The 57,671-nt window shown below is 61.9% G+C and carries 48 protein-coding genes and 1 tRNA gene (1 of these 49 cut by a window edge); 15 read left to right on the forward strand and 34 right to left on the reverse strand.

The window, feature by feature from the left end; all coding sequences use genetic code 11:
• The 3 genes in view from DKK67_RS10765 to DKK67_RS10775 are tightly spaced (each overlapping or abutting the next) and all read left to right on the forward strand, a layout consistent with a single transcriptional unit that may run on beyond the window.
• On the forward strand, nt 1-25 hold the final stretch of the coding sequence (locus DKK67_RS10765; RefSeq protein ID WP_111496340.1) for a 5-oxoprolinase subunit PxpA. 737 nt of this gene lie to the left of the window's left edge; 25 of the gene's 762 nt are visible here — the last part of the coding sequence; its start codon lies off the left edge, out of view; it ends in the stop codon at nt 23-25.
• The gene (gene pxpB, locus DKK67_RS10770) at nt 22-702 is read left to right on the forward strand and encodes a 5-oxoprolinase subunit PxpB (protein WP_228160575.1); all 681 of its coding nucleotides are present in this window, start codon (nt 22-24) and stop codon (nt 700-702) included. The genes DKK67_RS10765 and pxpB overlap by 4 nt, the downstream gene beginning before the upstream one ends.
• Complete coding sequence (locus DKK67_RS10775; protein ID WP_111496341.1) at nt 699-1,646, forward strand: 5-oxoprolinase subunit C family protein; 948 nt, start codon at nt 699-701, stop codon at nt 1,644-1,646. Before pxpB ends, DKK67_RS10775 begins: the two co-directional genes overlap by 4 nt.
• A 363-nt stretch (nt 1,647-2,009) precedes the next feature.
• On the opposite strand, the gene DKK67_RS10780 is transcribed toward DKK67_RS10775, so the two are convergent.
• The 3 genes from DKK67_RS10780 to DKK67_RS10790 all read right to left on the reverse strand — a co-directional run bounded on the left by DKK67_RS10780 (nt 2,010) and on the right by DKK67_RS10790 (nt 4,035).
• Nucleotides 2,010-2,100 (reverse strand) — tRNA-Ser (locus DKK67_RS10780).
• A gap of 126 nt (nt 2,101-2,226) precedes the next feature.
• Nucleotides 2,227-3,060, reverse strand: a complete 834-nt coding sequence (locus DKK67_RS10785; protein WP_111496342.1) for a CheR family methyltransferase — start codon at nt 3,058-3,060, stop codon at nt 2,227-2,229.
• 42 nt (nt 3,061-3,102) lie between these two features.
• On the reverse strand, nt 3,103-4,035 hold the full coding sequence (locus DKK67_RS10790; protein ID WP_111496343.1) for a chemotaxis protein CheV: 933 nt from the start codon (nt 4,033-4,035) through the stop codon (nt 3,103-3,105).
• A 202-nt stretch (nt 4,036-4,237) separates the two neighbouring features.
• Between DKK67_RS10790 and flgA the strand changes: the two genes are divergently transcribed.
• From flgA to DKK67_RS10805, 3 genes are all read left to right on the forward strand, one after another.
• Nucleotides 4,238-4,942 (forward strand): flagellar basal body P-ring formation chaperone FlgA, encoded by a 705-nt coding sequence (gene flgA / locus DKK67_RS10795; RefSeq protein ID WP_111496344.1) that lies wholly within the window; start codon nt 4,238-4,240, stop codon nt 4,940-4,942.
• Between the two features lie 143 nt (nt 4,943-5,085).
• Entirely contained in the window at nt 5,086-5,406 is a 321-nt protein-coding gene (gene flgM / locus DKK67_RS10800) for a flagellar biosynthesis anti-sigma factor FlgM (RefSeq protein WP_111496345.1), read from the forward strand.
• A 7-nt stretch (nt 5,407-5,413) separates the two neighbouring features.
• Nucleotides 5,414-5,884: a flagella synthesis protein FlgN gene (locus tag DKK67_RS10805; protein WP_111496346.1), complete on the forward strand. Its 471-nt coding sequence runs from the start codon at nt 5,414-5,416 to the stop codon at nt 5,882-5,884.
• Between the two features lie 134 nt (nt 5,885-6,018).
• Here DKK67_RS10805 and DKK67_RS10810 read toward each other — a convergent pair whose 3' ends face one another.
• On the reverse strand, nt 6,019-6,747 hold the full coding sequence (locus DKK67_RS10810) for a pilus assembly protein PilB (protein WP_111496347.1): 729 nt from the start codon (nt 6,745-6,747) through the stop codon (nt 6,019-6,021).
• A 163-nt stretch (nt 6,748-6,910) separates the two neighbouring features.
• Here DKK67_RS10810 and DKK67_RS10815 point away from each other — a divergent pair, with 163 nt between their 5' ends.
• From DKK67_RS10815 to DKK67_RS10825, 3 genes are all read left to right on the forward strand, one after another.
• Nucleotides 6,911-7,498, forward strand: a complete 588-nt coding sequence (locus DKK67_RS10815) for a peptidylprolyl isomerase (RefSeq protein WP_407657818.1) — start codon at nt 6,911-6,913, stop codon at nt 7,496-7,498.
• Nucleotides 7,495-9,429, forward strand: coding sequence for a bifunctional tRNA (5-methylaminomethyl-2-thiouridine)(34)-methyltransferase MnmD/FAD-dependent 5-carboxymethylaminomethyl-2-thiouridine(34) oxidoreductase MnmC (mnmC, locus tag DKK67_RS10820; RefSeq protein ID WP_111496348.1), 1,935 nt, complete (start codon nt 7,495-7,497; stop codon nt 9,427-9,429). The genes DKK67_RS10815 and mnmC overlap by 4 nt, the downstream gene beginning before the upstream one ends.
• A 158-nt stretch (nt 9,430-9,587) precedes the next feature.
• Nucleotides 9,588-10,220, forward strand: a complete 633-nt coding sequence (locus DKK67_RS10825; RefSeq protein ID WP_111496349.1) for a CBS domain-containing protein — start codon at nt 9,588-9,590, stop codon at nt 10,218-10,220.
• Nucleotides 10,221-10,230: 10 nt separating this feature from the next.
• Here DKK67_RS10825 and DKK67_RS10830 read toward each other — a convergent pair whose 3' ends face one another.
• From DKK67_RS10830 to urtA, 16 genes are all read right to left on the reverse strand, one after another.
• Nucleotides 10,231-13,089 (reverse strand): hypothetical protein, encoded by a 2,859-nt coding sequence (locus DKK67_RS10830; protein WP_111496350.1) that lies wholly within the window; start codon nt 13,087-13,089, stop codon nt 10,231-10,233.
• 195 nt (nt 13,090-13,284) lie between these two features.
• The gene (ligA, locus tag DKK67_RS10835; RefSeq protein ID WP_111496351.1) at nt 13,285-15,303 is read right to left on the reverse strand and encodes an NAD-dependent DNA ligase LigA; all 2,019 of its coding nucleotides are present in this window, start codon (nt 15,301-15,303) and stop codon (nt 13,285-13,287) included.
• 80 nt (nt 15,304-15,383) lie between these two features.
• Nucleotides 15,384-16,496 carry a cell division protein ZipA gene (zipA, locus tag DKK67_RS10840; RefSeq protein ID WP_111496352.1) on the reverse strand — a complete coding sequence of 371 codons (1,113 nt, stop codon included), beginning with the start codon at nt 16,494-16,496 and terminating at the stop codon, nt 15,384-15,386.
• Nucleotides 16,497-16,828: 332 nt separating this feature from the next.
• Entirely contained in the window at nt 16,829-20,326 is a 3,498-nt protein-coding gene (gene smc, locus DKK67_RS10845; protein ID WP_111496353.1) for a chromosome segregation protein SMC, read from the reverse strand.
• Between the two features lie 33 nt (nt 20,327-20,359).
• A complete protein-coding gene (locus DKK67_RS10850; RefSeq protein ID WP_111496354.1) occupies nt 20,360-21,046 on the reverse strand; it encodes a GntR family transcriptional regulator in 687 nt (228 codons plus the stop codon).
• 124 nt (nt 21,047-21,170) lie between these two features.
• Nucleotides 21,171-22,547: an ATP-dependent RNA helicase DbpA gene (gene dbpA / locus DKK67_RS10855; RefSeq protein WP_111496355.1), complete on the reverse strand. Its 1,377-nt coding sequence runs from the start codon at nt 22,545-22,547 to the stop codon at nt 21,171-21,173.
• A 55-nt stretch (nt 22,548-22,602) separates the two neighbouring features.
• Nucleotides 22,603-22,872, reverse strand: a complete 270-nt coding sequence (locus DKK67_RS10860) for a YrhK family protein (RefSeq protein ID WP_111496356.1) — start codon at nt 22,870-22,872, stop codon at nt 22,603-22,605.
• Nucleotides 22,873-23,017: 145 nt separating this feature from the next.
• Nucleotides 23,018-23,386, reverse strand: coding sequence for an FmdB family zinc ribbon protein (locus DKK67_RS10865; protein WP_111496357.1), 369 nt, complete (start codon nt 23,384-23,386; stop codon nt 23,018-23,020).
• A gap of 3 nt (nt 23,387-23,389) precedes the next feature.
• Nucleotides 23,390-24,622 (reverse strand): formamidase, encoded by a 1,233-nt coding sequence (gene fmdA / locus DKK67_RS10870; protein WP_111496358.1) that lies wholly within the window; start codon nt 24,620-24,622, stop codon nt 23,390-23,392.
• 250 nt (nt 24,623-24,872) lie between these two features.
• The gene (locus DKK67_RS10875) at nt 24,873-25,931 is read right to left on the reverse strand and encodes an AAA family ATPase (protein WP_111496359.1); all 1,059 of its coding nucleotides are present in this window, start codon (nt 25,929-25,931) and stop codon (nt 24,873-24,875) included.
• Nucleotides 25,932-25,943: 12 nt separating this feature from the next.
• Complete coding sequence (locus tag DKK67_RS10880; protein WP_111496360.1) at nt 25,944-26,990, reverse strand: aliphatic amidase; 1,047 nt, start codon at nt 26,988-26,990, stop codon at nt 25,944-25,946.
• Nucleotides 26,991-27,023: 33 nt separating this feature from the next.
• Entirely contained in the window at nt 27,024-27,710 is a 687-nt protein-coding gene (gene urtE / locus DKK67_RS10885; protein WP_111496361.1) for an urea ABC transporter ATP-binding subunit UrtE, read from the reverse strand.
• Nucleotides 27,711-27,738: 28 nt separating this feature from the next.
• Entirely contained in the window at nt 27,739-28,479 is a 741-nt protein-coding gene (urtD, locus tag DKK67_RS10890; RefSeq protein WP_111496362.1) for an urea ABC transporter ATP-binding protein UrtD, read from the reverse strand.
• Entirely contained in the window at nt 28,479-29,684 is a 1,206-nt protein-coding gene (gene urtC / locus DKK67_RS10895) for an urea ABC transporter permease subunit UrtC (RefSeq protein WP_111496363.1), read from the reverse strand. The genes urtD and urtC overlap by 1 nt, the downstream gene beginning before the upstream one ends.
• Nucleotides 29,685-29,728: 44 nt before the next feature.
• Nucleotides 29,729-30,652, reverse strand: coding sequence for an urea ABC transporter permease subunit UrtB (urtB, locus tag DKK67_RS10900; RefSeq protein ID WP_111496364.1), 924 nt, complete (start codon nt 30,650-30,652; stop codon nt 29,729-29,731).
• Nucleotides 30,653-30,772: 120 nt separating this feature from the next.
• Nucleotides 30,773-31,963: an urea ABC transporter substrate-binding protein gene (urtA, locus tag DKK67_RS10905; RefSeq protein WP_111496865.1), complete on the reverse strand. Its 1,191-nt coding sequence runs from the start codon at nt 31,961-31,963 to the stop codon at nt 30,773-30,775.
• A 471-nt stretch (nt 31,964-32,434) separates the two neighbouring features.
• On the opposite strand from urtA, the gene DKK67_RS10910 reads away from it, so the two are divergent.
• From DKK67_RS10910 to DKK67_RS10920, 3 genes are all read left to right on the forward strand, one after another.
• Nucleotides 32,435-35,815 (forward strand): hybrid sensor histidine kinase/response regulator, encoded by a 3,381-nt coding sequence (locus DKK67_RS10910; RefSeq protein ID WP_111496365.1) that lies wholly within the window; start codon nt 32,435-32,437, stop codon nt 35,813-35,815.
• Nucleotides 35,802-36,716 (forward strand): response regulator transcription factor, encoded by a 915-nt coding sequence (locus DKK67_RS10915; protein WP_111496366.1) that lies wholly within the window; start codon nt 35,802-35,804, stop codon nt 36,714-36,716. The genes DKK67_RS10910 and DKK67_RS10915 overlap by 14 nt, the downstream gene beginning before the upstream one ends.
• Nucleotides 36,717-36,812: 96 nt before the next feature.
• On the forward strand, nt 36,813-37,487 hold the full coding sequence (locus DKK67_RS10920) for a hypothetical protein (protein ID WP_111496367.1): 675 nt from the start codon (nt 36,813-36,815) through the stop codon (nt 37,485-37,487).
• A gap of 29 nt (nt 37,488-37,516) precedes the next feature.
• Here DKK67_RS10920 and DKK67_RS10925 read toward each other — a convergent pair whose 3' ends face one another.
• Complete coding sequence (locus DKK67_RS10925; protein WP_111496368.1) at nt 37,517-37,870, reverse strand: TfoX/Sxy family protein; 354 nt, start codon at nt 37,868-37,870, stop codon at nt 37,517-37,519.
• Nucleotides 37,871-38,041: 171 nt separating this feature from the next.
• Between DKK67_RS10925 and DKK67_RS10930 the strand changes: the two genes are divergently transcribed.
• Nucleotides 38,042-39,022 carry a GGDEF domain-containing protein gene (locus DKK67_RS10930; protein WP_111496369.1) on the forward strand — a complete coding sequence of 327 codons (981 nt, stop codon included), beginning with the start codon at nt 38,042-38,044 and terminating at the stop codon, nt 39,020-39,022.
• Nucleotides 39,023-39,046: 24 nt separating this feature from the next.
• On the opposite strand, the gene rluB is transcribed toward DKK67_RS10930, so the two are convergent.
• The 13 genes from rluB to sdhC form a co-directional block, all read right to left on the reverse strand.
• Nucleotides 39,047-40,063: a 23S rRNA pseudouridine(2605) synthase RluB gene (gene rluB, locus DKK67_RS10935; protein ID WP_111496370.1), complete on the reverse strand. Its 1,017-nt coding sequence runs from the start codon at nt 40,061-40,063 to the stop codon at nt 39,047-39,049.
• 61 nt (nt 40,064-40,124) lie between these two features.
• Entirely contained in the window at nt 40,125-40,796 is a 672-nt protein-coding gene (scpB, locus tag DKK67_RS10940) for an SMC-Scp complex subunit ScpB (RefSeq protein ID WP_111496371.1), read from the reverse strand.
• 14 nt (nt 40,797-40,810) lie between these two features.
• Complete coding sequence (locus DKK67_RS10945) at nt 40,811-41,668, reverse strand: segregation and condensation protein A (RefSeq protein ID WP_111496372.1); 858 nt, start codon at nt 41,666-41,668, stop codon at nt 40,811-40,813.
• Between the two features lie 30 nt (nt 41,669-41,698).
• Nucleotides 41,699-42,913, reverse strand: coding sequence for a tryptophan--tRNA ligase (locus tag DKK67_RS10950; protein ID WP_204355775.1), 1,215 nt, complete (start codon nt 42,911-42,913; stop codon nt 41,699-41,701).
• A gap of 230 nt (nt 42,914-43,143) precedes the next feature.
• Nucleotides 43,144-44,016 carry a succinate--CoA ligase subunit alpha gene (gene sucD / locus DKK67_RS10955; RefSeq protein ID WP_111496373.1) on the reverse strand — a complete coding sequence of 291 codons (873 nt, stop codon included), beginning with the start codon at nt 44,014-44,016 and terminating at the stop codon, nt 43,144-43,146.
• Nucleotides 44,016-45,182, reverse strand: coding sequence for an ADP-forming succinate--CoA ligase subunit beta (gene sucC, locus DKK67_RS10960; protein ID WP_111496374.1), 1,167 nt, complete (start codon nt 45,180-45,182; stop codon nt 44,016-44,018). The genes sucD and sucC overlap by 1 nt, the downstream gene beginning before the upstream one ends.
• Before the next feature lie 311 nt (nt 45,183-45,493).
• On the reverse strand, nt 45,494-46,936 hold the full coding sequence (lpdA, locus tag DKK67_RS10965) for a dihydrolipoyl dehydrogenase (protein WP_111496375.1): 1,443 nt from the start codon (nt 46,934-46,936) through the stop codon (nt 45,494-45,496).
• Between the two features lie 37 nt (nt 46,937-46,973).
• Entirely contained in the window at nt 46,974-48,194 is a 1,221-nt protein-coding gene (gene odhB / locus DKK67_RS10970; protein WP_111496376.1) for a 2-oxoglutarate dehydrogenase complex dihydrolipoyllysine-residue succinyltransferase, read from the reverse strand.
• A gap of 26 nt (nt 48,195-48,220) precedes the next feature.
• Entirely contained in the window at nt 48,221-51,058 is a 2,838-nt protein-coding gene (locus DKK67_RS10975) for a 2-oxoglutarate dehydrogenase E1 component (protein ID WP_111496377.1), read from the reverse strand.
• Between the two features lie 315 nt (nt 51,059-51,373).
• A complete protein-coding gene (locus tag DKK67_RS10980) occupies nt 51,374-52,078 on the reverse strand; it encodes a succinate dehydrogenase iron-sulfur subunit (protein WP_111496378.1) in 705 nt (234 codons plus the stop codon).
• A gap of 15 nt (nt 52,079-52,093) precedes the next feature.
• Entirely contained in the window at nt 52,094-53,866 is a 1,773-nt protein-coding gene (sdhA, locus tag DKK67_RS10985; protein ID WP_111496379.1) for a succinate dehydrogenase flavoprotein subunit, read from the reverse strand.
• A gap of 3 nt (nt 53,867-53,869) precedes the next feature.
• Nucleotides 53,870-54,214, reverse strand: coding sequence for a succinate dehydrogenase, hydrophobic membrane anchor protein (gene sdhD / locus DKK67_RS10990; protein ID WP_111496380.1), 345 nt, complete (start codon nt 54,212-54,214; stop codon nt 53,870-53,872).
• Complete coding sequence (sdhC, locus tag DKK67_RS10995; RefSeq protein ID WP_111496381.1) at nt 54,208-54,582, reverse strand: succinate dehydrogenase, cytochrome b556 subunit; 375 nt, start codon at nt 54,580-54,582, stop codon at nt 54,208-54,210. Before sdhC ends, sdhD begins: the two co-directional genes overlap by 7 nt.
• Before the next feature lie 699 nt (nt 54,583-55,281).
• On the opposite strand from sdhC, the gene gltA reads away from it, so the two are divergent.
• Both gltA and DKK67_RS11005 read left to right on the forward strand, forming a co-directional pair.
• A complete protein-coding gene (gene gltA / locus DKK67_RS11000; protein WP_111496382.1) occupies nt 55,282-56,556 on the forward strand; it encodes a citrate synthase in 1,275 nt (424 codons plus the stop codon).
• Between the two features lie 132 nt (nt 56,557-56,688).
• On the forward strand, nt 56,689-57,573 hold the full coding sequence (locus tag DKK67_RS11005) for an NAD(P)-dependent oxidoreductase (protein ID WP_111496383.1): 885 nt from the start codon (nt 56,689-56,691) through the stop codon (nt 57,571-57,573).
• The last annotated feature ends 98 nt before the right edge of the window (nt 57,574-57,671 follow it).

Consider the following 57,671-nt stretch of genomic DNA (forward strand, 5'->3'; position numbering starts at 1 on the left):
CGAGGCATTAGGCCAGGCCGCGTGATCGTCGAACCCGTATCCGAGAATGGCGTCCTGATCCGCTTCGGCGAGACAATGGACGACGCCCTGACGCCCCGTATCCTGCATGTGCGAAACCTCATCGCCGATCGCCTGGGCGACTGGATCGTCGACCAGGTGCCGGCCTACACCACCCTGCTCTGCCTGTACGACGTGCAACGCGTGGATTTCCGGCGGGCAGTTTCAGCCATCCAGGCGATCATTGATGACCTGGACAGCCAGCCACCGGCCGACGAGCAGATCGGCCGCGATATCGAGCTGCCGGTCTACTATCATCCGGACGTGGGCCTGGATCTGGAAGCACTGGCCAGCAACGCCGGCCTGGCCGTCGACGACGTCATCCAGCGCCATACAGGCCGCAGCTATCGCGTGTTTGCCATGGGCTTCGCCCCCGGGTTCGGCTTCATGGGCGAGGTGGACCCCGCCATCGCCACGCCGCGTAAAGCCACACCACGCCAGCGGGTGCCGGCGGGCAGCGTTGGCATCGCCAACCAGCAAACCGCGGTTTACCCATCGGTCTCCCCCGGCGGCTGGAACCTCATCGGCCGCTGCCCGACCGAACTGTTCTCGCTGACCGCCCTCTCCCTGCTCCAGACCGGCGATCGGGTCCGCTTCCGCACCATCACCCGAGAGGAGTTCATCGATCTGGGAGGGCAGCTATGAGCGGTCTGCGCATCCTGTCCGCCGGACTCAGAAGCACGCTGCAGGACCTGGGCCGCACCGGCAGCCAGCACCTCGGCCTCGCCCCCGGCGGGGCCGCGGACCTGCACGCGTTTCGCTGGGCCAACAAGCTGCTGGAGAACGATCCGAACGGCGCCTGCATCGAGACGCTGATGGGCCAGTTCCAGGCCGAAGCCCGGAGCGCCATGACCCTTGCCGTTACCGGCGCCGACACCGAACTGACGATCAACGGCCGCCGCGCCGGTCTGTGGCGAACCCACAACCTCAAGCCCGGCGACCGGCTCGCGCTGGGCGCCACCCGCAGCGGCCTGCTGAACTACGTTGCCGTCAAAGGGGGCTGGCAGGGCGAACGCTTCTGCAACAGCCGCTCCATGACGCCGCGAGAACAATTACCCGGCTTCACCCAACTGGAAAGCGACCAGGAGATCCCCTGCGCAGACGGTGCAACCGCCGCAGCCCATCAGACACCGGCCGGGTTCATTCCGGATTACGCCGAGCCGCTGACCCTGCGGGTGATTCCCGGCTATCAGTACGCCCGATTCAGCCTCTCGGCCCGCCATACTCTGGCCACACGCGCCTATGACATCACCCAACAGATTGACCGCATGGGCTACCGCCTAGCCGGTCCGGCGCTGGAGGTGCCGGACATCAAGCTCCTTTCTGAGGGCATCAGCCTGGGCGCCATCCAGGTCCCCGCCGACGGCCAACCCATCGTCCTGCTCAACGACCGCCAGACCATGGGCGGCTACCCCAAGATCGGCACCGTGGCGGCGCTGGATTGCAGCCGGCTGTGTCAGCGGGGTCCGGGTGCGGCGGTCAGGTTTCAGTTTGCCGAGCTGGCGAACGTACAGTGTGACAGGGCGTTGTTTGAGGCGTTTTTTGAGAGGACGGAATGGGTGGGGGTGGATCGGCTCAGGTGGCCATAGAGACGGTGATTTGGCGCCTTTCAATCATTCTTGTGGAGTGTCGTTCGGAGCACTCCCGATCGGGATTATTCGGCGCTGCGCGCCTCACCCCTTCGGGGCCGTCGTCGCTGGCGCTCCGACGTTCCTACGCAGGCTTCGCCTGCTTCGGTCGAACCCGCGAGGGTTCTTCTACCCTACCAATCGGCCAATAAAAAACCCGGCTCATGAGCCGGGTTCTTTTATTGGCGGAGAGGGGTAAGCCAGGTCCCCGGTGCGAACATCGTTCGCACCCTGGCGAACGCTCCCGACCTCAGGGCGGGAGCCGGACGGTCACCGACCGTTCCGCCATAAAAAAGCCCGGCAGTTGCCGGGCTTCCTTAATATTGGCGGAGAGGGAGGGATTCGAACCCTCGATACGCTATTAACGTATACACACTTTCCAGGCGTGCGCCTTCAGCCACTCGGCCACCTCTCCAATAAACTGTTTCAGATGGGCTGCCCCGATCTGAGGGCGCAAACTCTAATGCTTTTGCCCTGGTTTGGCAACACCCTTTCGCAAATTTCTTTCAAAAACAACGCAGAGTGTAGTTTTTGATCAGTTTCACTTTTTCTTGGCGCGGTAGATGATGCCCGGCTGGCACTGGACCATTTCGTAGTACTCCGGCAATCCATTCAGGGATTCGGAAGCACCCAGGATCAGGTATCCGCCCGGGCTCAGGGCGCCGTGCATGCGGGTGAGGATGTCTTTCTTGAGATCCGCGGAGAAATAGATCAGGACGTTGCGGCAGAACACGAGGTCGAATTTGCCGAGCATGTATCGCTCCAGCAGGTTCAGTTCCTTGAACTCGACCATGCTCTTGATGGCCGGTTTGATCTGCCAGCCGCCGCTGGGGGACGGTGCGAAGAAGTTGCGCTGGCGTTCCGGGGACAGGCCGCGGCCGATGGCGAGCATTTCGTACTCGCCCTTGCGGGCGACGTCGAGGACGCTGCGGGAGATGTCGGTCGCGGTGATTTTGACGTCACCGCGCAGTTTGCCCGGCTTGAGACGGCGGAACTCGTCAATCGCCATGGCGATGGAGTACGGCTCCTGCCCGGTCGAGCAGGCGGCGGACCAGATGCGCAAAGGCTGGCCGCCCTTCTGCTCCGCCAGCTCCGGCAACAGTCGTTCGGTGAGGATGCGGAACGGGTGGGTGTCACGAAACCAGAGGGTTTCGTTGGTGGTCATGGCGTCGATGACCACCTGACGCAGCGGGTCGCGCGGTCGTTGCAGCTGTTTGACCAGGCCTCCCAGCGTATCAAACCCGTTTTCTTCCAGGATCTTGCGCAGCCGGCTCTTCACCAGATACTGCTTGTTTTCACCGAGCAGTATGCCGCAGGCGTCCTGCAAAAAAGTCTTGAAGGCGTCGTATTCCTGGGGAGTAATCTCTGATTTCATGAGCTCTCAGCAGTTGCGGTGCATCCGGTCGGGTGTAGCCTGTTACAGCTTGTCCATGACTTCCATAACGCGCTCAGCCAGTTCGTCGGGACTGAACTTGGCCATAAAGTCGTCTGCCCCCACCTTCTGGACCATGGCCTTGTTGAAGACGCCACTCAGCGAGGTGTGAAGCATGATATAGACGGAACTCAGCTGCGGGTTTTCCTTGCAGCGGGACACGAGGGTGTAACCGTCCATTTCCGGCATTTCCACATCGGAAATGATCAGCGACAGATGATCGGAAACATCCGAACCATCGGCGGTCAGTTCGCGCAAGTATTCCAGCGCCTGCTTGCCGTCATTACGTACGACCACCTGCAGGCCAATCGCCGTCAGGCAGCGCTCGACCTGACGCCGGGCGACGCTTGAGTCATCCACCACCAGCACCGGACGCGTGCTGGAACGGTCGCTGCTCGCTCCCCGGCCAATCATCTCTTCGCCCACGTCTTCCGACAGCGGCGATACCTCGGCCAGGATCTTCTCAACATCAATGATCTCAATCAGCTGATCGTCGATGCGGGCGACCGCCGTGAGGTAAACCTCCCGTCCGGCGCCTTTCGGCGGCGGCGAGACCTCTTCCCAGTTCAGGTTGACGATCCGGTCCACGCCACCCACCAGGAAACCCTGGGTGCGCCGGTTGTACTCGGAAATGATCACGAAACTCTCCGCCAGATCCGACGCCGGCAGCTCCGGCATGCCGATGGCCAGGCCGAGATCGATGATGGGAATGGTTTCGCCACGGATGTGGGACACGCCACGTACGACCGAACGGCTCCTGGGAATGGAGGAAAGCCTGGGACACTGCAGGACCTCCTTCACCTTGAAGACGTTGATGCCGTACACCTGACGCCCCCGCAACCGGAACAGCAGCAGTTCAAGGCGGTTTTGCCCCACCAGCTGCGTGCGTTGATTAACACTGTCCAATACACCGGCCATACGCTGTTACCTGTCTTGTACTCAGTTTCACCCCGCGAGGTCGGACATCCCGAAACATTTAGTCGGCACGGTTATTGCGAGATTACCACCAAAGGGTCCCGCATCTTCCGACGGTGACGGAAAGCCGTCAATAGGGCCTAGGGCGAATTCCGTCTCATTGCATGTTCCAAACTCACCGTAAGCATAGGACAGACTGTCGAAAATGCGCGTATACATTTTGTCTCTGCTGCTGGGCCTGACGGTCGTGTCCCAGGCGGCGGCCGTCGAAAAAACGACGCCCCGGATGATACGGGATGCCGCCCACGAGTTTCTGAAGCAGTTCGTCCGCGAGCAGCAGGCCGAAGGCCGCGAGGTCAGTTACAGTCTGGGCAACCTGGACTCCCGACTCAACCTTGCCGCCTGCCTGGATGGGCCGACGGTGGATTTCTCCAGCAATCCCATGCAGACCACCCAGCCCACCCTGGAGGTCTCCTGCCAGGGCCAGCGCCCCTGGCGCATGTACCTGTCGGTGTCCATGGAAATCCGCGGTCAGGCCCTGGTGGCGGCGCGTGCACTGAGCCGTGGCGCCCGGGTCACCGAGAGCATGATCCGCTCCCAGGCGGTGGTCATCAATGCCTCGCGGCGCGGCGCCATTACCGACAGCCAATCCCTCGTGGGCATGGAAATCCGTCGCTCGGTCAGTTCCGGCACCCTGTTCACGCCGGATATCGTGACCCAGCCGGATGCCGTGGCCCGGGGCGACCATGTTATTATTATCGCCCGCAGCGGACCGATCGCCGTCCAGTCCCGCGGCAAGGCCCTGGGTAATGGGCGCGTAGGCGAGCAGGTCCTGGTACAGAACCTGCGTTCAGAAAAGACACTGCGGGCGCTGGTCACCAGCCCCGGGCACGTCGAAGTCCCGATGTAGCCACAACCATCAGTATGAGCGGCAAGGCCTTGCCTGGAAGCGGCAACGACCTGCCGAAAAAATGTCAAAAGTCGCTAAAGCTTCCCAGGAGCCGGCCGATACATTATGTAACCGGTTAGATCACACCATGTGCAGGTATCGATATGTCCGTTAATTTCAATGGCGTTGGCCCGGGGCACGTCAACACCAAGACCAACCAGAACGTATCTGAGCAGTCTGCGCCGAAAAGCCCCTCGACGCCGACCGAACAGGCTCGTACCCAAAGCTCCCAGCCCGACAGCGTCAGTCTGAGCAGCCAGGCCCGGGACCTGAAGAAGCTGGAAGAGCAGATGAACAGCTACCCGGAAGTCGACGACGAGCGTGTCGAGCAGATCAAGGCCGCCCTGGCTGACGGCAGCTATAAAGTGGATGCAGAGAAACTGGCCCAGAAAATGCTTGATATGGATCAAAGCATTTTTGGGTGAGTAGATCATGGCCGCCATTGATGAACTGAAGAAACTTCTGAGAGAAGACATCAAACAGCTTGAGCAGTTGGGAGGCGTTCTGGCTTCGGAGAAGTCGCTGCTCAAATCCTCCGATGTGGATGGCCTGGAAAGCGTGACCCAGGAGAAGAACCGGCTTCTCGCCTCCGTCCGCGAACGGGCCAAGCAAAAGATCCACGTTCTGGTCCAGATGGGCTTCAACCCGCGCAACGGACAACCGTCCACGTTCATCCGCAGCGCCGGCATCGAGGAACTGACCACGCTCTGGCAGGACGCGGAAAACCGTCTCAAGGCCTGCCAGCGCCTCAACCAGGTTAATGGCCGAATCATTGGACACCTGCAACAGCGCCTTGGCCGCCTGAATGAGATTTTCCGGGGCTGCTCGGACCAGGCCAAACTGTACAGCTCTTCCGGCCAGTCCTCAGCCGTCAGCCACAAGACGGTCCTGGCCAGCGCCTGAACCGCCACCGGGTGTGAACACAAAAGAAAAGCCGGCCCTGTTGCCGGCTTTTCTCGTTATCCGCGACGTCTTTTTCCCTTCCGCTGGCGACACTGATCGCCTCCCCCAACACCTGCATCGGCACGCAAGCGAGATCAGTCGCGCACGTAGATCGTCATCTTTGAGTCCGGCGAAAAACGGATGTCGTGCAGACCGATGTTGCCCAACGTGGGGCCGGTTCCGTTCGTCACCCGGATATCGGTCAGACTGATACGCTCGATCCGCTCCGGCAGTGCCAGGCGCACCCCGCCATCCGGCTGAATCCGGATCCGCGGACTGCCCGGCCGGTAATGGACGCCGGAGACGGTCACGTCAGCCTCAAGAAAATTCAACACCGGCACGAAGGTGTGCGCCAGCAACTTGAGACCCTCGACGGCATCCACCTCCTCACCCTGCGCGGCCTGCCCCAGGTTGGCCACGGCTTCGATCCGGGCCTTCAGGGTGTCGCTACCCTGCCCGGCAGCAGCCTGCATTTCACGGTCGCTCAATGGCTGGAAGCCGCGCTCAGGGTTCATGATCTGGCCGACGGGCGCCGCTTCAGAACGGTCCGGCGCCACTGCAGCAAGCGTGACCACAGGCTGCAGCGGCAAGGTGACAACCGCAAACCACGCGGCCGTGCGCCGGTAACGGCGCTGTTGCCGCAGGACCCGTTCCAGTTCCCGGTGCGTCAGCCAGCCGGACGCCACCACCACCTCACCCAGTAACCGTCCGGACGCGCGCTGCGTTTCCAGCGCCTGTGTCAGCTGCCCTTCGCTGAGGTATCCGCGATTGACCAGCAGCCGACCCAGTCGGGATTTATCCTGATAAGCCTGCCTCGTGTTCACTGTCCCCTCCGTGTGTCGCTCCTGTGCGATGCGCCTTGTTGCCAAGGCCGGGCCGTCCTGTCACCGGAAATTTGGTACACTCCGCTGCATTCCTACAGCCAAGCACGAGGACGCCACCTTGACGATTCCGGCCCTGAAAAAACGCGTAAAAGACTCGGTTTCTGTGACCGCATTCCGCTTCATCCTGACCCTGATGCTGAGTCTCGGTGGTTTCGGTGCGGCCCAGGCGCAGAACGGCGAGATGCCGATTGTGCGGCTGGACACCACCGAGGGCGTGATTACTCTGCGCCTGCGTCCCGACGTGGCCCCACAGACCGTCGATAATTTCCTCCAATACGTTGAGTCCGGCTTCTACGACGGCACCGTTTTCCATCGTGTCATCCCCGGCTTCATGGTCCAGGGCGGCGGCTTCACACCGGACCTGCAGCGCAAGGCGACCCGCGATCCAGTGGCCAACGAGGCCAGCTCGACCTTCGGCAACGTGCGCGGCTCGGTTGCGATGGCCCGGACCAACGATCCCGATTCAGCCACCTCCCAGTTCTTCATCAACCTGGTCGACAACGAATACCTGAACAAAGGCGTTCGCGGCGCGGGCTACACCGTATTTGGCACGGTGATCGAAGGCATGGGCGCAGTCGACGCCATTGCTTCGCTCCCCACCGAGCGCAAGGGCATGATGGCGAATGCACCGACCGAGCCCGTCATCATCCGCTCCGCCACGGTGGTTGCTGCGGAGAACGCTCCGGAATGAGCGAGAGCACGTCTCGCACCAAGCCTTCTCGTCCCAATCCGTCTCGCCTCAGCCCGCCGTCAGCCGGCCCGGCGATCGAGTCGGCGGACATCGAATGGCGCGACGGCCAGCCGGTCTCCCGGCGTTTCGGTGACGTCTACTTCAGTCGTGACAACGGTCTGGAGGAGACGCGCTATGTGTTCCTTGGCCACAATCAGTTGGACCGCCGTTTTGCCAACCTCGGCAACGGCGACAGCTTTGTCGTCGCCGAAACCGGCTTCGGCACCGGGCTGAATTTCCTCGCCACCTGGCAGGCCTGGCGCAACCACGCGCCGGCCGACGCCAACCTGCATTTCGTCACGGCCGAGCGGTTTCCGCTGACCCACGAAGACCTGACCCAGGCGCTCGAACTGTGGCCGGAACTGGCGCCACTCAGCGCGGAACTGCTCGACCAGTACCCCGCTTTGATCAGCGGCACTCACCGGCTCGTTTTCGACGGCGGCCGCGTGCGCCTGACGCTCTACCAGGGCGAAGCGCTGGAGGCCTGGCAGAGCCTGGACTTCACCGCCGACGCCTGGTTCCTGGACGGTTTCGCCCCGGCCCTGAATCCGGACCTGTGGGTTGACCGCCTGATCGACGCCGTCGCCACACACAGCAAGCCGGGCACCACCGTGGCCACTTTCACCGCCGTCGGGGCCGTGCGCCGGGGCCTGCAGGCCGTCGGCTTCGAGATGCGCAAGACGCCGGGCTATGGCCGCAAGCGGGACATGCTGGTCGGCTGCTTTCGTCCGGGCGACGTCGTTGATCACAAGGCGTCTGAGCGTCCTCGTGCCATTGTCGTCGGCGCCGGTATCGCGGGCGCCCTCACCGCGCGTAACCTGGCCGAACGTGGATACGAGGTCGAGGTCCTGGCCGCCGGGGACGGCCCCGGGGACGCGGCTTCCGGCAACCCCCAGGCCGCGCTCTACGTGAAGCTCGGCATCGATCGGACGCCGGAGACCCGCCTCGCCCTGGCCGCCCTGCTCCACGCCCAACGCACCTACGCCCGATACAGCCCACTGGCCGGCGATACCGAGCCGTTCTGGCACCCGACCGGGCTACTGCAAATCGCCGCCACCGAGCAGGAAGCGTCCCGGCAGAGCCGTTTCATTTCGCGCAACCACTATCCGGCCGAGGTGCTGCGCCCGGTCACCGCTGACGAGGCGAGCCAACTGAGCGGCGTGCCCATCGCGCACGCCGGGCTCTGGTTCCCGGGCAGCGGCTGGCTGGCGCCGCGGCGTGTCTGCCAATGTCTGCTCGATCACCCGTCGATCCGCTGCCGTTTCAACGCCACCGTGGAAACCCTGGCGCACGATGGCGAGCATTGGCGCGTCACAACCACCGACGGCTTCGAGGCTGCGGCCCCGCAAGTCGTGCTCGCCGCCGGACACCGGATCGAAAGTCTGCTGCCGGGAGAAACCGGCTATCGCTTCAAACCCATACGCGGCCAGGTCAGCCAGCTCCCGGAGCAAGCCTTCGCGGCCGGCCCCGAGGTAGTGGTCTGCGGGCCCAGCTACCTCAATCCGGCGCATCAGGGCTGGGCCGTCACCGGCGCGACCTTTGACCTGCGTGACGCGAACCCGGCCGTCTCGGCCGTGTCTCACCAGGAAAACCTGGACAAACTGAGCCAGTGGCTTCCGGACCTCTGGGGTCACGACGCACCTGCTGCCGATCAAATTCGCGGCCGGGTCGCCTTCCGCTGCACGACTCACGATTACCAGCCCGTCGCCGGCGCCGTGGGCGATCAGCCGGACGGGCTCTACGTCCTTACCGGCCTGGGCAGCAAGGGTTTCGCCCTGGCTCCGTTGCTGGCCGAGTGGCTGGTGGACCGGATGACGGCCCACCCCAGTTGTCTTGAGATCGATTTGAGCGGCAGACTGAACCTGGCGCGCTGCTGGGAGTCGAACACTTGATGACCGCCATGCGCCCTGGACTGCATTCCGGCGAATTTCGCAACGATTCGAGCCACGTTTCTGATTGTTACGATAAAGTCGTTCATTTTTGGCGCCATTCGCCGATAAGGTATCCAACGGGGTTGCATCCCCTTGCCTGCAGTCAGTGAGGATGGCCTATGCCCATATTTGTCAGTGAACCCGGACGCCCCCAGCCAACCCGCCTGCCCGAGGTCTACCGCGGCCAGGGTATCGGTACCGTCGATGAGCTGAACGAGTCCCAACCCGCCCATGAGAGCCGCAACGACCCCGTGGACGTGGTAGAAACCCAGCAGCGCCAGGCCGCCGCACAGCGAGCCATCAACGAATACGGCGAGCAGACCCAGTCCAGCGATCCGGAAAGCGGTGCCTACATTCCGGTTTCCCGCATGGCCACCGAGCACGTCCACACCCTGCCGGCCAGCGCCACCTTCCGCGAGGGATTCGAACTGATGGAGCGCTTCGACATCCATCACCTGGCCATCGTGTCCGACGAGCGCGTCGCCGGGCTGATCAGCGACCGCTGGATGCTGCACTGGCTGCGCGAACAACCGGAAGACGACCGCCTGATTCGCTTCGCCAGCGTGGAACTGCCCGCCTTCCTCACGGCCACTCCGGAGACCGACGCCCATCAGCTCGCCCGCATGATGCTCGCCCACCGCCTGGACGCGGCGCTGGTCATCGGCCCGGGCTCCAATCCGCAAGGCATCGTCACCGGCCGCGACTTCCTGCGTCTTTACGCGGAGAGCAGCGCCCAGGCCGGCAACGTCTGAACAGCCCGCCCTAAGGTGGGTTAAGCCACTCGCCATCACCATTGAACAGCAGCACTTCATAGATCCTGCCGCCGGCGTTACGTGATACCAACGCCGTGATCTCAGCGTTTTCGTAAACCGCCAGACGTTCCAGTCGGGCACCGATGCCCAGCGACGGATACTGGTCCCGCCCCCGCTCCAGCAGGCGCCCGAAGCGGTGCTCGATCGGCGAGTCCGGGTCGTCTTCGTTTTCCTCGATCACGACCTGCTCCTCGCGGCCAACGCGTGCCAGGATCAGCCCGCCGCCGGAACCCTCGACGAAGGCGCCGCTGCTGTGTCCCCCGATGATGAGGTCGCCGTCAAACCCGGTGGCGGCCGACCAACGCTCATCGGACAGATCGTCGCCATCGTTGAGCGTCAGCGCCGAATCGAACGTGCCATCCAGCTCATAGGTCAGCACATAGCCGGTGCCGGAACGCGCGTCGGCACCCGCCACCAGCTCAGCCACGTACTCGGACTCGTCGATGTGCTGCGAGTAGCCAAAGGCCCCGTCGCCGACCAGCCACGCAAACGCATCATCAATTTCAGCGGCGTTCGCGGTGTCGCCGCGGGCGGTACCGACCTGGCTCGTCGTGGCGTCGTCGCTGCCCGCCCCCGTCACCTTGGACAGGAACAGGTCGCGCCCGCCCAGTGGCGTCTGGTTGCCGATCTGTCCCAGCGTGGTGCCGGTCAGCGTGGTGGTGAGATTGTCGACGCCCAGCCCGGTCAGACCGTCTGCGGCGCCCGAGCCCTGCTGGTGGGTCCAGGCGGTTTCCGGAGCCTCGACACCGTTGTTGGTGACCGTGTCGATGCGCTGCACGAAGACGTCCACGCCGCCACGCCGGCTTTGCCCGGGCCAGGCGCCGGTTGTCTCGCCGGCAAGGAAAATCTGGTCCGAGGTGTTTAGGCGGATTGCCAGCGGCTTCTCGTCAACAGCGGTGCCGTCCTGTCGGTGCCAGACTTCCGTGTAGCCCGGCTCGTCGGCATCGCGCCGGTACAGATAGACCGCCTGGTCGAGACCGCCGCGGCTGGTCGCTCCCGGCACGGCGCCGTCCGTACGGAACGCCATCACCAGCGAGCGGCGGATACGCTTCTCCGAACCCGCTTCAATCACCCGCTGGGCGAACGCCAGGCGCGGCTCCGGCGCCACCGTGCTGCCGGTCGCCACCGTCAACGTCTGCTCCGGGGCGCTGCCACCGAACCGGTCGTAGATATCCAGCGTGGCGTAGTATTCTCCGCTGGCGTCGTCATGGAGGGAACTGGCGACAAAGACACGACCGTTATCCCCCACCACCAGATCCGACGGCACACTGCCCGCCGCCGCATCGCCCACCAGAAGCGGGGATGTCAGTTCATTGAGCCACAGCGTCAGCGGCGTACCGGCCGACGCGTAGAAGGCGCGCCCGTTCTGGTAGCTGGCGTCGACCGTGACCGACAGGAATTCGTCGCCATTATCCGGGCCGTCCCCGGCCGGGTCCTCGGACGCCGGCGGTGCTGCCGAATCGTCAACCGCGGCCACCTCGAAGTACGCGGTATCCTCGTTGGCCGGAAAGGTCAGCTCGGTGCCGGCGACGAAGGTCTCCGGAGCCTCCGGGTCGGGCACCCGGAACTCGAAATCCGCGGCACCGGCTTCGGCCACGTCCGGGTCATTGAACAGACGCACCGAATAGGCTTGCGACGCGGGGGCGTCGCCGCGATCCAGCACCGCCTGGAAGCGTCCGGTCGCACCTTCGTTCAGGGCACTGGCCGCATGCCCTTTCAGCGACTGGAAATTCACCGTCGGCGCGTTATCGGAAATGCTCAGGGCCTCGCCCAGGCCATTACCGTCACTGCCCAGGGACACCAGGCCCTCACGGACCTCAGTCAGGGCCAGTCGGAAATGCTCGGTCGGCTCGGGAAACGGATCGTCGACGACTTCGAGGCGGATGAAACATTCCGTGATCCCCGGCGGAACGGTGAGTACGCCCGACGTGTCGTCGATCACCTCGACATAATCCGGCTGAGGCAGACGTTCGCGGGTACCACTGCCGTTGCGATTGCCGGCGAGGACCACGTCCTTGCCCAGTTGCACCAGCTGCAGGTTCTCGGTCGAGAATTCGCAGGCCTGGCCGTCCGCGCCGCCATCGCAGTCGGCCGGATCAAAGTCGCTCTCCAATTCAAAGACCAGCCTGGTCGCCAGGACCGACGGCTCAGCCAGACGCACGGTAACCAGCACCGGGCGTGTTTCCAGCACCCGGCTCTCGGTATCGCCGGAGGCGCTGCCGTCTTCGTTGTACAGATCATAGGTCACTTCGTGGCGGCCGGTGCCGGACATGTCCGGCATGGCGCAGATCTCACCTTCGCCGGCTCCCTCAATGGCCGCCCCGGTTTCGCCTTCGGTGTAGTCCGGCGCGGCGATGGACACTGTATTTTCCTGGACGTCGATGTCGAACGCCTCGACGCCCACCCGTCCGCCGTCGGTGGTGGTGAGATTGATGTTGTCGTGGGCGCCCAGATCCGCCTCGCCGCGTCCGCCGCCGGTCACACCGGGCACGCCGCGCAGGATGATGCCCTGGCGCGCCTTGTTGCTGGTGTCCTCCAGCCCCAGCCAGGCCGGCGCGTTGGTCAGGGAATAATCGAGAATCCGGTCGCCACCATAGGCGCCGAAGTTGTATGCGTATTCCACACCGAGGTAAGCAGTAGCCGGTGGCGTACCGATAATGGTGGGCGCGTCGGAGGACTTTTCCGTGCGGCAGCCGCCCAGCAGGACGGCGGCCATCAGTGTGGGCAGCACCAGACGGAAAACAGTCCGGTGCCGGGCGGGCTTGAGAAAGCAGACAGGCTCGGGGCGAGACGGGCGGTTGGCGCGCATTCAATCATCCATGGCCGGTATTGTTATTGTGCCAACGGCCGGCATTGCGTCTGGGCGATGCTCGTTACAGGCCGTTACATTTCCGGTTCATGGTAAAGAATTCGGTGGGCGCGCTATCTGCGCGAGTTCTCAGATTGGAGGGATGGCGGCCACAATGCGCGCTGGGCTCGCATCGTGGCCTGTCCGGACGGGATACTAACCACCCTGCTCTTCGAGGAATCCCTGGAACTCGCTCTCATCCATCACAGCTATACTCAGGGATTCGGCCTTGGTCAGCTTGGAGCCGGCCGCCTCGCCGGCCACCACATAGCTGGTTTTTTTGGAAACGCTGCCGGACACCTTGGCACCCAGGGCTTCCAGGCGCTCCTTGGCCTCTTCCCGGGTCATTTCCGACAGCGTGCCGGTGAGTACGAACGTCTGTCCCTTCAGCGGTTTCGGGGCGGCCGACGGCTCCAGGGTCTGCCACTGCACGCCCGCATCCTTGAGGGCGTCGAGGATTTCCTGGTTGTGGGGCTGCTCGAAGAACAGGCGGATGTGACCGGCGACAATCGGTCCCACGTCCGGCACCTCCACCAGGGCTTCCTGGTCGGCCTCCATGATCGGGGGCAGATCACCAAAGTGGGATGCCAATCCCTTGGCCGTGGCCTCGCCCACCTCTCGGATACCGAGGGCGTAGATAAAGCGCCACAGCTCCGGGTGCCGGGATTCAGCGATGGCGTTGACCAGGTTGCTGGCCGACTTCTCGCCCATGCGGTCCAGGGTTTTCAGGTCGTCGACCGTCAGCGAATAGAGGTCGGCGACGGTCTTGACCATGCCCCGGTCCACCAGGATATCGATCCACTTCTCACCCAGCCCCTCGATGTCGAGGGCACGGCGTGAACCATAGTGGCGGATGGCTTCACGCTGTTGGGCACCACAGTAGAGACCACCGGTACAGCGGGCGACCACCTCGCCCTCCAACTGGACCACCTCGGAGCCGCAAATCGGGCAATGCTCCGGACGCGTTACGGTGGGCGCGTCTTTCGGGCGTTTCTCCGGCACCACCTTGACCACCTGGGGGATCACATCGCCGGCGCGACGGATGAAGACCGTGTCGCCCACGTGCAGGTCCAGCCGCTCGATTTCGTCCATGTTGTGCAGGGTGGCATTGCTCACCGTCACACCGCCGACAAAGACAGGCTTGAGACGTGCCACCGGCGTCACCGCGCCGGTCCTGCCTACCTGGAACTCCACCGCCTCGACGACGGTCATTTCTTCCTGCGCGGGAAACTTGTAGGCGATGGCCCAGCGCGGTGCGCGGGACACGAAGCCCAGCGCCTGCTGCAGGGCCAGATCGTTGACTTTGAAGACGACGCCGTCGATCTCATAGGCCAAATCGTTGCGGCGCTCCATCAGCGTCTCGTATGCCTTTTCGCAAGCCTCGACACCCACTGCCTTGCGCATCTCCGGGTTGATGCGGAAACCCCATTCCTTCAGCTTCTGCAGACAGTCCCAGTGGAACCCGGGCAGAACCGTCTCGTCGTCCACGGCGACGCTGTAGGTGCACAGTTCCAGCGGGCGGCGGGCGGTGACCCGCGCGTCTTTCTGGCGCAGACTGCCGGCGGCGGCATTGCGGGGGTTCACAAACGTCTTTTCGCCGCGGTTGGCCAGGTCGACGTTGAGCTTCTCGAAACCGGCCTTGGGCATGTAGACCTCACCACGCACCTCCAGGGTCTCCGGATAGCCTTTGCCCCGAAGCTTGAGTGGCACCGAAGGAATGGTGCGGACGTTGGCGGTAATATCCTCGCCGGTGTAGCCGTCGCCCCGTGTGGCGGCGCGGATCAGCGCGCCGTTCTCATAGACCAGGCTGACCGCCAGACCGTCGAGTTTGGGCTCGGACACGTATTCCACCGGCTCCTCGCGCTTGAGACGATCGCGCACTCGACGATCGAAGTCCTCCAGCTCTTCCGCGCTGAAGGCATTGTCGAGGGACAGCATGGGCACCCGGTGCGCGACCTCGGCGAAGGTGTTGGAGGGCATTGCGCCCACACGCTGGGTGGGCGACTCGGGCGTGACCAGTTCCGGGTGTTCAGCCTCCAGGCTTTGCAGCTCCCGCAACAAACGGTCGTAGGTGGCGTCCGGAACCGCCGGCTCGTCGAGCACGTAATAGCGATAGTTGTGGTCGTCGATCTCGGTGCGCAACTGCTCAATACGCTGAGCCACTGAATCTGTCATGTCTTTCCGCCTGTCACAAAAATGCCCGGTCAAAACCGGGCATTATGGCATATTCTCGGGGTATTCCTGCAGTCGTCGCGTCAGCCTACCCGCTTGGAGCGCCGTTTGCGCTCGAACTCCCGGATGCGCTGTCGACAATGCTCAATGGTTTGCGGCGTCATCACACTGCGGCGCTCGTCCTTCATTTCGCCACCGAGGTTATGCACCACGCACTGTGCGGTTTCCAGCATGAACTCGAACGCCTTGAGCGAATCCGAGGGCCCCGGCATGCTCATGAAGAAGCTGATGCCCGGTGTGCTCATGGTCTTCATGTCTTCGGGCCGGAACGTGCCCGGCTCAACAGCGCTGGCGACGCTGAACTGGACCGGGCTGCGGGTGTCGCTTTCCTCGTGGCGGTGGTAGATGTCCATGTCGCCAAACTCCAGGCCGCAGGCCTCGAACAGCTTGCGCAGCGCCGGTCCTTCGAACGCCTTGTCCTGACGGGACAAAACGTTGATGACGATGACTTCCTGGGCATCGGGACGGTTGGCCCCGGCCTTGGGTGCGTCACTGTCCACGGCGTGGGGACCCGCCGTGTGCCGACTGGCGGTGTCGTCTTCCACCGTGGGCTGAACCGCCGGTTCAGGCTCGAATTCGGGCTCCGGGGCTTGCGGCGCGCTTTCGGCAACCGGCTCTTCGAAGCGTTCATCCTCCGGCTCGTCCCAGCCGCCGGCATAATCATCGGGCGCCTCGTCGACGGCGCTCATGTGCTCCACCGGCTCCTCGTAAACCGCATCGGCCTCGTACACCTCATCGGCCTCGTAGCCGCCGGGTGACGGTGCCATGTCCGCCGTAGTCTCTTTAAAGGATTCATCGTCCGCGACGGTATCGGTCACTTCAGGGACCGACTCAGGTCGCGCGTCCACCACCGGCCGCGTGGGCTTCTGGCGCTTGGGGCCAAACCGGGACTTGTGCGCCTGGCGCACGTAGCCGCGTTCTTCGAGGGTATCCGCCGTCACCGGGCGGGATCCGCCGTTAGGCAGTTCGGGGTTGAATTCTTCGTCGATGGGCGAGCCGTCGATATCGTCGGCACCCATGCCATTGGAGATAGCGATGGCCTCCTTCCGGGCACGGCGCATGCGACGCACGCCGTCGATAACAATACCCAGAATAATCAAGGCTCCAATGGCAATTAACCATTCACGCAGAGACATAGAAATGCGGTCCTGTTGGTTCTTCTAATCCTTTACGGTGACATCAGGCGTTTGCCGGAACAGGATGCTGTGAAAACGGTCGGCGGATACCGTTACGCAATCATTTAGCGATCGCATTCACGGATCATTCGTTTGCCGGTCTACAAACGTATCTATAAACAACATCCTGCTGGCGTTGGACAATGCCCTGCTGGCGCCCGTCGGCTCCTGAATACTCTAAGCAATGAGTGTCAGGAATACAACGCGCCAGCCCGCCACATGGCGGGTTTGTCATCCGTAACGGCATAAATTTGACAGCAGATTGCAACTATTGCCGCCAATTCCTTGATTCGTCAGGCCTCGGCGAGCGCGGCAGCCTCTTCCACGTCCACCGATACCAGTCGCGAACAGCCAGGTTCGTGCATGGTCACCCCCATCAGTTGATCCGCCATTTCCATGGCGATCTTGTTGTGGGAAATGTAGATGAACTGCACCTGGGAGGACATTTCCTTCACCATGTTGGCGTAGCGGCCGACGTTTGCGTCGTCGAGCGGCGCGTCCACCTCGTCGAGCATACAGAACGGCGCCGGGTTGAGCTGGAAGATCGAGAACACCAGCGCAATGGCGGTCAGCGCCTTCTCCCCGCCCGACAGCAGGTGAATGGTGCTGTTCTTTTTGCCCGGCGGGCGCGCCATGATGGCCACCCCGGTTTCCAGCAGGTCTTCGCCGGTCAACTCCAGGCTCGCGCTGCCGCCGCCAAACACCTTGGGGAACAGCGCCTGCAGGCCGCCGTTGACCTTGTCGAAGGTTTCCTTGAAGCGCTGCCGGGTTTCCCGGTCGATCTTGCGGATCGCCGACTCCAGCGTCTCCAGCGCTTCCATCAGATCCTCGTGCTGGGAATCCAGGTAGGTCTTGCGTTCGCTCTGGACCTGGTACTCGTCGATGGCCGCGAGGTTGATCGCGCCGAGGCGCTGAATGCGGTTGCCGATTTTCTCCAGTTCGTCGGCCCAGTCCTTTTCGCTGGCTTCCTCTGGCAGGGTTTCGAGAATTTCCGCCAGTTTGACGTCCAGCTCCTGCAACTGCTCAAGGTAGTTGCTGGCACGGATCTCCAGCGCCTGGGATTCCATCTTGGCTTTCTCAAGCGTGGCGCGGACGTCCTGAATCCGGTGTTCCGCCTTGCTCCGGCCCTGCTCCAGCTCCCGCACTTCGCGGTCGATTTCCTCCAGCGAGTCCCGGGCCTGGCCGAGTTTTTCTTCCTCGGCGAGGCGACGATCTAGCAAGCCTTCCAACTGCATGGCCAGGTCTTCGATCGGCTCCTCAGCCACCTCGCGGTTCTCGCGCAGCACCATGATGCGCTCTTCCAGGCGCTCCTTCTGTAGCTGCATGCGATCCAGGGTCTGTTTGAGGCCGCTGTGCTGGCTTTGCAGCGACTGCACCTGCAGCTCCACCTGGTGGGCGTGATCCCGGTCGTGGCGGGCCTGGTGGCGCATTTCGTCGAGTTTTTCGCGGACCGAATCACGCCGGCTGAGCAGCGATTCCTTCTCGTTAGCGTGGTCCTCGGTGGCATTCAGCGCCTCCTGCCAGACCGCACGCACTTCCTCCAACTTGGCCAGCTCGTCTTCCTGTTGCTCGCGGACGTCGGCGGAGTCCTCGTCGATCCGGGACAGCCGCGACTCAATCTGCTCGGCGCGAGCTTCCAGGCCACTCATGCGCGAGCCGATATCGCTCAGCTCGCGATCCACTTCCGAAACCTGTTGCTGGGCCTCGTCCCGGCGCAGCTCCGCGTCCTGGGTGCGCTCCTTGAGATCAGCCAGGCGCGCGCTGGCGCTTTCCCAGCGCTGGCTCAGGGAATCCACCTCGGCCCGCAACCCGTCGACCTTCTCCTGACGCTCAATGACACCCACCTGCCCTTCGGCGGACTCCGGCGTCTTGAGCCAGTGGCGACCCAGCCAGACGCCATCGCGGGTGAGGATGGTTTCGTGCGGCGCCAGATTGTCGCGGCGCGCCAGGGCCTCGTCGAGGGTTGCGGCGGTGTGGATGCTGTCGAGGAACCCGTGCAGCCCGCCGGACTGGCTGACTTCCGCCGACAGCCGGCCCGTCGTGGCCTCGCCCGCGCCCGGCGCCGCCGTCATCAGGGACAGGCCGCGCGGCGCTCCGTCCAGCAAATCGCTGAACGCGTCGACGGCATCGACGCACACACTCTGAGTAAAGCTGCCCAATACCTGCTCCACGGCGAAAGACCAGTCACTGGACGCCTTGATCTGCTGGGCGTAGCGGGGTTTTCCCGCCAGTGACTGGGACTCCAGCCACGCCTGCAGGGCATCGTCGTTGCTGCCCAGTTGCTCGGCCAGCAGGGCTTCCTGGGACGTCAGGTTGGCCCGGGCGGTCTGCAGCTGCTCACGCAGTTCGTGGCTTTCCGTCTCGGCTTCCACCTGGGCATCCCGGGCTTCCTGGAGATCGCTGCCCGCCGTTTCGATCTGGGCCTGGGCCTCCTCACGACGCAGTTCCAGCATGGCGCGCTGTTCACGCAGATCGTCCAGCTCCTGACGGTCGATCTGGCCTTCCAGCAGTTGACGTTCATCGGTCAGGCGCTGGAGGCGGGTCTTGAGGCTGTCGATGGCGTCTTCGGTGGCGCGGATGCGGGACTGGGCCAGCTCGGCACGCTGACGGGCTTCGGCGGAGCGGCTGCTGAAGCTCTCCCACTCCTGTTGCCACTCACCCATCGCCTGTTCCGCGGACTGCAACGCGTCCGCCGACGCCTCGGACCGGGCCGCCAGCTCTTCCTGTTCCGGCTCCAGCATGGCCAGCTCTTCGGCGGCGTGGTTCAGCTTTTCCTCATCGCTGCCCAGCTCTTCGGCCAGCTCCCGCTGGTTGGCCAGGGCCTGATCCAGCTCGGCGGCCATCTGCCGCGAGCGCTCGCGCTGGTGTTCCAGGCTCTGTTCGATGCGGGCGATGTCCGCACCGGCCTCATAATAACGGGCCTGGGCGCGGTTGAAATGTTCGGTGCGGTCCTGGTGGTCCTCGCGCAGGCCTTCCAGCCGGGTTTCCAGGGAAACACGCTCGGTCAGCAGGCGCTCCAGCTCCAGCTCGGTCTCGCTGATCTTTTCGCGGCCGTACTGCAGTTGCTGGTCGAGGGCCTGCCAGCGCAGCACCGTCAGTTCCGCCTTTTTCTGGCGTTCTTCCTGCTTGAGGGTCTTGTAACGCTCGGCGGCCTGGGCCTGACGCTGGAGGTGCTGGAGCTGGCGATCCAGTTCCTCGCGCAGATCGGTCAGGCGTTCCAGGTTTTCATTGGTGCGGCGGATGCGGTTTTCGGTCTCACGGCGGCGCTCCTTGTACTTGGAGATGCCGGCGGCTTCCTCGATGTACACCCGCAGTTCTTCTGGCTTGGCCTCGATCAGACGCGAGATCATGCCCTGCTCGATGATGGCGTAGCTGCGCGGCCCCAGACCGGTGCCCATAAACAGATCGGTGATGTCCCGGCGGCGGCATTTGGAGCCGTTGAGGAAGTAGTCGGACTGCCCTTCCCGGGACACCCGGCGCTTGACCGATATCTCCGCGAACGCCGCGTACTCACCCGGCGCGGAGCCGTCGGCGTTGTCGAACACCAGTTCGATGGAGGCCTGGCCCACCGGCTTGCGGGCGCTGGAGCCGTTGAAGATGACGTCCGTCATGGACTCGCCGCGCAGGTACTTGGCGGAGCTTTCCCCCATAACCCAGCGCACGGCGTCGATGATGTTGGATTTACCACAGCCATTGGGCCCCACCACCGCCGTCATGTTGGACGGGAAAGGTACGGTCGTGGGATCGACGAATGACTTGAAACCTGCCAGCTTGATTGACTTGAGACGCATAGCCGCCCGTTGTCCTGCTCGTTGTCGTCCTGCTTATCCCGTCTGGGCTGAAGCGTCCATTTCTGAATTCAAGGTTTTCAGTACCAGGCTGCGCTGGTGCTCGCCGAAGTGACGAATGGCACCGGCCAGGGCGTCGGCATCGCGATCCAGCGCCGCCCTGGCCAGCGTCTGGAACAGCCGCCGGGTTTCGCCCACCTCTTCCCGGAAACGGGCCATCGCCAGGTAATAGGTCCGGCTGATCGCCGGCCGGAAGTTTTCCAGCGTCTCTTCGAGGAACGGGTTGTCGGCGATGCCAAAGGCGTGACGCATCAGCTCGAACCCGCCTTCAATGATGCGCTCGTGATCGTCCCCGGCGGACACCACCAGCTCGTCGAGCGCCCGCATGCGCTCCACCAGCGGCATCAGATCGGCGCCTTCGGTCAGCTCCACCACGCGGCGCGCGAGCATGGCCAACAGTTCGATATACACATCGTAAAGGCCGTTGACCGCGGTCGGCGTCAGGGCCGACACCACCGCACCCTTGCGCGGATAGATGTCGATCAGGTGGCGACGTTCCAGAATCAGCAACGCCTCGCGAACCGAACCGCGGCTGACGTTGAGTTCACCGGCGATCCGCAGTTCCTGGATCCGGTCACCGGGCTGCATCTGGCCGACGATGATGCGTTGTCCGAGATGCTGTGCAATCTGTTCGGAGAGACTCTCTGGCGCTTGAAACCGCATGCTGAATTCGCGAGTGAAAAATTAACGCCGAAGTGTAACACAACGGCCCATCGAGCCCAGTTCCAACCGGGCCCAATCGGGTCGCTGGTGTGAATGGCCCGGGTGTCCGTTACCGGGCGGCCCGTCAGATGCGGCGCGCGCGGAAGGACCGTCCTTTCATTTTACCTGAAGAAAGCTTTTCAAGCGCCTGTTTTGAATGGGATCGTTCGACGGCCACGCAAGCGCTGTTGTCCATCACGTTGATCTTGCCCACGGACTTGCCGGGGACACCGGACTCACCGGTCAGGGCACCGAGAATATCGCCCGGGCGAACCTTCTGCTTTTTGCCACCGTCAATCTGCAGGGTGACCATCGGCGGCTTGTAGGACGTCTGATGGCGCTGGTTGCCGGCCGGCAGCGACGATTCCCTGATCGTCTGCCCGGTGCGCTCTGCCAGCGCCTCGACCTTGTGACGCTCTTTCTCGGAGAAAAAGGTAAAGGCCCGGCCGCGATTGCCGGCGCGACCGGTGCGGCCAACCCGGTGTATGTGCACGTCCAGGTCGCGCGCCACGTGGTAGTTGAACACCGCGTCGAGGTTGTCGATGTCCAGCCCCCGGGCCGCCACGTCCGTGGCCACCAGCACGGTGGCGCTGCGGTTGGCGAAGCGGATCAGCATCAGGTCACGGGCTTTCTGCTCAAGATCCCCGTGCAGGGCCAGTGCGGTGAAACCGTAGCTGCGCAGGGCGTCCGCCACGGCGTCGGTCTCGCGCTTTGTGTTGCAGAAGACGATGGCCGAATCGGGACGATGCTTCATCAACAACAGGCGCAGCCCTTCCAGACGCTGGTCATCGTCTTTTACCGGGAAGAACGCCTGATCGATCGAGCCCTGACTGTGAGACGCTTCGATCTCGACGCGCTCGGGTTGCCGCATGATGCGGCCGGCAATCGCCTCGATGGCCTCCGGATAGGTGGCGCTGAACAGCAGGGTCTGACGATCCTGGGGGACTTCGGCAACGATCGCGTCGAGCTGTTCCTGGAAGCCCATGTCGAGCATCCGGTCGGCCTCGTCCAGAACCAGCGTGCTGACGCGATCGAGCTTCAGGGTGCCTTTGCGCAGGTGATCCGAAATGCGCCCCGGCGTGCCCACCACGATGTGCGCGCCATGTTCCAGCGAGCCGATCTGGGGCCCGATGGGCATGCCGCCGCACAGGGTGAGGATCTTGACGTTGTGGACGGCCCGGGCCAGTTTGCGAAGCTCGCCCGCCACCTGGTCCGCCAGCTCGCGGGTGGGACACAGGATCAGCGTCTGCACGCAGAATCGCTCGACACGAAGCTTTTGCAACACGCCCAGCCCGAACGCGGCCGTCTTGCCGGAGCCGGTCCGCGCCTGGGCTATCAGGTCACGGCCGGCCAGGATACGGGGCAGGCTCGCCGCCTGGATCTCGGTCATGGCGTTGTAGCCGAGCGAGTCCAGGTTGCGCAGCAGCTCCGGGCGCAGGTCGAGTTCGTTAAAGTCAGGCATTGGCAATTCTGTCCGTTCGGGAAAAAGTGGCGGCCATTCTACCTCAGCCAGGCCCCTACCAGTGAATCGGTCCTTTCCGCAGGTTTCTCACGTAGCGCTTGTTCAGGGTGCGCAGGATCGGCGCGAACAGGAAGAACACGCTGCCGATAATGAAGAACCAGGTGGCCACCGTCTGCCAGGACTCCCACAGGAACAGGACACTGCCGACCAGGAACAGGATTGCCGAGACATAGTCGTTGGCAATGTGCAGCCACTCATAGCGTTCGTGGATGCGTTTTTCGGCTTCCAGCAGTTCCTGGTCCAGGCGATGAGCGGACTTATTCATGCGGCGGGCTCCTTGCAGCTTCAGAGGGTTGACGTCAGTCGGTCCCCTAACGGTGCCCGGCCAGGGCGGGATGGGCAAGCCGGAGTCGGCGTCTGCGGATGATGCGGGAAAAGACACCCGGGCCAGGCGGCCCGGGCCGATGCCCCTAGTGACTGATCATCCAGGGGCGCATGGAGGGAAACATCTTCTTGCCGTCGGCGGTGTAGAACAGCTTCGAATGACGCCGTTCCGTGTGGTCACAGCCGCAGCCCCTACGGGCGGCATGGCGGGCGCGGTCGTCCGCCTCGGCGCGGGAGTCCGCTGTCGAGAGGACTGGCTCATGGCGCGCCTTCTCGTTGCGGGCTTCGGCATCCTGCCGATCCCGGTCCAGGCCCCGCAGCTCCGGCGGCAACACGATCACCCGGGCCGACATCACGCCGCAGGTGGGGCAGGCCGCCGGCTTGGCGGCATCGTCCATGCGGGCCAACTGATAGAAATGGCCGTGCTCCCGGCATTTGTAATCGTAAACAGGCATGGCTTACTCCTTGTCCGGTGACAGCGGAACGTCCATGCCGCCACTGACTTTCTTGCTCGGACCGTCGGCGGACGGGTTGATGTCGAAGTCGAAGATGCCCGTCGGCAGCCAGAGCGTGGCGCAGGCGTTGGGCACGTCCACCACCCCGCTGATGTGCCCTTCCACCGGCGCACAACCCAGCAACGCGTAGCCCTGGGCCGGGGTGTAACCGAACTTGGTCAGGTATTCGATGGCGTTCAGGCAGGCCTGGCGATAGGCGATGTGCACGTCCAGGTAATGCTGCTTGCCCTGCTCGTCCACCGAGATGCCCTCGAAGATGACGTAATCGTCGTACTTGGGCTTGATCGGGCTGGGCTTGAAGATCGGGTTCTTGACGCCGTACTTGGCCATGCCGTCCTTGACCACGTTGACCCGCAGATGAATCCAGCCGGCCATCTCGATGGCACCGCAGAAGGTGATTTCACCATCACCCTGGCTGAAGTGAAGGTCGCCCACGGACAGACCACCGCCTTTCACGTAAACCGGGAAGTACACCTTGGAGCCGCGGGACAGGTCCTTGATGTCGCAGTTGCCGCCATGTTCCCGGGGCGGCACGGTGCGCGCCCCTTCCGCCGCCGCCACGGCTTTGGCGTCGCCCGTCAGTTTGCCCATGTGGGCGGTTTCGGCGAACGGCAGATTGGCCAGGCCCGGCACGCGATCCGGCTCGGTGTCGTAGAGTTCTTTCTCGCGCCGGTTCCACTCGTCGAGCATCTCTTTCGACGGCAGGCAGCCGATCAGCCCCGGGTGGATCATGCCGGCGAATTCCACGTTCGGAATGTGACGGGACTTGGTGAACATACCATTGAAGTCCCAGATGGATTTTTGCGCTTCCGGGAAATGCTCGGTCAGGAAGCCACCCCCGTTCTGCTTCGAGAAGAACCCGTTAAAACCCCACTGGCTGTCATCGAAAGCGCCGATGTCCAGGATGTCCACTTCCAGCAGATCACCGGGTTCTGCGCCTTCGACGCCCACCGGGCCGGACAGGAAATGCACCTGGGTCAGGTCCACGTCGCGCACGTCGTCGGCGCTGTCGTTGTTCTGGATCTGGCCGCCGGTCCAGTCATGACACTCGATGATGAAATCGTCACCGGGCTTGACCGTCGCCGCCATGGGAATATCCGGGTGCCAGCGGTTATGAACTTTCTCGTTTTCGTAGGCGGATTTATTCAGGTCGATCTTGATAATGGTTTCGGCCATCGTGGACGCTCCTCGAATCACGGCGTAAACAGTTGTTGGTGTGGCTCGCAGGCCCGGCCTGCCAGGTCCTGTTCACTATCCGCTATCCCCACAACGCCCACTATTGGGAAAACGCCCCCCGTCCCTACGTCATTTGACGTATTGAGTCCGGGACATGACACAGAGGCACCCTTTTCTATCGCCCATAAAAAAAGCCGCCCAACCAGGAGGGCGGCTTGCGGGAAACACGGCCGGTCTGACTCAACGGGAATCAGGCCGGCCCTCCCGGAACCGGGTCGGGCTCAACGCAAACGGCGCCGCCCCGCAGATAACCTCGAAACGCCCCGATCTCGGGATACGCCAGCAGCGCTTCCGCCAGCGGCGGCTCCAGCGTCGAACGCAGGCGCCGCAGGATATCCCGGGCGCCGAAGCGGTTGTCGTAGCGTCCACAAAGGTATTCCCGCAGGGCGTTGGTCAACTCGATGGACGCGCCCCGCTTCGCCAGCCGCTGGTTGAGGCGGGCCAGCTGGATGCTGAGCAGATCGTCGAGCCGGTCGATGCCTAACCGGTTGTAGGTGTGGATGCCGTCAATCCGGTTGATGAACTCGGGATCAAAGGTGTTCAGCAGGGCCGCTTCCAGCACCTCGGCCTCACGTCGGGGGATCAGGCCCAGCCAGCGGCGCCAGCCACGCCGGAACGTGTCCCGGTAGCGGGCGGCCTCCGTTGCCCCAACGTTGGAGGTCATGAAGATCAGGCTGTTGCGGAAATCGATCTCGCGCTGGCCTGACGGGAACACCATCCGACCGCTGTCCAGGATATTCAGGAGCGTACGGACCACTTCCGGGCTCGCCTTTTCCACCTCGTCGAACAGCACGATGCCGGGTTTGCTGAAGCTGCCCTGAATGGCTTCGGTGTCGAACAGGGTGTGGCCTTCCTTGCTGCCGACATAGCCGGGCGGTGCCCCCGTCAACGCGGCCGCGTAATGCTCCTGGGCCAGCGTATTCATATCGATCCGGCACAGAGCATCACGTTTGCCGTGAATGGCCTCCGCCAACAGACGCGCGGTTTCGGTCTTACCCACGCCGGTGGGCCCCATCAGCATATGGACCGCCAGCGGCCTGTCCTCCGGGCCGATGTCCGCCTTCACACGGATCAGCATCGCCGTCAGGGCCTGGAGGGTTTCGTCCTGGCCGACGATGCGCTCCCTCAGACGGTCGCTGACGGCGTCCGGATCGAACACGAACCGGGACATCCGCTGGGCACGGCCTGCGTAATCCCGGCGTGCCGCCTGCTCGCGATTGGCTTTAATCTTCTCGTTGATGAACGGCACGCCGGTCCCTCCTTACGCGCCTGCGGCCTTCTCCTGGCCATCGTAGGGCAACTCGCCCACCGGGCACTCAGCCACGCCGACAGTCTTGCGGGTCATCGCCTCGACGTCTTCCTGCGCCTTCTGCGCGTCCATCACCCAGGTGCGGTAGAACTCGAACGGGCAATCGGCCACGCCCTTGTCGCCGTCACCGGAGTCGTGCATGCCGGTATAGCCGCGATGCAGCAGCTTGAACAGGTGATTCTGGGACTGGTCGTTGGCGCGGGCGTCGCGGATCTGGCTAACAGAGAGCTGGGCATACTGCACGCCCATGTCCTCCTCGCCGCATTCGCCGAGGGTGCGGCCGTCGAAGCCGATGATCGACGAGTGGCCGAAGTAGGAATAGACGCCGTCGAAACCGGACGCGTTGGCCACGGCCACATAGCAGTTGTTGGCCCAGGCCATGCTCTTGGCCATCATCACCTGCTGGTCCTTGGCCGGGTACATGTAGCCCTGGCACCGGACGATCAACTCGGCACCCTTCATGGCACAGTCCCGCCAGATTTCCGGGTAGTTACCGTCGTCGCAGATGATCAGGCTGATTTTCATGCCCTTCGGCCCTTCGGTGACGTAGGTGGTGTCGCCGGGATACCAGCCTTCGATCGGGCACCAGGGAATGCACTTGCGGTACTTCTGGACAATCTCACCGTCGTTGTTGATCAAAACGAGGGTGTTGTAAGGCGCCTTTTTCGGGTGTTCTTCATGGCGTTCACCCGTCAGCGAAAACACGCCCCAGGTATTGGCTTCCCGGCAGGCCGCGGCAAAAATCGCCGTCTCGTCGCCCGGTACCGTGGCCGCCGTCTCCATCATCTCATCGTGGTCGTACATGATCCCCATGGTGCTGTATTCCGGGAAGACCACCAGATCCATGCCCGGCAGGCCCACCTTCATCCCCTTGATCATGTCGGCGATCTTGCGGGCGTTGTCGAGGACCTCGTCGCGGGTGTGCAGGCGCGGCATCTTGTAATTGACGACCGCCACGCCGACCGTGTCGTTGCTGCTGGAAATATCACCGTGTCGCATGCTTCTCTCCTATTCGTGTGGGATTGCCGGGGATCACACCGCCAGGTAGCGGGCAATCTGTTGCTCGTCCGCGGTCTTTCCGTCCACCTCGTGGACGATGGCCCCCTTCTCGATCACCATCACGCGATCCGCCACCGCCATGGCAAAGCTCAACACCTGCTCGGACACCACGATGCTTAGCTTGCGGATTTCCTTGATCTCGTTGAGGGTCTTGGCCAACTGCTTGATGATGGATGGCTGGATGCCTTCGGTGGGCTCATCGAGCAAAAGCACCTTGGGGTCCGCCGCCAGGGCGCGCCCGATGGCCAGCTGCTGCTGTTGCCCGCCGGACAGGTTGCCCGCCTTGCGATGCCGCATGTCATGCAGCACCGGGAACAGGTCGTAGATGTCCGCTGGAATCTTCTTCGCCCCGGTCGCTTCGAGCCCGGTGGCGATGTTTTCTTCCACGGTCAGCGTCGGAAACACCAGCCGGCCCTGGGGCACATAGGCAATGCCCCGCTGCACCCGCTGATAAGGCTTGGTGCTGGTCAGGTCCTCGCCGCCGAGGGTGATCTGCCCTTTCGCGGGCAACACCCCGATCAGCGATTTGAACAGCGTGGTCTTGCCCATGCCGTTGCGGCCCATGATGGTCAGGGTTTCGTTCTCGCCCACGGTCAGGGACACGCCGTGGATGACTTCACTCATGCCGTAGCTGACACGTAAATCGTTGGTGCTGAGCATATTGCGATCTCCTGCGCTCGCGGCGCCGTCAGTGCCCCAGGTAAACCTCGATCACCCGTTCGTTCTTCTGGATGTCGTCCATCTTGCCCTCCGCCAGCAATTTGCCCTGGTGCAGCACAGTCACCTTGTGGGCGATGTCCTTGACGAAATCCATGTCGTGCTCAATCACCAGCACCGACCGGTTCTGGCTGATCTCATTGAGCAATGCCGCCGTGCGCTCCCGCTCAACCACGCTCATCCCCGCCACCGGCTCGTCCAGCATCAGCAGTTCCGGGTCCTGGATCAGCAGCATGCCAATCTCCAGCCACTGCTTCTGGCCGTGACTGAGCAGGCCGGCGCTCTTGCCCAGGTCGTCCGCCAGGTAGATCTGCTCGGCGATCTCCCGGACCCGTTTGTTAATGGCGTCTGTACGCCGGAAGAACAGACTGCCGAATACGGTGCGGCCGGAGGGATAGGACAGCTCCAGGTTCTGGGCGACCGTCAGGTTTTCGTAGATGGACGGGGTCTGGAACTTGCGCCCCACTCCCTTGTGGACGATCTGGTGCTCGGCCATTTTCGTCAGCTCCAGATCCTTGAACTTGATGGAGCCGTCCGTGGCCCGGGTCTTACCGCAGATCAGGTCGAGCAGCGTCGTCTTGCCGGCCCCGTTGGGACCGATCACCACCCGCACCTCATTGCGCTCGACGTAGAGCGACAGCCCGTCGACGGCCTTGAAGCCGTCGAATGAAACGGTCAGATCCTCGACCGCCAACAGAATCGGTGAACTCATCAGTGGCTCTCCTGTGCTGAGGCGATGGACACGTCTTCACGGGCTTTGGATTCCGCCGGCTTTGGCGCGCCGGGCTTTATTTCCGGTCCGGAAGCGGCGATGGTTTCGCGCTTGAAGGCGCTGGCGAACCAGTTGCGCACGGGCGCGGCGTAATCCGATACCAGACCGGCCAGCCCCCTTGGGAACAGCATGACCACGGCGATGAACAGCGCGCCCATCGCCACCACCCACAGCTGCGGGAAGCTTTCGGACAGGGAGCTCTTGGCCAGATTGACCAGGAAGGCGCCGTAAGCCGCACCGATCAGGGACAGTCGCCCGCCGACGGCGCAGAAAATCACCATTTCAATCGACGCGACCGTGCCCACGAACGAGGGCGACATGAAGCCCACCTGGAGGGTGAAGAAAGCACCGCCGATGGCCGACATGACCGCCGCTGCAACAAACACGAAGATCTTGATGTTGGCGACGTCATAACCCGAGAAACGCACCCGGTCTTCCTGGTCGCGCATGGCGATCAGCAACTGGCCATATCGGCTGTTGAGGATGAACTGGCCCGCCAGCAGGCACAGGATCAGGGCGATACCGCAGGCGAAGAAGAGCACGTACTGGGCGAAATCGGTCTGGATGTTCCAGCCCATCAGGGTGCGCAGGTCGGTAATGCCGTTAATGCCGCCGGTATAGCCTTGCTGACCAATTATCAGGATGGTCATGATCGAGGCGATGGCCTGGGTGATGATGGCGAAGTACACCCCGCCCACCCGGCGTTTGAACATGGCGTAGCCGATCACGAAGGCGAAGAACGCCGGCACCAGCACGATCAGCAGCAGCGTCAACGGGAAGCTGCGGAACGGTTCCCAGAACCAGGGCAGCGCCGTGAGCTGGTTCCAGTCCATGAAATCGGGAATCCCCGGGGTGGACTGGATCGCCGTGTTCTCCGGCGACGACGCCTCCAGCTTGAGGAACATGGCCATGCAGTAGCCGCCCAGCCCGAAGAAGATCCCCTGCCCCAGGCTGAGAATGCCGCCATAGCCCCAACACAGCACCAGGCCGGCGGCGACGAAGGCGTACGTCAGGTATTTGCCGTACAGGTTGAGGCGAAAGGTGTCCGCCACCAGCGGCAATACCACCAGGATCAGAACCGCAATGATCAGGATCTGTATCAGTTTTCCGCGGCCGCCGAACTTGTCCATCCAGCTGGCCTTCATTACAGGTTGCGTACTCATTGTCGTCTCCTCGTATCAGGCCGCTATCAGCGCCGGACCTTGCTGGCAAACAGTCCCTGGGGCCGGAGCATCAGGATGATCACGACCGTCATCAGGGTGATGACCTTGGCCATGGAGCCGGACAGGAAGAAGGACAGGATCGACTGGGACTGGGCGATGCCGAAGGCCGATGCCACTGTGCCCAGCAGGCTGGCCGCACCGCCGAAGACCACCACCAGGAAGGTGTCGACGATGTAGAGCGAACCGGTGGTCGGGCCAGTCGAGGCAATCGTGGTGAACGCCGCACCCGCCACGCCGGCGATGCCGCAGCCCAGCGCAAAGGTGAGCCGGTCGACCCGCTCGGTGTTGATGCCGGCCGCGTTGGCCATCACCCGGTTCTGGGTGGTCGCCCGGACCTTGATGCCCCAGCGGGAGCGGTAAAGCAGGATGAACACGGCGATGGTCAGCACGATGGTGATCCCCACCACCAGCAGGCCGTTGAGCGGGATATCCACCATGTCGGTGGCCTGGTAGGAGCCCATAAGCCAGTCCGGCATGACGACGCTCTTCTCACGCGGACCGAACGTGGAACGGAAGATCTGCTGCAGGATCAGCCCCAGCCCCCAGGTGGCCAGCAGCGTGTCCAGCGGGCGGTTGTAGAGGAAACGTATAAGGTACCGCTCCACCAGATACCCGAGAATGAATGTCCCCAGGAAGGCGAAGACGATCGCCACCGGGAAGTAGTAATCCAGCAGGAACGGCCACACGTCCGAAGCCGCGTAGGACACCAGGTAGGTGATATACGCCCCCAGTGTCAGGAATTCACCGTGGGCCATGTTGATCACGCCCATTTGTCCAAAAATGATGGCCAGCCCCAGGGCCATCAGCAGGAACACGCAAAACAGACTGAGGCCGCTGAAACCCTGCATCAGAAAGATTGCGGTCAGTTCCTCTCCGGTATAACCACCCATGATCAGTCCTCCCCTGAGCGCGGACGGCCCATGCCCGTTCCGCGCCCGGCTGTGCTTGTTGCTTCGCTCGAATGGAATCGCAATCGCAGACGGGGCCCGGAGTCACCGGGCCCCGACCGATCACTGGTAGCCTTCCGGGAAGGGGTTGGGTTCGATCACGTCGGACTCCCACACCACGTCGGCCTGGCCATCGGCGTTCCACTTGCCGATGCGGGTCTTCATCCAGAGGTGGTGGTTGGGATCGATCTTCAGGTAGCCGTGCGGGGAGCTGTCCCAGGTCATGTCCGGAGAAGCGGCCACGACCTTGTCGACGTCAAAGCTGCCGGCGGCTTCCACCGCGCGCTTCCACAGCCAGGGGCCGAGGTAGGCGGACTCGGTCACGTCGCCGATCACCGCGTCTTCGCCGTACTTTTCCTTGAAGGCCGCGACGAATTCCCTGTTACCAGGCAGATCCAGGCTCTGGAAGTATTTCATGGAGGAATACAGGCCTTCGACGTTCTCGCCGCCGATACCCAGCACTTCATCCTCGGTCACCGAAATGGTCAGCATGGGCTGTTTCTGGAAGGTCAGGCCGGCGGCGTTGAGTTGCTTGAACCAGGCCACGTTGGAGCCGCCGACCACGGCGCCGAACACCAGGTCCGGCTTTTTCAGCTTGATCTTGTTGATCAGCGAACCGAACTGGGTGCTGCCCAGCGGGTAGTACTCCTCGCCGACGACCTTGCCATGCAGCACGTTCTCAATGTGCTTGCGGGCAATTTTCATGGAGGTGCGCGGCCAGATGTAATCGGACCCCACAAGGTAGAAGGTCTTGGCGCCCAGTTCCTCATGGGCCCAGTTCAGCCCCGCCAGAATCTGCTGGGTGGCCTCCTGGCCGGTGTAGAACACGTTGTGGGACTCTTCCAGCCCTTCGTAGAAAGTCGGGTAGTACAGCAGACCATTGTCCTTCTCGAAAACCGGCAGGACGGCCTTGCGCGATGCCGAGGTCCAGCAGCCGAAGACGGTCGCCACCTTGTCACGCTCCAGCAGTTTGTGGGATTTCTCGGCAAACGTGGGCCAGTCCGACGCGCCGTCTTCCTCGATGATCTTGATCTGGCGTCCCAGCACCCCGCCCTGGGCGTTGATCTGCTCGATGGCCAGCTTCTCGGCCTGCACGGAACCGGTTTCACTGATCGCCATGGTGCCGGTCAGCGAATGCAGGATGCCGACGGTCACGGTATCGTCGGTCACCGCCAGCCCGGTGGTGTTGACCTCGTCGGTCGCCGGTGCAGCATTGGCGCCGGTCGCCAGCATCACGGAGGCGGCCAGCGTCATCAGGTTACGGCGCCAGCCGTTACCCCCCGACAGCGCGCGCTGATTGCCTTTCTTATCTGTCGAACCCATGGTCTTTCCTCGCATTGTTGAGTGGTCGGCCTGACACCCGCAACGGGGTCAGCACCTACGAGGATCATTCTGTCCAGCGCCGTCATGACGGCCCATTCGACAAATACCCCACCGACCTACGTCATTTGACGCATGGCTGCGGGGCCGTCGTCAGGCTAAAAACGCAGGGGATTCAGGTCGCCGCTTCGCTGGCACGATAATTGTTCTTCCACTTCCGGTATCGCCAACCCATTGCGCGCACACGTCCTCCGGATGTTTGTGCCTTGTTTTGGCGCATAACAATCCAAAAAGGCACCGGATATGGGGAAACAGGTAGTCAACGGCGAAGACGGGCTTTCACTTCGTCACGGCGGACTTCCGGGCAACAAAGCCGGAACGCCGGAACCGGATTCGGGCCAGCCTATGACGGCCAGACAGCACATTTTTCGCGTGCGACGCCGTTACAATCAATGGGTCGCCAACCAGACGCTGGAGGACTACGCGCTTCGTTTTACCGCCAAGACGGCTCGCCGCTGGTCCGCGGCCCGGGTCAGCAACACGGCGCTGGGCGCCATTTCCTTCCTGGCGATGGAAGCCATTGGCGGCGCCATCACGCTTCACTACGGGTTCGATAACGCGTTTGCCGCGATCTGCGTGGTCAGCCTGATCATCTTCCTGACCGCCATTCCGATCAGCTACTACGCCGCGCGCTACGGTGTCGATATCGACCTGCTGACCCGCGGCGCCGGCTTCGGGTACATCGGTTCCACCATCACGTCCCTGATCTACGCGTCTTTCACGTTCATTTTCTTTGCGCTGGAAGCGGCCATCATGGCTATGGCGCTGGAAATGCTGTTCGGCATCCCCCTGGTTTTTGCCTACCTGATCTGCGCGGTGGTGATCATTCCCCTGGTGACCCACGGCATCACCACCATCAGCCGCTTCCAGCTCTGGACGCAGCCGGCCTGGCTGGTGCTGCAACTGATTCCGTTCGTCTTCGTGATCTACACCGACGCCTCCTCGGTCACCGACTGGACGCAGTTCGAAGGGGTTCATCCAGACCCCGGTGGCGGCTTCAATTTGCTGATGTTCGGGGCCGCCGCCGCGGTCGTCTTCTCACTGATCGCCCAGATCGGCGAACAGGTGGACTTCCTGCGTTTTATACCGGAACCCAAAACCGGCGAGAAAACGCGCTGGTGGCTGGCCGTCATGAGCGGTGGCCCCGGCTGGATCGTGATCGGCAGCATCAAGATACTCGCCGGCTCCTTCCTGGCGGTGCTCGCCCTGAACCAGGGCATTCCGGCCAGCGAGGCCTCGGACCCGACCCGCATGTACGTGGTGGCGTTCAACTACATGACCGGCACGCCAAGCGTTGCCCTCGCCATGGCCGGTGTGTTCGTAATCCTGTGCCAGATCAAGATCAACGTCACCAACGCCTACGCCGGCTCCATCGCCTGGTCGAACTTCTTCTCGCGGCTCACCCACAGCCACCCGGGCCGCGTGGTCTGGCTGGTGTTCAACGTCGCCATTGCGCTACTGGTCATGGAGCTGGGTGTCTACCGGGCGCTGGAAGACACCCTGGGGTTTTACGGCGTCATTGCGCTGGCCTGGGTCGGCACCCTGGTGGCGGATCTGGTGATCAATAAACCGCTGGGGTTCAGCCCCAGGCACATCGAGTTCAAACGGGCGCACCTTTACGACATCAACCCGGTGGGCGTCGGCGCCATGCTGCTGGCGTCAGCGGTCGGACTGGTGTGCCATAGCGGGGCCCTGGGCGACGTCGCCCAGGCACTGTCCCACTTCCTGACGCTCGCCGCGGCCCTGTTGATTGCGCCCCTGATCGCCTGGCGGACCGGCGGCCGCTACTATCTGGCTCGCCCGCCCGTGCGGTTCGATACCGCGGAAGGACTGGTCGTCTGCTGCATCTGCGAGCATCGATTCGAGACGGAGGACATGACCCACTGCCCCGCGTACGACGGCCACATCTGTTCGCTGTGCTGTTCGCTGGACGCTCGCTGTGCCGATTTCTGCAAACCCGGGGCCGGCTACCGGGAGCAGTTCCAGACCTTTTTCGGGCGTTTTCTGCCGTCTTCGCTGATACCCCGGCTCAGCAGCCGCATCGGACACTTCCTGATTCTGCTGTTCGCCATCAACGGCGTCTCCGGCATGCTGCTGTCGCTGATCTACTTCAAGACACCGGTGGACAGTGCCGCGGCTGCGCTTTTGCTCTCGGCCACGCTCTGGAAGGTGTTCTTCATCCTGATCATCGTTACCGGGGTGGTGTGCTGGCTGTTCGTGCTGGCCCACGAGAGCCGGGTCGTTGCGGAGGAGGAATCGCAGCGCCAGACGCGGCTGCTGATGGAAGAGATCGTCGCCCATGAAAAGACCGATAAGGCGCTCCAGCAAGCCAAGGAACACGCCGAAGCCGCCAACGAGGCCAAGAGCCGTTACCTCACCGGCATCAGCCACGAACTGCGCTCGCCTCTAAACGCCATCCTCGGTTACGCCCAATTGCTTGAGAACGACGCCAGCATTCCCGCCAACCGCAAGGACGGACTGGACGTTATCCGCCGCTCCGGCGAGTACCTGGCGGACCTGATCGAAGGACTGCTGGATATATCGAAGATCGAGGCGGGCCGGCTGGACCTGCACCGCGACCAGGTCCGCATCGCGATGCTGATGGACCAACTGGTGCACATGTTCCGGCTGCAGGCCCGGGAAAAGGGGCTGCATTTCAGCTACCAGGGGCCTCGCCATCTCCCGGAATTCGTCAGTACCGACGAAAAGCGGCTGCGCCAGATCCTCATCAACCTGCTGTCCAACGCCATCAAGTACACCGACCGGGGCGACGTCACCTTCTCACTGCGCTATCGCAGCCAGGTGGCGGAATTCGAGGTTCGCGACACCGGTGAAGGGATTGCCGAGAGCGATATCGAACGCATCTTCCGCCCCTTCGAGCGCGTCCGAACGGCCGGCCTGAACCGCGCCGGAACCGGGCTGGGACTGACCATTACCCGTCTCCTGACGGAAATCATGGGCGGCGACATCAGCGTCACGAGCACGCCAGGTCAGGGCAGCGTGTTCAAGGTCAGCCTGATGCTCTCCAGTATCGACCGCCCTCGCCCCGAATCCATCACCGTACCCACCCGGACCATCTTCGGCTACGAAGGGCCGGCGCGTCGCATCGCCGTGATCGACGACGAATCGTCCCATCGCACGCTGATCCGGGCCATGCTCGCGCCGCTCGGTTTCGAGATCTTGGAGATCGACAATTCCCTGTCCGCGATGCAGATGATTGAACGGAAGCAGCCGGACCTGGTGCTGCTGGATATCTCAATGCCCGGCTTCACCGGCTGGGAGATCCTCGACCAGATTCGCGGCGCCCGTCTGAAACTGCCGGTGGTGATGGTGTCCGCCGACGCCAGCGAGGGACGCCACCGCCTGCAAACGCCCCCGCTGTATGACGGTTACATCGTCAAGCCGGTGCGTCTGAACCTCCTGCTCGACCGCATCGGAGAGCTCCTGAAGCTGTCATGGCGGTATGAAGCCGACGACATTGTGGCCACCGACGACACGACGTCTTACCCGCCGATGGATGCCCTGCCCGATCCGGTTCACCGGGAACGGCTGCTGGAGCTGGCGTCTATCGGCCACCGGAAGGGATTACTGGAAGCGCTGCACAGTCTGCGCCTGCATGGAGATGCAGAAACCCCTGTGCTCGATCACCTGACCGAGCTCACCGAGAATTTCCGCTTTGAGGAAATCATCTCCCTGTTACAGGTAACCCGTGATGAATGCTGCTAGCGACAAACGCACTACCGTGCTGGTCGTCGATGATGCGGTGGACAGCATCCGCATGATCAACGACGTTCTGGAAGAAGCCGGCATGACGGTGCTGGTGGCTCTGGAAGGCCACCAGGCCCTGACCATTACCCGCAACATCGCCCCGGACGTCATCCTGCTCGATGCCATCATGCCCAACATGGACGGCTTCGAGACCTGCCGCCGCCTCAAGGAACGCGCCGAGCTCCACGACGTCCCCATCATCTTCATGACCGGTCTCAGCGATACCGAACACGTGGTGATGGGGCTGAAATCCGGCGGTGTCGACTACGTCACCAAACCCATCAACGCCAGTGAACTGGTAGCCCGGATGAACGTTCACCTGGCCAACGCCCGCCTGGCCCGCAGCGCCCGTTCAGCGCTCGATCACGCCGGCCAGAACCTGCTGGCCGTGGACCGGGACGGCCGCCAGCTCTGGGCCACGCCAGCCGTCCAGCAGCGCCTGCAGGCAGCCGGCGCGCTGGACCCGGACTCCGAAGCGCGCATCAGCGCCAGCCTGCGCAACTGGTTCGAGCATCGTCCGCAGAGCGGGCACAGCCTTCCGCTGGAGGGCCTGACCGAGCCCCTGGGCGTTGAATTGCTGGCGCACATCGACGCGTCCGACTACCTCCTGCGCCTGACTCACCTGCGCGACGACGATCAGTCGACGGAGGCTCTGCGGAAGCGCTTCGGCCTGACGGCAAGGGAAGCCGACGTTCTGCTCTGGATCGCCAACGGCAAGACCAACCGGGAAATCGGCCAGATCCTTGAGATGAGCCCGCGCACCGTCAACAAACACCTGGAACAGGTCTTCCGCAAGCAGGGTGTCGAGAACCGGACCTCCGCAGCCGCTGCTGCGATTCGCTGCCTGGGCCGGATCTAGCCGGGTCAATCTCTCCGCAATGTGCAAAACTACAATAAGACGAGTAGCGTAAAGTGAGGCCTGCTGGCCGCGGCTGCACACAGACGGAGAAAACCCATGGACCAAGACGCCATGACCGACCTGGTTCGAGGAGGATGGATGCTGTTCAGCGGCGGATTCTTGCTGCTGTTGGCGGTCGTGGTTTTGGTCATGGTCAACCGTCACATGAAACGCTCGCGGGATGAGATGGACCGCCTGGACCACCGCATCGGCACACTCTGGCAAGAGCTGGACAGTCGCCGGCAGGAGCCCGCCGATCCAGAAGACCATCCGAGGCTGACAACCGGCACCCACACCGCCGGGTCCGACTCGCCGGAGAAAGTGGCCGCCGAGCGGGCCGTCTACGAGCGCATCTGGCCCACCATCTGGACGCTGCACGAAAAGGTCGGCGCCTTCCTGCGAGCTGTCGAACATCAGGACAGCAACAACAACGATAATCGCCTGGCCGCCCGACAGGCCGCTCTTGATCTGCGAGGCGAAGCCAACCAGTTGCGGCCGTTCCTTGACGAAACGGTGGATCAACTCGTCCATCAACTGCTGGACGTGGAGATCAAGGCGCACCTGGCCGCCTGTCAGTTCCTGGACAACCGTCAGGCGCAATTGGGCACGGACTCATCCGCCGATATTGCGCGGGACGGGTACCGCCAACAGTGGCACCTCCACCACGATAACGAGGCCAAGGAGATCCTGGGGCATCTGGTCCACGCCATTCGACGCCGCACCCTTTCCTAGTCAATTCACTGATCTGCTAGATCTCCCCGTCAGCGTCGACGCTTGCGGGCTGCTGAACGGATGGCCGCCGACCAGGCGCGCCCGCCCCAATCCCGCATGGCATCGATATCGTCAAAAACCTCCTCCGGAGCCTCCCGGTATGAGAGGGCGACATCGCGCCCGGCGCGTTGATAGGTGAAAGGCATCAGTCCAGCCTCAACAAAGGCTGCTTCGGTCTCTGAATCGACTTTGAAGTAGAGCGCGCGGTCGGCAATCAGGCCAATCATCAGGCCCTCCAGAAACAGCCCGGCGCCGCCGAACATTCGGCGATGGGTCACCGGCCCAACCGACTGCATCAGCTCCAGGACAAAGCGAGTGAACTCAGCGTCATCGTTTTGCCTCATGGCAAATCCCTTCCGGCATTTGCCGGGAATTATCCGTCAATATTTTGTCTAAAACGAACATCGTCGAGGCGATACCTCCCGCTGACTAACGTAAAATGCTGTATTCCGTCGAGTTATCGACAGTGGCACGGAGTCTGCTTCTACGGCGCTAAATCCTTGAGAGTATGCAGTATGCCCCCTCGCCCTTCCTCACAGACAGCGACCAGCCAGCGCCGGGAACAGGCCCTGGCCGATCTCGAGCGTCTGAGCCGTCAGTGGCAGAGCGACAATGATCCCTTCACCCGCCTTGGGCGTCGCCTGTCGACGACCCTTGAACTGAAGAAGCTGATTGCGATCTTTGCCGAGGAGCTGGCGTCGGTGATTCCCTATGACAGCCTGACATACCAGCATCGCCTCGAGGATCTGCCCATTGAGGTGGCCTTCGGTCGCGGCGGCAACCACAAATGCGAATACCGGCTGAACCTTGAAGGTCAGGACTACGGCTTACTGCGAATTTTCCGCCGCATGCGCTTTGCCGAACAGGAGCTGACCATCATCGAACAGTTGCTGGGCAGTGCGATCTTCGCTATCCGTAATGCATGCCAGTTCGAAACCGTGCGCCGGGCCGCCCTCACCGATGTCGTGACAGGCGTTCCCAACAAGCGTGCCTTCGAAGACGCTTTGCGTCGGGAAACGTGCCTTGCCGAGCGCCACGGTACGCATTGCGCATTGATTTTATGCGACCTGGATCACTTTAAACGGGTCAACGACACGCACGGCCACCAGGTGGGTGACCAGATTCTGCGCATCGCCGCGCTGGCGATTCAGGATGCCACACGGCGAACGGATGCGGTCTTCCGCATCGGCGGCGAGGAGTTCGGCATTCTGTTGCCGCACGTCGGTGACAGGGAGTGTGAACTGGTGGCAGAGCGGATTCGCCAGACGATATCGGACATCACGCTGGACGCCCACAACGAAACGGTCCGCGTGACGGCAAGCGCCGGATACGGTCTGCAAAACAGTGGAGAAACCGCCGACAGCTGGTTCCGCCGCACCGACCAGGCGCTCTATCGCGCCAAGTCGGAAGGCCGCAACTGCACTCGGGCGGCGGCCACTGCGACCATCACCGGACGAACGGAGCCAGACGGCAGCAGCCGCCTCAGCTCGTCCTGAGTTTCTGAGAGCGGGAGCCCCTGATCAGCGCTTACCGTGATCCCGGGGCCTGGAACGTGGTCCACCCCGGCGCTGGGCTTTATCGGGGCCAGCGGCGGATTTTTCCTGCGGACGCGTTGATATCGCGCCCTTGCGAAAACCACCCGGCTTGCGCGGGGCTTTCTTGCGCTGCTGTCGCCGATGGGCCGCGGCCTCCCCCGGGGTCTTGGCCGGAAGCGCCAGCGGATCCAGCCCTACCTGTCGGCTCAGCGCATCAACGCCCCGCTGATCCATCTCTTCCCAGCGCCCCATGCTGAGACGGCTTGGCAACATGGCTGGACCGAAGCGAACGCGCTTGAGTCGACTGACCTTCACGCCCTGGGATTCCCACAGACGCCGCACCTCGCGGTTACGCCCTTCGAACAGGGTGACGTGAAACCAGTGGTTCATGCCGGAACCACCGCCGCTACTGATGTCGGAGAAGCGGGCCATACCATCTTCCAGCAATACGCCTTCCTGCAATCTCTCGGTCATGGCCTCGTCGACCTCGCCGAAGATACGCACCGCGTACTCACGATCCACTTCATAGGACGGGTGCATCAGACGATTGGCCAGCTCACCGTCGGTCGTGAACAGCATCAGGCCCGTCGTATTGATATCAAGCCGGCCAATGGCGATCCAGCGCTGGTCTTTGAGCCGCGGCAGGCGATCGAAAACCGTCGGTCGCCCTTCCGGGTCGTTGCGGGTCGTTACTTCCCCCTCCGGCTTGTTGTACATCAGCACACGCCGTACCGGAGCCTGGGCCGCCTCGATACTGACCGGCTTACCATCCAGGTAGATCGCGTCGTTCACCGTGACCTTCTGGCCCGGTACCGCCACGTCTTTGTTGACCGTGATGCGCCCCTGCTCGATCCATGCTTCCACCTCACGGCGCGAGCCGACGCCCGCGCGGGAGAGGACTTTCTGCAAACGCTCCGGTGGCAGTGCCTGGCGCGTTGGCTGGTGTTTGGATGAGCCCGGACGAGATGAACGGTCCGGCCGTGAGTCGCCTTTTTGCGACATGAAAGATTCCTTCAAGCGTTACGGGATCGATACGTTGTCTTGCGTGCCGTCTGTCACGCAATCAGTGTAGCGTCCCGGAAATGGATTCGTTGTGGTCGTCATCACCGGAAGCGCTCCGGTCATCGTCGTTCGCGTCCTCAGAAGCATCGAACGGGATCTCCGCCTGGATCTTCTGTTCGATCTCTCGCCCGATTTCCTCCAGGTCGCGAATCTCGGACAGCGGCGGTAACTGCTCCAGGGACTTCATGTTGAAGTAGTCAAGGAACTGCCGGGTCGTGGCGTACATGGCCGGGCGTCCTGGCACGTCTTTATGGCCGACAACACGGACCCATTCTCGTTCCATAAGCGTGCGGATGATATTGCTGCTAACCGTGACACCCCGGATGTCCTCGATTTCGCCACGGGTGATTGGCTGGCGATAGGCAATCAGGGCCAGGGTTTCCAGCAGGGCGCGGGAATAACGCTGCGGCTTTTCCTCAAACAGCCGCCCCACCCAGCGGGCGTAGTCCTCGCGAATCTGCAGGCGATAGCCGCTGGCCACTTTACGCAGCTCGTAACTGCGCGATTCGCAGGCCTGTTCCAACTGGCTCAGCGCGTGCTCCATCACCTGACGGGCGGGACGTTCGTCCTCGCCGAACAGCTCCCGCAGCTGATCCAGGCTCAGGGGTTTGGCAGCGGCCAGCAGCGCCGCCTCGATGATGTTCTGGATACGGTGTATCTGTTCTTCGTTCATGACGTTTCTGCCAATCAGTTGGCGGCCCGGGCACGGACGTGGATCGAGCCGAGAACCTCCGCCTGGACCACTTCGATGAGCTGCTCCTTGACCAGCTCCAGCGTGGCCAGGAACGTCACCACGACACCCAACCGCCCTTCTTCGATTGTAAACAGGCTTTCGAACGTGACGAAGCGGTCGTCGGTGAGCCGCGACAGGATGTGCGACATGCGCTCCCGTGTCGACAGTCTCTCCTTTTCCACCTGGTGACTGGTGAAGAGATCGGCACGACGCAGCACGTCCCGCAGCGCCAGCAGCATGTCCTTGAGGTCGACGTCGGGGTGCACCTGGCTGTCGGGCAGTCGTGGCAGCGAGGCGGACGACGCAAAGTGCTCACGCTCCATCCGCGGCAGCTCATCCAGGTCTTCAGCCGCCTTCTTGAAGCGCTCGTATTGCTGCAGTCGCCGGATCAGCTCAGCACGCGGATCGAGCTCCTCCTCTTCCTCACTCTCCTGCCGAGGCAGCAACATGCGCGATTTGATCTCGGCCAGGGTCGCGGCCATCACCAGATATTCGGCCGCCAGCTCGAAACGCATGGATTCGGCGACGTTGATGTACTCCATATACTGGCGCGTGATCTCGCTGACATCGATATCCAGGATATCCATGTTCTGACGCCGGATCAGGTAAAGCAGCAGATCAAGGGGGCCCTCGAAGGCCTCCAGGAAGACCGCAAGCGCGTCCGGTGGGATATAAAGATCCTGTGGCAGCTCCTTGACGGGATTCCCGAGCACTCGGGCAATCGCGTCTACATCCGCGGACGCGGCTTCAGCGGCGCTTTCCGATGGCGGAGCCTGCTCGTCCGCCTGCGGCATTGGCTGATCGTCAGTCATCCCGGCTTCCTGTCACGGCACCCTGCATCATCAGCGGTAGGACAGCCCCATGGCGTGGCGCACCTCATCCAGGGTTTCACGGGCGGCATCCCGCGCGCGCTCGCAGCCCTCCTCGATGATCGAGCGAATCAACTCCGGATTCTGTTCGTATTCCCGCGCCCGCTCGTGCAGCGGCCGCTGTTCCTCAACGATGGCGTCGATCAACGGTTTCTTGCAGTCCAGGCAGCCGATGCCGGCGCTGCGACAACCGTGCTGGACCCATTCCTTGGTCTGATCGTCGGAGTAAACCTTGTGAAGTCCCCAGACCGGGCACTTTTCCGGCTCCCCCGGATCGGTGCGACGAACCCGCTGGGGATCGGTCTGCATCACACGGACTTTCTGGGCAACGGCGTCCGGCTCTTCCCGAAGACCGATGGTATTCTGATAGGACTTGGACATCTTCTGTCCATCCAGCCCCGGCATTTTGGAATCCGGTGTCAGCAGCGGCTGGGGTTCCGGCAGGATGACCTTGCCGCCGCCCTCGATATACCCATACAGCCGCTCGCTGTCCCCCATGGAGATGTTCTGCTGTTCCTTGAGCAGCGCCCGCGCGCGATCGAGGGCCTCGGCGTCGCCCTCTTCCTGGTACTTGCGCTTGAGCGAACGGTACAGCTTGGCGTTCTTCTTGCCCATCTTGGTGATGGCGGCTTCCGCCTGCTCTTCAAAACCCGGCTCACGTCCATAGATGTGATTGAATCGGCGGGCAATCTCCCGAGTGATTTCCACGTGGGAAACCTGGTCGGCGCCAACCGGCACGCGGCCGGCCCGGTACAGCAGGATGTCGGCGCTCTGCAGCAGCGGGTAACCCAGGAAGCCGTACGTCGCGAGATCTTTCTCGCGCAGCTTCTCCTGCTGGTCCTTGTAGGTGGGAATGCGCTCGAGCCAACCCAGCGGGGTAATCATGGACAGCAGCAGGTGCAACTCCGCGTGCTCCGGTACCTTGGACTGGATGAAGATCGTCGCCGAACCCGGGTTGACCCCGGCCGCCAGCCAGTCGACCACCATATCCCAGACGCTGGCCTCAATGCCGCGCGTGTCGTCATACTGGGTGGTCAACGCGTGCCAGTCGGCGATGAAAAAGAAACATTCGAATTCATGCTGGAGCTTCACCCAGTTCTTGAGCACACCGTGGTAGTGGCCAAGATGCAGTTTTCCGGTGGGACGCATACCAGACAGCACGCGCTGCTGGGGATCTACAGAACTCAAAGCATGAACTCCTTAATGGGAACTGGAACACTCAAACACCGTTTCGCAACGGCGAATAATCTCAGTCGGTCGATATCCTCGCCCGGGATTATAACTGATGAACCGGGCAGGTTAACGCTAAAAACCGGATTGTGACAGCAATCACGCCGAAACCGGTCATTCTGAAACGAAAAAACCCCTGCTTTCTCCAGAGGGAGAAAACAGGGGCTTGGAGGTTCAGGCCTGCGCCTTTACCAGCCAGTGACCTCTTTCAGAGCCTGGCCGATTTCAGCCAGACTGCGAACGGTCTTGACGCCAGCGCTTTCCAGAGCGGCGAACTTGTCGTCCGCGGTGCCCTTACCACCGGCGATGATCGCACCGGCGTGGCCCATACGCTTGCCCGGAGGCGCCGTCACACCGGCGATGTAGGACACGACCGGCTTGGTCACGTTGTCCTTGATGAAGGCTGCGGCTTCTTCCTCAGCGGTACCACCGATCTCACCGATCATCACGATGGCCTGCGTCTCAGGATCGTCCTGCAGCAGCTTCAGGATGTCGATGAAGTTGGAACCCGGGATCGGGTCACCGCCGATACCGATACAGGTGGACTGACCGTAGCCGAAGTCAGTGGTCTGCTTGACCGCTTCGTAAGTCAGGGTACCGGAACGGGATACGATGCCGACCTTGCCTTTCTTGTGGATGTGACCCGGCATGATGCCGATCTTGCACTCGTCCGGAGTGATCACGCCCGGGCAGTTCGGGCCAATCATGCGAACGCCTTTACGATCGACGTACTCTTTCGCGTAGAGCATGTCGATGGTCGGGATGCCCTCGGTGATGCAGACGATCAGCTCAAGGCCGGCGTCTGCCGCTTCGATGATGGCATCCTTACAGAACGGCGCCGGAACGTAGATCACGGTCGCCTGGGCGCCAGTAGCTTCAACCGCTTCGCGAACGGTGTTGAAGACCGGCAGACCCAGGTGCTCGGTGCCACCTTTGCCCGGAGAAACACCGCCCACCATCTGGGTGCCGTACTCAAGCGCCTGCTCGGAGTGGAAGGTGCCTTGTGAGCCAGTGAAACCCTGGCAGATCACTTTGGTGTCTTTGTTGATCAGGACGCTCATTACTTACCTCCCGCGGCTTTTACGACTTGCTGTGCAGCATCCGTCAGACTGGTAGCCGGGATGATGTTCAGGCCACTGTCTGCCAGTACTTTGGAACCCAGTTCGGCATTGTTGCCTTCCAGGCGAACCACGACAGGAACTTTGACGCCCACTTCCTTCACGGCACCGATGATGCCTTCCGCGATCATGTCGCAACGGACGATACCGCCGAAGATGTTGACCAGAACCGCCTTAACGGCATCGTCAGACAGGATGATCTTGAACGCTTCGGTAACGCGCTCTTTGGTGGCACCGCCACCGACGTCAAGGAAGTTCGCCGGTTGACCGCCGTTCAGCTTGACGATGTCCATGGTGCCCATGGCCAGGCCAGCACCGTTAACCATGCAGCCGATGTTGCCTTCCAGAGCGACGTAGTTCAGCTCCCATTTCGCGGCATCTGCTTCGCGCTGATCTTCCTGGGAAGGATCGTGCATCTCGCGGATCTGCGGCTGACGGTACAGGGCGTTGCCGTCAACGCCAATCTTCGCGTCCAGGCAGTGCAGGTTGCCTGCCGGCGTGATGACCAGCGGGTTGATTTCCAGCAGGGCCAGATCCTTGTCTTCGAACAGCTTGGCCAGACCCAGGAAGATCTTGACGAACTGCTTGATCTGGTCGCCTTTCAGGCCCAGTTTGAAAGCCAGCTCACGACCCTGGTACGGCTGCGCACCGACCAGCGGGTCGACTTCCGCCTTCAGGATTTTTTCCGGGGTTTCCTCGGCAACCTTCTCGATCTCGACACCGCCTTCGGTGGAGGCCATGAAAACGATCCGACGGCTGCCACGGTCAACTACCGCACCCAGGTACAGTTCCTGGTCGATGTCGGTCAGATCTTCAACCAGGATCTTGGCGACCGGCTGACCGTTCTCGTCAGTCTGGTAGGTCACCAGATTGCGGCCCAGCCAGTACTCCGCGAATTCACGGATTTCGTCCTTGCTGCTGACCAGCTTGACGCCGCCAGCCTTGCCGCGACCACCAGCGTGAACCTGGGCCTTCACAACCCAGCGCTCACCGCCAATCTCAGCAGCTGCAGCCACTGCGTCCTGCGGAGTATCGCAGGCGATACCTTTGGAAACCGGCAGGCCATATTCAGCGAATAGCTGCTTGCCCTGATATTCGTGCAAATTCATAACGTTGTCCCACTCTTATATGGAATAAACCACGGAAGAAAGAACCGACTGCCTTGACGCCCACGGCGTACAACGGCCCGGTCTCTCCCTTTGGGATTGGAACCCGCGTAAAGCGAATTCGTTGTAAGCACTCCGGACGAGCGCGAGAAGCCGGAAACCCGCCCCTCATGGACCGACGTTCAGACGCGTTTTCCTTCAACCGAAAGACAACCGACTGAACCGGAAACGCTTGTCCGTATCGTGGTGCTCCGTTGTTCCCCTCTCGTCTTTATTGTTACAAGGAGGGCCGGATAAACCGGCCCTGCCCCTTATTATTTTTTCTTGCGCTTGCTAGCGACGTGAATCGCGCCGCTTCCCGCTGCAAGTGCGGCCTCGTGCACAGACTCGGACAGAGTCGGATGCGCGAAACAGGTCAGCGCGAGATCTTCCGCGCTGGAACCGAATTCCATGGCAATCACGCCCTGGGCGACCAGCTCGGACGCCTGCGGACCGGTGACATGGAAACCGAGAATGCGATCGGTCTTCTCGTCGGCGATGATCTTGACCATGCCGGTGGCTGCGTTGGCTGCCATGGCACGACCGTTGGCCGCGAACGGGAAGGTGCCGACCTTGTAGGCTTCACCTTCGGCCTTCAGCTGCTCTTCGGTCTTGCCGACCCAGGCCACTTCCGGGAAGGTGTAGATCACGTTCGGGATGCAGTCGTAGTTGACTTGCGGCTTGTGGCCGGCGATGCGCTCAACCACCATGATGCCCTCTTCCGACGCTTTATGCGCCAGCATCGGACCGCGAACCACGTCGCCGATGGCGAAAACGCCCGGCGCATCGGTCTGGCAGTTGTCATCAACAAAGATGAAACCACGCTCGTCCAGGTTCACACCGCTGTCGGCGGCCAGCAGGTTGTCCGTATTCGGACGACGGCCCACCGCGACGATCAGCTTGTCGAACTTCTGCTCCTGCTCGCCCTTGGCGTCCTCGTAGGTCACGTTGACCAGGTTACGCTTGACGGAGGTGCCGGTGACGCGTGCCTTCAGCTTGATGTCCAGGCCCTGCTTCTTGAACTGCTTCTGGGCATCCTTCGCGACCTGCTGGTCTACAGCCGGCAGGAAGGTGTCCAGAGCTTCCAGAACAGTGACTTCGGAACCCAGGCGCGACCAGACGCTGCCCAGCTCCAGGCCGATGACACCCGCACCGATGACGCCCAGACGCTTGGGCACTTCATCGAATTCCAGGGCGCCTTCGGAGTCCACGATGAAACCTTCGGTCATCGGGGCCGGCGGGATCTCGATCGGGTTGGAACCGGTCGCGATGATGACGTTGTCCGCTTCGTAGTTCTTGGTCTTGCCGTCGTTGTCGGTGACTTCCACCTGACGGTTGGCCAGAACCCGGCCACGACCGTGGATCGGGGTCACGCCATTGGCCTTGAACAGCTGGGCAATGCCGCCGGTCAGCTGCTTCACGATGCCGTCCTTGCGCTCCATCATCTTGGCGATGTTGATGCTCGGGTCCTTGACCTCAATGCCCTGATCGGCGAAGTCGTGGCTGGCTTCCTCAAACTTGTGGGAGATCTCCAGCAGCGCCTTGGACGGGATACAACCCACGTTCAGACAGGTACCACCCAGCACCTGGCTCTTACCGTCCTTGGAAGTCCAGTTCTCAACACACGCGACGTTCATGCCCAACTGGGCCGCCTTGATCGCGGCAACGTAGCCCCCGGGGCCCGCACCGATGACGATTACATCGAACTTATCTGCCATTTTCTATCCTGTATCTCTGATGTGTTGATTAACCGGTTCAGACGTCCAGCAGGATCCGCGCCGGATCTTCGAGCATTTCCTTGATGGCGACCAGGAACTGAACCGCTTCCTTGCCGTCGATCATGCGGTGGTCGTATGACAGCGCCAGGTACATCATCGGCAGGATTTCCACCTGGCCGTTAACGGCCATCGGACGTTCCTGGATCTTATGCATGCCCAGGATGGCGGTCTGCGGCGGATTCAGGATCGGCGTGGAAATCAGCGAGCCGAAGATACCGCCGTTGGTGATGGTGAAGGTGCCGCCCGTCATGTCTTCGATACCCAGCTTGCCGTCGCGGGCCTTGGTACCGTACTCGATGATGGTCTTCTCGATATCCGCCAGGCCCAGCCCATCGACATCGCGCACCACCGGGACCACCAGACCGCGATCGGTGGACACCGCAACGCCGATATCCTGGTAACCGTGGTAGACCATGTCATTACCGTCGATGGAGGCGTTCACCGCCGGGAAACGTTTGAGGGCTTCGGTGGCCGCCTTGGCGAAGAAGGACATGAAGCCCAGCTTGACGCCATGGCGCTTCTCGAAGGTTTCCTTGTACTGCTTACGCAGCTCCATCACCGGCTTCATGTTGACTTCGTTGAAAGTCGTCAGCATGGCGGCGCTCTGCTGCGCATTCACCAGACGCTTGGCGATGCTGGCACGCAGACGGGTCATCGGAACACGCTTCTCGGGACGCTCGCCCGGGGCCACGTCGGCGGCCGGTGCTGCGGTCGCCGCCGGTGCTGCTGCCGGCTTGCTGCCGGAATCGATGTGCTTCTGAACGTCTTCCTTGGTCACCCGGCCATCTTTACCGGTGCCCTGCACGGCATTGGGATCAACGCCATTTTCGTCCGCCAGCTTACGGGCGGCCGGGCTCAGGATCGCCTCGCCACCGGCCGGCTTGCTTTCGGCTTCTGCCTTCGGCGCCTCGGCCTTGCTCTCTTCTTCCGCCGGCTTGGCTGCCGGCGCACTGCCGGCCGCGCCTTCCTTGAACTTGCCGACGACTTCGCCGCTTTCGACGGTGTCGCCCTCGCCCTTGACGATTTCCTCAATCACGCCGTCCGCCGGCGCCACCACTTCGAGGACGACCTTGTCGGTCTCGATATCGACGATCAGTTCGTCACGTTCAACGGCTTCGCCCGGCTGCTTGTGCCACGTTGCAACCGTGCCCTCGGCGACGGATTCTGGAAATACGGGAGCTTTAATTTCAGTTGACATCTCGGATCCTTAAATTCGGTAACTCGTCAAACTTCGAACGCGTCGTTAACCAGTTTTTTCTGCTCTTCAATGTGTACCGAGAGGTGCCCACACGCAGGTGCGGCAGAGGCATCCCGACCCGCATACTGAAGATACAGTTTCGGATTATGGCGGTGGAGCGCCTGGCGCATATGGTGCTGGCTGGAGTACCAAGCGCCCTGGTTCATCGGCTCTTCCTGACACCAGACCGCATGAGTCAGCTTGGTGTAAGGCTTGAGCACCTCGTCCAGGTCGTCGGCCGGGAACGGGTACAGCTGCTCCAGTCGGACGATGGCCACATCGTCACGGCCTTCTGCCTTCTTTTTCTCCAGCAGGTCGAAATAGACCTTGCCACTACAGAGAATCAGGCGCCGGGCCTTCTTGGGATCAGTCGGTTCCTTCTCCGGCAGAACGGTCTGGAACGTGCCCTGGGTCAGGTCATCCAGGCCGGAGGTCGCTTCCTTGTGACGCAGCAGACTCTTCGGCGTGATCGCGACGAGCGGCTTACGCAGCGGGCGCTTCACCTGGCGGCGCAGCATGTGGAAGACCTGGGCCGGCGTGGTCGGGACACAGACCTGGATATTGTGCTCGGCACACAGCTGCAGGTAACGCTCCAGGCGCGCCGAGCTGTGTTCCGGCCCCTGACCTTCGTAACCGTGCGGCAGCAGCAGTGTCAGGCCACACAGACGGCCCCACTTGTGCTCACCACTGGTCAGGAACTGGTCGATCACCACCTGGGCACCGTTGGCAAAGTCGCCAAACTGAGCCTCCCAGACGATCAGCGCGTCCGGTTTGGTGGTGGAATAACCATATTCAAACGCCATGGCGGCTTCTTCGGAGAGCAGCGAGTCGTAAAGCTCGAACTTCGGCTGCTTCTCGGACAGGTCCGCCAACGGAATATGAACGTCGCCGTTCTTCTGGTTATGCAGCACGGCATGACGGTGCGAGAAGGTACCACGCCCCACATCCTGACCGGTCAGGCGGATCGGGTGGCCTTCGTTAAGCAGCGTTGCGTACGCCATGACCTCGCCATAGCCCCAGTTAATCGGCAGGGCGCCCTGGGTCATCTTGTTGCGGTCATCGACGATCTTGGACACCTGGCGCTGGACCGCGAAGCCTTCCGGCAGCTGGCCCATCTTCTTGCCCAGACGCTGGATGGTGCGCAGGCCGACACTGGTCTTGCAGCGCGCGGTCCACTCGTGACCCAGGTACGGCTGCCAGTCGACGTAGAGCTCCTTGTTCGGCTCCTTGACCAGGGACTTGACCACGTGATCGCCCTTGTCGAGCGCGTCGCGGTACTCCAGTTCCATGCTCTTGGCTTCGTCTTCGGCAATAAGACCGGCGGACAGCAATTGCTGGGCGTAGAGATCGCGAGTGGTCTTGTGCTTGCGGATCTTGTCGTACATGACCGGCTGGGTCGCAGACGGTTCATCGGCCTCGTTATGGCCGCGACGACGATAGCAGACCAGATCGATGACCACGTCCCGCTTGAATTCGTTGCGGTAGTCCATGGCCATCTGGGTGGCAAACATGACCGCCTCGGGATCGTCACCGTTAACGTGCAGGATCGGAGCCTGAACCATCTTGGCCACGTCGGTGCAGTATTCGGTGGAACGGGCGTCTTCCTGCTTGCTGGTGGTGAAACCAACCTGGTTGTTGATGACGATGTGAATGGTACCGCCCACACCGTAGCCCCGGGTCTGGGACATCTGGAAGGTTTCCATCACCACGCCCTGACCGGCGAACGCCGCGTCACCGTGCATGATGATCGGCACAACCTGGGTGCCGTCCGGATCTTCGCGGCGTGTCTGACGGGCCCGTACGGAGCCTTCGACAACCGGAGAGACGATCTCCAGGTGCGACGGATTGAAGGCCAGCGCCAGATGCACTTCGCCGCCCTCGGTCATCACGTTGGACGAGAAGCCCTGGTGGTATTTCACGTCACCGGAGCCGACGTCCGCCAGCTTCTTGCCCTCGAACTCGTCGAACAGCTCTCGCGGGTTCTTGCCCAGCGTGTTGACCAGAACGTTGAGACGGCCGCGGTGAGCCATCCCGATGACAATTTCCTTGGCGCCGTAGCTACCGGCACGCTGGATCAGCTCGTCGACGCACGGAATCAGTGTCTCGCCGCCTTCCAGGCCGAAGCGCTTGACACCCGGGTAGCGGGAGCCCAGATACTTCTCCAGCCCCTCGGCAGCGGTCAGACGCTCAAGGATGTGCTTGCGGGTCTTGGCTTCGTACTCCGGACGCGAACGCACCGGCTCCATGCGCTGCTGGAACCAGCGCTTGATGCGCGTGTCCACGACATGCATGTATTCCGCGCCAATGCTGCCGCAATAGGTCTGGTTCAGACCGTCGACGATGTCGCGCAGCTTCATGGTTTCCGCGCCGAAGTTCAGGGAACCGGTCTGGAATTCCAGCTCCATGTCGGCATCGCTCAGATCGTGGAAACCAATTTCCAGATCTTCCACCGGCTGGCGTTCCCAGACACCCAGGGGATCGAGCTGGGCTTGCTGGTGACCGCGGAAGCGGTAGGCGTTGATCAGCTGAAGGACACGGATTTGCTTACGGTCGGCATCGGAGGTTGCCGAAGCAGGAACACCACCCAGGGCCAGGCGACGTTGATTGCGGGAGATATGCTCAAACTGTTCGCGGATCGCGTTGTGGGAGACGTCCCTCCCCGGGGAGCCTTCAACACGGGGCAGTTTGTCGAAATAGTTACGCCATTCCTCAGGAATCGCATTGGGATCGGTTAGATAAGTTTCAAAAAGCTCTTCAACATAGGTCAGATTCCCGCCCTGCAGGTGGGATGTCTGCCATAACTGCTCCATGACGCTTTCATGCATTTTGAATAGCTCACCTCGGACTGGAGCGGGGAGCAACCCAGGGATGGCAACGGGCAAAAACAGTCACCCTACAAATTGAAGGCTGATGGCTGCTGCCACCACAGAGATCGCACGGAATTATTCCGTTCCCCGGTGGTTAAACTCAGCAAAGCCGCTCAGAGGGCAGTGACGCCCACGTCACGGCTTCCGTAGTCTGCCTCCCCTACCCGGCGTTGAGTATTAGCCATTGGTTTGAGCCATCAGTTTGGCAAAACCCAATAGCGGGGAAGGCCGAAATTATCAGAACAGTATAGTGCCTAAGTCAGTCTCTGCAGATCAGGTGGCCCGCTGAAGCAGAAGGCTGCGAATATGACCAATCGCCTTGGTCGGATTCAGCCCCTTGGGACACACGCTGACGCAGTTCATGATGCCACGGCACCGGAACACACTGAACGGATCGTCGATATTGGCCAGACGCTCTTCCTGGGCCTGGTCACGACTATCGGCGAGGAACCGATAGGCCTGCAGCAGGCCGGCCGGGCCAACGAACTTGTCCGGATTCCACCAGAAGGACGGACAGGAAGTGGAGCAGCACGCACAGAGGATACACTCGTACAGGCCATCCAGCTTCTCCCGCTCTTCCGGGGATTGCAGGCGTTCGATTGCCGGTTCCGGATCATGGTTGATCAGGTACGGCTGGATTTTCTCATACTGCTTGTAGAAGAGGCTCATGTCGACCACCAGGTCGCGCATCACCGGCAGACCCGGCAGCGGGCGGATCACGAGCTTGTTCTTCTTGACGACTTCCGAGATCGGGGTGATACAGCCAAGGCCGTTTTTCCCGTTCATGTTGAGGCCGTCGGAACCGCAGACGCCTTCGCGGCAGGAGCGACGATAGGCCAGTGACGGATCCTTTTCCTTCAGCAGGTTCAGGACATCCAGCACCATCAGATCCTTACCGGCAGGAATTTCCAGTTCAATATCCTGCATGTAAGGCGCATTGTCAGTTTCGGGATTATACCGATATACGCTTACCAACATCTCTGCGTCACCCCCTTAGTAGGTCCGAATCTTCGGCTGGAATGTATCAACCGTTTTCGGCGCGAAGTTCACATCACGCTTACCTACACGCTTCTCGAGCGGGAAGTACAGCGAATGCTTCAGCCAGTTTTCGTCGTCACGCTCGGTAAAGTCGTTCCGCGCGTGGGCGCCGCGACTTTCCTTACGCTCGATGGCTGAAACCGCGGTGGCATAAGCAACTTCGTACAGGTTGTCCAGTTCAAGCGCCTCGACACGATCAGTGTTGAAGGCATTGCTGCGATCGGTCAGCTTGGTGTTGCGAACCCGCTCGCCAAGCTCATCCAGCTTCTTGAGACCTTTTTCCATGCTCTCGCCGTCGCGGAAGACGCCGAAGTAAAGCTGCATGGTGCTCTGCAGGTCTTTGCGAACCTCGGCAACACTCTCACCTTCGGTCGTGCTGTTGAGGCGGTCAAGACGAGCCATGGCACGCTTGATTTCCTCTTCGGTCGGCTCGAGGACATCAGAACCTTCACGCAGCTGCTTCTCGATATGCAGGCCAGCGGCACGACCAAACACAACCAGATCCAGCAGCGAGTTGCCGCCCAGACGGTTGGCGCCGTGAACCGACACGCAGGCCGCCTCGCCACAGGCAAACAGACCCTCGATGAAGACGTCGTTGCCGTTTTCGTCCTGGCTGATCGCCTGGCCGCCGACGTTAGTCGGGATACCACCCATCATGTAGTGGCAGGTCGGAACAACAGGGATCGGCTCTTTGACCGGATCCACGTGTGCGAAGGTCCGCGACAGCTCACAGATGCCCGGCAGACGCAGATTCAGGGTTTCTTCACCCAGGTGATCCAGCTTCAACAGGACGTGATCCTTGTCGGGCCCCACGCCGCGGCCCTCGAGAATCTCGATAACCATCGAGCGAGCAACCACATCACGACCCGCCAGATCCTTCGCGTTCGGCGCATAGCGCTCCATGAAGCGCTCGCCCTCGGAGTTGATCAGGTAACCACCCTCACCCCGGCAACCTTCGGTCACCAGCGTACCGGCACCGTGAATACCGGTCGGATGGAACTGCCACATCTCCATATCCTGCACCGGGAAACCGGCGCGCAGCGCCATACCGATACCGTCGCCGGTATTGATCAACGCGTTGGTGGTGGAAGCATAAATACGACCGGCACCGCCTGTCGCCAGTACAGTGGCCTTCGCCTTGATGTAGGCAACTTCACCGGTCTCGATCTCAATGGCGATGACACCAACCACCTGGTTCTTGGCATTCTTGACCAGATCGACCGCGTACCACTCGTTCAGGAAGGTCGTGCCACCCTTGAGGTTGGCCTGGTAAAGCGTATGCAACAGGGCGTGACCGGTACGGTCCGCCGCGGCACAGGTACGCGCCGCCTGACCGCCTTTACCATAGTCTTTGGACTGACCACCGAAGGGACGCTGATAGATACGACCGTTCTCGGTACGGGAGAAAGGCAGCCCCATGTGCTCAAGCTCGAAAACGGCTTGCGGACCGACCGAACACATGTACTCGATCGCGTCCTGGTCACCGATGTAGTCGGAGCCCTTGACGGTGTCATACATGTGCCAGCGCCAATCGTCGTTGGGGTCGGCACTGGCAATGGCGCACGTGATACCGCCCTGGGCGGAGACCGTATGGGAACGGGTCGGGAACACCTTGGTGATACAGGCGGTATTCATGCCCGACTCGGTCAGTTGCAGCGCGGCACGCATGCCGGAGCCACCACCGCCAATGACGATGGCATCATAGGAAATAGTCTTGATATTAGACATGGATTAAAGCCCCCAGAGAATCTGTACACCCCAAACGACATAGACGAACATCACAACACCACAGAAGGCCTGCGCCAGAAAACGCGGTGCGGTCGCCTTGATATAGTCAGTCGTTACGGTCCAGAGCCCAACCCAGGCGTGCGCACCGATAGAAAGGAGCGCCAGAAGGCTGAAAATCCGGAACCAGGTTTGATTGAACAGACCCGCCCAACTGGCGTAATCCACGTTCGTGAACAGGACAAAGCCCAGCAGGAACAGCGTGTAGAGCGCCAGAACGTAGGCCGTGACACGCTGGATCAGCCAGTCGTAAACACCACTGCGACCCAGGTTGGTTACGCTGTTTACCATACCCAAACCCCCGCGAGAACGATCAGAATAACGGAAATAACCACGGTGGCCTTGGCGGCCATACGACCGGACTGGAGCTCTTCGCAGTAGCCCATGTCCATAATCAGGTGCTTGATACCGGCTACCAGATGGTAAAGAAGGGCTGACAGGAGGCCCCAGACAATCAGCTTCGCCAGGAAGCTGTCCAGCAGGTCGCTAACCGCATTGAAGCCACTCTCTCCGGACAGAGACAGTTGCAGCCCGTACAGCATGAACGCAATACCGATAAAGATAATGATTCCGCTGATACGATGCAGGATCGAGGTGATCGCCGGCAATGGGAAATGGAACTTGCTGAGATCGAGATTTACTGGTCGTTTGCTATTCACAGCTCTCTCACACTCTCTTTTTGTCCGATCTACAGGCGTGCAAATTCGGACGGATGGTTGGTCTAGTTAGGTGTTCTTTTGCGACAAGAACATGGAGGGAGAACACGGCGCTGACGAAACGTCGTCATTGGCGTTCCAGACTGGCATGTCCCCGATTCCGGGCTACGGATTATAAGGAGTGCCCCCCTGAATTACAAACGGGCAACCGGGGGAAACCCCACGGCGAGCGGGCAGTTAGAATCAATTCCCACCATAGCTCTTCTTTATTGTTAGGTAGCTAAAATTCGTTGTAAGACAAAGGGCTAATCTCGGAAACTACCTATACAATTATTCCAAACTAGAACTTCCTGCCGATATACATCAAGCCCAAATCCTGTTCCATGCATTGACAACAAAAGCCAAGTCCCTATATTTTGCCGCCACGCTTAAAAACTGTTTAGGGGCCCAATGCGGGGCTCTAACCCGAAATCAGACGGTTTTGCGGAATAACCAAGTAGCGCACACGGCTGCCCCCAAGCAGCCCCTGAGCCCTGAACCTATCGGGCGTTCACGGCCGTGACCTGACGGTGTGTTGTTGCAATAATATGCGTTTTCAAGAGAGCAACCGGCGGCGGTCAGGGTGATCCCCTGCCCGGCAGTTCTGCTGCGAAGCTTCCGGAAACCTTTCTAACGCTGGAAATGCTGATATAGGAGAGCACCATGACCGACAAGAAAGCACAGCTTTCGGTGGGTGATAAGTCTATTGAGCTGCCCGTATACGCAGGCACGGAAGGTCCGGACGTAATCGACGTCAGAAGTCTCGTCCAGGAAGGCGTCTTTACCTATGACCCAGGCTTCGTATCGACAGCAGCCTGCGAGTCCAAGATCACCTACATTGACGGTGCCAATGGTGTTCTTCTGCACCGCGGCTATCCCATCGAACAACTCGCCGACAACTCCGATTACCTGGAAGTCTGTTACCTGCTCCTCAACGGCGAGCTGCCCACCGCAGAAGAAAACGCCCGCTTCCGGGATACCGTCAAGCACCACACCATGATCCACGACCAGATGCGTCATTTCTTCAGCGGTTTCCGCCGCGACGCGCATCCCATGGCCATCATGTGCGGTGTGGTCGGCGCCCTGTCGGCCTTCTACCATGACCAGATGGACGTCACCAACCAGGAGCAGCGTGAAATCACCGCCCATCGCCTGGTTGCCAAGATGCCCACCATCGCCGCCTGGTGTTACAAGTACGCCAACGGCCAGCCCTTTATCTACCCGCGCAACGACCTGAATTACGCCGAGAACTTCCTGCAGATGATGTTCGGCAACCCGTGTGAGGAGTACAAGGTCAATCCGGTGCTGGCCAAGGCCATGGACAAGATCTTCATCCTGCACGCCGACCATGAGCAGAACGCCTCCACCTCCACCGTACGCCTGGCGGGTTCCACCGGCGCCAACCCCTACGCCTGTATCGCCTCCGGCATTGCCGCGCTGTGGGGACCGGCTCACGGCGGCGCCAACGAAGCCGTACTGGACATGCTGGCCGAGATCGGTGACGAAGCGAACATCGAGCGGTTCATCGCCAAGGCCAAGGACAAGGACGACCCGTTCCGCCTGATGGGCTTCGGCCACCGGGTCTACAAGAACTTCGACCCGCGCGCCAAGGTTATGCGCGAGACCTGTCACGAAGTCCTGTCCGAGCTGGGCCTGGAGAACGATCCGCTGCTGCGCATCGCCCAGCGTCTGGAACAGATTGCCCTGGAAGACCCCTACTTCGTCGAGCGCAAGTTGTACCCGAACGTGGACTTCTACTCCGGCATCATCCTCAAGGCCATCGGCATCCCGACCTCCATGTTTACGGTCATCTTTGCCATGTCCCGGACCATCGGCTGGTTCTCCCACTGGAACGAAATGGTCAGCGGCGACTACCGCATCGGCCGTCCGCGCCAGCTTTACACCGGCTCATCCAAGCGCGACTATCCTGCAAAGTAAGCACTTTGCCAGGCAACGTTCCAAAGGGCTGCACAGTGTGCGGCCCTTTTTCGTTGCACCAAACGTCGTTGCAGCAAAGCGACCGCGCGACCTGCACACCAACGCGATCAATCGATCAGGGAGTCAAGCACTATGCCGTTCAAGGTTACCTTTATTGGACTCGGAGTCATGGGCTATCCGATGGCCGGCCATCTCGCCAGAGGCGGGCACGACGTCACGGTTTTCAATCGCACATCCGCGAAGGCCGAGGCCTGGGCCCGGGACTACACCGGAAAAACCAGCTCCAGGGTGGCCGACGCCGTGCGGGAAGCGGATTTCGTCATGACGTGCGTGGGCGCCGACAAGGATCTGCGGGAAGTCTACCTGGGGCCGGACGGCATCATCGCCAACGCCCCGCCAAAAGCCATCCTGATCGACCACACCACCGTGTCAGCCCAGGTCACCGAGGACGTCGCCCAGGCTGCCCGTGAGCGCGGCCAGTCATTCATCGACGCTCCGGTGTCCGGCGGCCAGCAAGGTGCCGAGAACGGGCAGCTGACGGTCATGTGCGGCGCCGAACAGGCAGCTTTCGACAAAGCGCAGCCGCTGATGGACCTGTACGGCAAGGCGGTGACCCGCATGGGCGAGCCAGGCAAGGGACAGCTCACAAAAATGGTCAACCAGATTGCCATTGCCGGCCTGGTCCAGGGCCTGTCGGAATGCCTGTACTTTGCCGAGAAGTCCGGACTTGACCAACGTCAGGTGATCGACGTCATTTCCAAGGGCGCCGCCCAGTCCTGGCAGATGGAAAACCGCGCCGGAACCATGATCGACGGCCAGTACGATCACGGCTTTGCCGTGAACTGGATGCGAAAGGATCTGAATATCTGCCTGACGGAAGCCCGGGAGCGCGGCGTGACATTGCCCGTCACCGCCCTGGTGGACCAGTTCTACGCCGATGTCCAGAACATGGGCGGCGAGCGCTGGGACACCTCGAGCCTGCTGGCACGACTGCGCAAACTGGGCGATCTGGACTAGCATCCCATCGCAGCTTCGGGCAAAAGCAGACAAAAAGAAAGGGCCCCACGGAGCCCTTTCTTTCTTCTGGAGTAGCTGACGACCTCTGTCGCCGCAAG

Origin of the sequence: Marinobacter bohaiensis (assembly GCF_003258515.1) — a bacterium.
Lineage (GTDB): Bacteria > Pseudomonadota > Gammaproteobacteria > Pseudomonadales > Oleiphilaceae > Marinobacter_A > Marinobacter_A bohaiensis.

Excerpts from the sequence above, each read along its gene's own strand:
- DKK67_RS10945 (WP_111496372.1), bottom strand. The coding sequence starts at position 41,668 with ATGACTGACGATCAGCCAATGCCGCAGGCGGACGAGCAGGCTCCGCCA.
- urtE (WP_111496361.1), bottom strand. The coding sequence starts at position 27,710 with ATGCTCAGCACCAACGATTTACGTGTCAGCTACGGCATGAGTGAAGTC.
- flgM (WP_111496345.1), top strand. The coding sequence starts at position 5,086 with ATGTCCGTTAATTTCAATGGCGTTGGCCCGGGGCACGTCAACACCAAG.
- dbpA (WP_111496355.1), bottom strand. The coding sequence starts at position 22,547 with ATGCCTGACTTTAACGAACTCGACCTGCGCCCGGAGCTGCTGCGCAAC.
- DKK67_RS10915 (WP_111496366.1), top strand. The coding sequence starts at position 35,802 with ATGAATGCTGCTAGCGACAAACGCACTACCGTGCTGGTCGTCGATGAT.
- urtA (WP_111496865.1), bottom strand. The coding sequence starts at position 31,963 with ATGACGCTGGCCGCCTCCGTGATGCTGGCGACCGGCGCCAATGCTGCA.
- smc (WP_111496353.1), bottom strand. The coding sequence starts at position 20,326 with ATGCGTCTCAAGTCAATCAAGCTGGCAGGTTTCAAGTCATTCGTCGAT.
- DKK67_RS10830 (WP_111496350.1), bottom strand. The coding sequence starts at position 13,089 with ATGCGCGCCAACCGCCCGTCTCGCCCCGAGCCTGTCTGCTTTCTCAAG.
- flgA (WP_111496344.1), top strand. The coding sequence starts at position 4,238 with ATGCGCGTATACATTTTGTCTCTGCTGCTGGGCCTGACGGTCGTGTCC.
- DKK67_RS10775 (WP_111496341.1), top strand. The coding sequence starts at position 699 with ATGAGCGGTCTGCGCATCCTGTCCGCCGGACTCAGAAGCACGCTGCAG.
- DKK67_RS10980 (WP_111496378.1), bottom strand. The coding sequence starts at position 52,078 with ATGTTGGTAAGCGTATATCGGTATAATCCCGAAACTGACAATGCGCCT.
- DKK67_RS10850 (WP_111496354.1), bottom strand. The coding sequence starts at position 21,046 with ATGCGGTTTCAAGCGCCAGAGAGTCTCTCCGAACAGATTGCACAGCAT.
- DKK67_RS10865 (WP_111496357.1), bottom strand. The coding sequence starts at position 23,386 with ATGCCTGTTTACGATTACAAATGCCGGGAGCACGGCCATTTCTATCAG.
- mnmC (WP_111496348.1), top strand. The coding sequence starts at position 7,495 with ATGAGCGAGAGCACGTCTCGCACCAAGCCTTCTCGTCCCAATCCGTCT.
- sdhD (WP_111496380.1), bottom strand. The coding sequence starts at position 54,214 with ATGGTAAACAGCGTAACCAACCTGGGTCGCAGTGGTGTTTACGACTGG.
- sdhA (WP_111496379.1), bottom strand. The coding sequence starts at position 53,866 with ATGTCTAATATCAAGACTATTTCCTATGATGCCATCGTCATTGGCGGT.
- fmdA (WP_111496358.1), bottom strand. The coding sequence starts at position 24,622 with ATGGCCGAAACCATTATCAAGATCGACCTGAATAAATCCGCCTACGAA.
- DKK67_RS10825 (WP_111496349.1), top strand. The coding sequence starts at position 9,588 with ATGCCCATATTTGTCAGTGAACCCGGACGCCCCCAGCCAACCCGCCTG.
- DKK67_RS10925 (WP_111496368.1), bottom strand. The coding sequence starts at position 37,870 with ATGAGGCAAAACGATGACGCTGAGTTCACTCGCTTTGTCCTGGAGCTG.
- urtD (WP_111496362.1), bottom strand. The coding sequence starts at position 28,479 with ATGAGTTCACCGATTCTGTTGGCGGTCGAGGATCTGACCGTTTCATTC.
- DKK67_RS10790 (WP_111496343.1), bottom strand. The coding sequence starts at position 4,035 with ATGGCCGGTGTATTGGACAGTGTTAATCAACGCACGCAGCTGGTGGGG.
- DKK67_RS10910 (WP_111496365.1), top strand. The coding sequence starts at position 32,435 with ATGACGGCCAGACAGCACATTTTTCGCGTGCGACGCCGTTACAATCAA.
- rluB (WP_111496370.1), bottom strand. The coding sequence starts at position 40,063 with ATGTCGCAAAAAGGCGACTCACGGCCGGACCGTTCATCTCGTCCGGGC.
- DKK67_RS10930 (WP_111496369.1), top strand. The coding sequence starts at position 38,042 with ATGCCCCCTCGCCCTTCCTCACAGACAGCGACCAGCCAGCGCCGGGAA.
- DKK67_RS10880 (WP_111496360.1), bottom strand. The coding sequence starts at position 26,990 with ATGCGACACGGTGATATTTCCAGCAGCAACGACACGGTCGGCGTGGCG.
- odhB (WP_111496376.1), bottom strand. The coding sequence starts at position 48,194 with ATGTCAACTGAAATTAAAGCTCCCGTATTTCCAGAATCCGTCGCCGAG.
- DKK67_RS10860 (WP_111496356.1), bottom strand. The coding sequence starts at position 22,872 with ATGAATAAGTCCGCTCATCGCCTGGACCAGGAACTGCTGGAAGCCGAA.
- urtC (WP_111496363.1), bottom strand. The coding sequence starts at position 29,684 with ATGAAGGCCAGCTGGATGGACAAGTTCGGCGGCCGCGGAAAACTGATA.
- scpB (WP_111496371.1), bottom strand. The coding sequence starts at position 40,796 with ATGAACGAAGAACAGATACACCGTATCCAGAACATCATCGAGGCGGCG.
- urtB (WP_111496364.1), bottom strand. The coding sequence starts at position 30,652 with ATGGGTGGTTATACCGGAGAGGAACTGACCGCAATCTTTCTGATGCAG.
- lpdA (WP_111496375.1), bottom strand. The coding sequence starts at position 46,936 with ATGGCAGATAAGTTCGATGTAATCGTCATCGGTGCGGGCCCCGGGGGC.
- DKK67_RS10975 (WP_111496377.1), bottom strand. The coding sequence starts at position 51,058 with ATGCATGAAAGCGTCATGGAGCAGTTATGGCAGACATCCCACCTGCAG.
- DKK67_RS10785 (WP_111496342.1), bottom strand. The coding sequence starts at position 3,060 with ATGAAATCAGAGATTACTCCCCAGGAATACGACGCCTTCAAGACTTTT.
- DKK67_RS11005 (WP_111496383.1), top strand. The coding sequence starts at position 56,689 with ATGCCGTTCAAGGTTACCTTTATTGGACTCGGAGTCATGGGCTATCCG.
- ligA (WP_111496351.1), bottom strand. The coding sequence starts at position 15,303 with ATGACAGATTCAGTGGCTCAGCGTATTGAGCAGTTGCGCACCGAGATC.
- zipA (WP_111496352.1), bottom strand. The coding sequence starts at position 16,496 with ATGTCTCTGCGTGAATGGTTAATTGCCATTGGAGCCTTGATTATTCTG.
- sucD (WP_111496373.1), bottom strand. The coding sequence starts at position 44,016 with ATGAGCGTCCTGATCAACAAAGACACCAAAGTGATCTGCCAGGGTTTC.
- DKK67_RS10805 (WP_111496346.1), top strand. The coding sequence starts at position 5,414 with ATGGCCGCCATTGATGAACTGAAGAAACTTCTGAGAGAAGACATCAAA.
- sucC (WP_111496374.1), bottom strand. The coding sequence starts at position 45,182 with ATGAATTTGCACGAATATCAGGGCAAGCAGCTATTCGCTGAATATGGC.
- gltA (WP_111496382.1), top strand. The coding sequence starts at position 55,282 with ATGACCGACAAGAAAGCACAGCTTTCGGTGGGTGATAAGTCTATTGAG.
- DKK67_RS10920 (WP_111496367.1), top strand. The coding sequence starts at position 36,813 with ATGGACCAAGACGCCATGACCGACCTGGTTCGAGGAGGATGGATGCTG.